Source organism: Pseudomonas sp. MOIL14HWK12:I1, assembly GCF_000510705.1.
Taxonomy (GTDB): Bacteria; Pseudomonadota; Gammaproteobacteria; order Pseudomonadales; family Pseudomonadaceae; genus Chryseomonas; species Chryseomonas oryzihabitans.
Genome location: NZ_KI783307.1, coordinates 333,982 through 388,763, shown reverse-complemented (window position 1 = coordinate 388,763; position 54,782 = coordinate 333,982). Strand labels below are relative to the sequence as shown.

Below are 54,782 nucleotides of genomic sequence, written 5' to 3'. Positions count from 1 at the left end.
GGATATCGTCGGCGCCAAAGACATTGAGTCCGGTGGTGCCGAACAGCAGGGCCTGCATGCCGGTGATCTCGATGCCACGGGCCTGCCACTGCTGACGCACTGCCTGGATGTCCTGGGCGGTGGCCGTCTTGGGATCGGCGAAGTACTTGCCGGGCGCGATGTCGATGGCATCGACCCGGTATTGCTGCAGGATCTCGGCGACCATGGCGTCATCGGTCGGGTCCCAGGCGATATTGGAGATGGCGATGCGCATCACTGACCCTCCGCCTTGATGACCGGGGGTTCCGACTGGGCGTAGGCGCGGACCGCGAGCAGGGTGTCGCGGGCGCTGTACTGGTAGCCGTCACGCCCGCCGAAGACCTCGGCATGCACGCTGCGAAAATCGTAGCGCGCCGGCGTACCCTCCAGGGTGTTGCCGAAGTCGCGTCCGAAGCCCTGGCGGGCGATGTCCGCCACGCTGATGGGCTCGGCGGTCAGGTGCACCAGGTCCAGCCCGGCGGCCTGGGCGGTCTGGATGTCATAGCCGAGATTGACCATCGGATAGAACTGGAAGACGCCGCGACTTTCCACCGCGTGCAGGTTGTTGTCGTTGAGCAGGTCGTAGATCACGTTCTTGCGCAGGCCCGGCCCGACCAGGCCTGGCAGGCGGACGATCAGGGCATTGGCGAAATGCTCCCGGACGAACTGCTCCAGTCGATAGCGATTGGCGCCGTAGGCGTGCAGGCCCTCTTCGTCCACCGCGGTGGTCTCATCCACCCCGAGCGGCTGCTTGAAGACGTCCACGGTGCTGATCAGCACGAAGGAATCGCACTGGATCCGCGACAGATGACCGATCAGGCCATCGATCTTCTGGCGATCGGCCTCGGGATCGCGATTGGCGATCCACTTCTGGGCGGGGGCGCCGGCGCAGATGACCTGGCCATAGGGCTGGTCGCCGATCTGGTCGATATTGGTGGAGCGAAACAGCGCGCCGAAGGCCTTCTGCTTGAGCAGCGTCGACCCCACGAAGCCGCTGTACCCTATCAATGCGTCGGTCTTCATGTTGCTCACCCCTTGGTCTTGAATCTCAGGCAATAGTCCGGTTGGCACTCCTCGACGGGATAACGCTCGTCCAGGTAGGCCTTGAGTCGTGGAAACTTGTCGTGCATGGAAATGTTGTTCAGGTTGAATGACCAGAAGGTCGTCGAATACACCACCGCCGGCGGATCGGCATGCTGCAGATCGCTGAGCAGATCGGCCTCGTAGGGCGGCGTGGCATAGACCGGATAGATGTACTTGGTACAGGCCGGCAGATCGGTCACCCCGTTGATGACCCCGTTGTTGGCCAGGTCGAACACACAATGGGCGCCGCTCTCCAGCAGGCGCTGCGAGGCCCATTGCACTCCGGGCGTTGCCAGGGCGGCGTCATCCGGCAAGGCGGTCAGCGCCGGTACCCAGGCGAGTCCCTGAGCCCACACCCGCTCCACCGGCGACTTGTAGAGGTTGAAGGCGGCGAGCAGCACCAGTAGCCCTGCCAGGGCCGGCACCAGCAGGCGTCGGCTAAAGGCCAGCAGCGCACCCACCAGCAGCACCGCGAAGAACGGCGAGGGATTAAGTCCGACCAGCCCCAGCAGCACGGCGGCGGCAATTGCCGCAGCAGCCGCGCGCGGATGGGCCGAGATATCCCAGCCGCCGTTGCGCGCGAGGCGTTGCCGCCGGGCGGCATAGAGCAGACTCAGCAGGGGGATCCAGAAACCCATCTGGATGTGCTGAAAGTCCGCGCGATTGACTCCGATCTTGAAGAAGATCGCGAGCAGCACGGCCAGGGCACCGATCAGTGGCAGGTCCTCGCTCCAGCGCCATGGCCAGGGCAGACAACGGATCAGGGCGAAACCTGCCAGGGCCGTGGGCACCGCCAGCAGCAAGCTCAGCGCCAGCGGCCGGGCACTCAGCCCGTAGCCCCACTGGGACGAGGTCTCCAGGAGGAAGGTCAGGTTCTTGACGTAATCGGTCAGGGCGAAGAAATCGGTACCAAAGCCAAGCCAGCCGACAGTCGCCACGAAGCTCAGCAGAGACAGGACATGCCGCCGCTGCAGGAGCAGCGTGAGCAGTACCGCCGAGCCGATGGCCAGCACCCCGGCGATGCCGCGGTCATAGGACCAGAACAGGTTGAAGCCGGCCGCCAGGCCCAGCAGCACCTCGCACAGCAGTCGCCGCGGCGTGGTCTCCACCTTGCGATGCAGGCAGAAGAGGAACAGCGACAGCAGCAGGAAGAGATCGCGATAGCCCACCACCTGGGTCGCCACGGCGCCCACGGCGACCAGCAGGATCAGGCGCGCGCGGCCCTTGGGCACCGGGCACAGCAACACGGCCGTTCCCCAGAGCAGCAGTGCCGCACCGGTGTTGCACAGCCCATAGAGGATCTGGGTCACCAGGAAGGTGTGCTGGGCGCCGAACCAGGTCTCCGCCAGCCATACCGGGATGAAATCCAGGCCACCATGGATGGTGAAGGCATGGGCGCCCGGCTGACTGTGCAGAAGCGTCGGCAATGTGGCGAAATACTCCCCCTGGTGGAAGGGATCGAGGATGACGCCCTTGCCGAACAGAAAGAAATTGATGATGGAAAAGACCAGAACGCTGATGAAGCCGGCGACGCCGGACACCCCCCTGGGTGTCGCTTCAGTGGAAGGGTTCGGCATCGAGGCGCTCCAGGGCATCGAAAATGTTGTCGATCTTGCCACCCAGCATCGAATAGCAGCCGGGCAGTTGGGGATGTTGTTCGAAGAGGATGGGACGGCCGTCGTCGCCTTCGTTCTTCATCAGAATGGTCTTCACCTCGAACAGCGAATCCCGGTACTCCACCCGCGCCGCTGCCGACATGTAGCGGGCCACGTCGCGCACCATCCAGTCCGCCCGCGAGGCGCGGTCATAGCCGTCCAGCAGCGCATAGGGATCGGTGCCATTGGCGTCTTCCCAGTTCAGGTGCGGGGTGTAGCGCACATGGGAAAGGGTGTGCAGACCCCGGGCCGGGAACGGCATCATGGAAAAGAACGGACCGTCCATGACCGTCACCCCGAGGTTGCGCAGTTCCGGAGGCATCTCCACCAGCGCCATCTCGGTGATTTCGTGACGCAGCCGGGTGGCGGTCCCGGGGAAATCGCCACCGTACTGGTTGAGGCCGCTGTAGGTGCAGTTGAAGAGATAGCGGCACTGCATCTCCTCCTGGCCGCCGGCTTCGTCCACCACGTCGACCCCCAGGCCGCCACTTTCGCCGCGGATCGCCGTCACGCGACTCTTGAAGCGCAACTCGACGCCGACGGCATCCAGTTCGCGACTCACTTCAGCGGCGAGTACGGCGGAGTTGAAGGCATATTCCTCGGTGAGATAAACCGCCTCGATCAGTCGATCGTCGAACAATCGACTTAATTCCTCGGACGCCGGTTGCAGCGACGCCTCGATCCCCTGACAGAAGCGTTCGAACTGTTTGGCCGTGACCTTGGAGTTGTTGCGGGCAATGGCATACAACTTGGTGAAGTCGCGCACCACCACATCCGGATAATCGCGCAAGAAGCGCGGCAAGTTGACTCGACTGCGAAAGGCCGTGACGAAACTGCGGGGATAGTGATAACCGTTATGGACGCGTGCCTGATTGTGATAAGAGGCGCGCTTCAACAGCCCGTCTTCCCGCTCGACCAGAGTGACTTTCGCAAAGCCTCTCACGCGCATGAGATACAGGGCCGTCATGGCCCCGTAAAACCCGCCACCTATGACGATCGCATCTCTCATGATCGTCAGGCCATGCCGGATTGAGTGGCCGGCCTTGCGGCATTGCCGCCCTGCACTACTTCGACATTGAGCTTGTCACGGCGCGTCATGACCGCACTCGTGAACTCCTGGGCGACATGATAGAGCGGCCCTTCGTTGACTCTGTGGGTCAACTGCAGGACATATTCGCCGAGCACCAGCAGGACCAGCGAAATGAGAAAGAACATGCCGGACTGCTGTAATGAAATCGTCACCCAACCTGGCGCGACGTCATCCTTGAACAGGCCGATGGCGATGACGTAGATCGAATAGAGCAGATTGGACAGGGCCCCGACGATGGACAGGAAACTGACCATGCGCATGGGCTTGCGGGTGGAGGACACCAGCAGCCGGGCACCGCGATCGAAGCTGCCGGACAACCGCTTGGGCTTGGTGCTGCGCGGCGGCATGCTGTATTCGAGATTGATCCGCGAGAAGCCCGCCGTCGCCGGCAGATGGCGATAGGTCAGCGCCGGCGCGGGGTGGCGCAGGATGTAATTGATGACCTTCTTGCTGAGCATCCGGTACTGAGGCGCATCCTTGGCCAGATCGACGCCGTTGAACTGCTTGTAGAGACTGTTGAAGCCCTTGGAGCAAAGACTGTAGGACAGGGTCTGCCGAACTTTCTGCTGATTGTTGGCGAACACCACGTCGATGCCACCCGCAGCCTGTTGCAACATGTCGGGCAAGAAGGCGATGTCATCGGTTTCCGGATCTATGACGACCGCGAAGTCTCCCAGCGCATTCTCCAGTCCCACCCAGGCGGCGGTATCGGAGTCCACTTCCTTGGTCAGGGCATATACCTGCAGATTGGGCAGGCCATTGATGCTGGTGAGTTGCTTCAATCGAGCTACGCTGTCATCAGAAGAGGCGTTGTCGACAATGATAAGTTCGTAGTCACTTACCAAGGGACCGATAACAGTTGCCGCGCGCTCCAGGACGCTCTGCAACTCGGTAGCCTGATTACGCACAACGAACACGACTGAAAGTAGGACGGGATAAAAGGCCATGACGCGAACCTCCAGAGGCGCTCCAGATACAAGCAATGCAGACGGTTAGCCAACGGAGAGTACAGATAAATTCGGCAGGTTTTTGTCTGCTGCTCTATGCTGTGATCACAGCCACAAATCGCCACTGGAAGAGCTTGGAAGTCGGACAAGGTCGCCGTTTTTGCCCTATCCTCCAAACTGCTGTAACGGTTCGGCAAGGGCAGTTGAAGGCGTCGGATCGCGAGGAGAGGTTCTGGAAAGGAATCTGGTGTCCCAGAGTGGGGTCGAACCACCAACCTTCCCCTTAGGAGGGGGATGCTCTATCCAATTGAGCTACTGGGACAGGAAAGGGCGCTCATGGTAACGAGCAGCGGAAGGTTTGTCATGTTCCGGTTCAGGCAGCGCGACACTGCGCGCGGGGCGGCACAGGCAGGAAGTTCTTCGGCAGCTTTGCAATTTGTTCTGTACGTCGGTAAATTGACGTCAATAAAAACAGATACCTAGGGACAGGTGGTTACAGAGTCCAAGGTGCCGTGAGTGCTAGCGGAACGAGACGAGGGCTTATGCCTTCACTGATTTTTGACTCCAGATGAAGTACCTCAATGACCCAGGCCATTAGATCCTACTCAAGCCGTACCGCTGACAAATTCGTCGTGCGTCTGCCCGAGGGCATGCGAGAGCGCATCGCGGATGTGGCCCGCAACCATCATCGCAGCATGAACTCCGAAATCATCGCGCGTCTCGAGCAGAGCTTGCAGCAAGAGGGCGCCCTTGGGGACGAACCCGGGCTTCGCCTGGACAGTCCGGAGATCACCGCCAGCGAGCGGGAGTTGCTGCAGCGCTTTCGGCAATTGTCGGGTCGCCAGCAGAACGCCCTGATCTCGCTGATCGCCCACGACATCGACGCCGCATCCTGACGGCGTCCGGGCTGCCCTGCGCCTGGGCAGCCCGCTGCACCCTGCCCTGCCCTACATCAGGAACAGGGTGGCGAGTCCCAAGAAGATGAAGAAGCCGCCGCTGTCGGTGACCGCGGTGATCAGGACGCTCGACCCCATGGCCGGGTCGCGACCGAAGCGCTGCAGGGTCATGGGAATCAGCACGCCCATGAACGCCGCCAGCAGCAGATTTAGGGTCATGGCCCCCATCATCACCAGGCCCAGGGACCAGCTGCTGTAGAGATAGAAGGCCACCAGCCCTATCACCCCACCCCAGATGACGCCATTGCACAGGGCGACGCCCATCTCCTTGCGCAGCAGGCGCGCGGTGCTGGTCACACTGATCTGCCCCAGCGCCATGGCGCGCACGATCATGGTGATGGCCTGGTTGCCCGAGTTGCCGCCAATGCCGGCGACGATGGGCATGAGCGCGGCCAGGGCCACCAGTTTCTCGATCGAGCCCTCGAACAGGCCGATGACCCGCGAGGCGATGAAGGCCGTGATGAGGTTGGTGGCCAGCCAGGTCCAGCGGTTGCCCACCGATTTCCACACCGAGGCGAAGACGTCTTCGTCTTCGCGCAGACCAGCCATGTTGAGGACTTCGCTTTCGCTTTCCTCGCGGATCAGGTCGACCATCTCGTCGATGGTGAGACGGCCGATCAGCTTGCCGTTCTTGTCCACCACCGGCGCCGAAACCAGGTCGTAGCGTTCGAACGCCTGGGCCGCGTCATAGGCGTCGCCGTCCGGATGGAAGGCCACCGCCTCCTTCGCCATGACTTCGACCACCAGCTTTTCCGGATCGTTGACCAGCAGTCGCTTGATCGGCAGCACCCCCTTGAGGATGCTGTCGTTGTCGACCACGAACAGCTTGTCGGTGTGGTCGGGCAGCTCTTTCAGCCGGCGAAGATAACGCAGCACCACTTCCAGGGCGACGTCATCGCGGATGGTCACCATCTCGAAGTCCATCAGCGCGCCCACCTGGTCCTCTTCGTAGGACAAGGCGGAGCGCACCCGCTCGCGCTGCTGGGCGTCGAGGGCCTCCATCAGTTCATGGACGACGTCGCGCGGCAGGTCCGGCGCCAGGTCGGCGAGTTCGTCGGCGTCGAGCTGACCGGCCACCGCGAGGATTTCCTGATCGTCCATGTCGGCGATCAGCGTTTCACGGACGGCGTCCGAGACCTCCAGCAGGATCTCGCCGTCACGCTCGGTCTTGACCAGCCCCCAGACGGTCAGGCGGTCTTCCTGCGGCAGGGCTTCGAGGATGAAGGCGACGTCGGCCGGGTGCAGCTCGTCCAGCCGGGCACGCAGCTCTTCGAGGCCCTCTTCGGGGATATCGGCGGGGGATACGGGGGCGCGATCGTGGTCTTCACGCGCCTCGACGGCGAGGTCGTAGCGCTCCAGCAACTCGACGACCTGGGCGAGACGCTCCTGCAGCGTCTCGTGGGGCTTTCTGATTTCTGCTTCGTTCACTACGGTCATAGCGCACTCCGGCCCGCCGGCGGAGCGCACCGACGAACCCTATCTCAACAACGGGACGAAAAAGGCGATTGAGTGTTGACTGGGTAAGTCCATAAGGGGGGATGACCACTGCCCCGGCGGGGCTGACGGCGGGGATGATACACCGGACCGGTTACGGGTGCGAACGCAAAAGGTTTTCAAAACAGCTATTTGCAAGGGCTCTGGGCCGGTATCGAAGCCGCGCTTGCAACGCTCGTCCCGCGGTCGTTAACCCGCTAAGCTTGAGCGCTACGTCAAGGAGGACGTCTCATGAAGAAGCTCGTCGTGCTCGGCCTGTTGCTGGGCTGCGCCTCTGCCCAGGCGGCCACGGTCTATCGTTGCGAAGATGCCGCCGGCCACCTCACCTTTTCCACCAGCGGCTGTGCTTCGGACAGCGACAGCCGCCTGCAACGCGCGGACAATCCCCGCCCGGGCGGCGCGAGGCCCACGCTGATGGCGAAACCCAAGGCCCCTCCGCGCAAGGAGGCGCAACGCCCACCAACAGTGGTGGCAGCCAGAACGGATGGGTGCGGCGATCTACTCAGCCCCAGCGAAAGGCGGCAGGCGATCATCCGGGGACAGGTCAGGGTCGGCATGAGCCGGGCGGACGTGGAGAACGCCCTGGGACCGCCGCAGCGGATTTCCCAACTGGACGCCCTGACTCGCTATCACTACGAGGCGCGCCAGCGCAAGGAACGCTCGCGCCTGGTGACCTTCGATGACCAGGGTTGCGTGCGTCGACGCTGACGCCCGCAACCGGCTGGCACTGCGTCAGAGCACGGCGCGGGGGTAGGAACCGAGGACCTTGAGCGCCACGGCGCTGGTGGACAGGCGCTCCAGCACATCGCGGATCAGCGGATCGGCCTGGTGGCCGAGGAAATCGATGAAGAAGACATAGGTCCACTTGCCGCTGCGCGAGGGCCGCGTCTCGATCCGGCTGAGGTCGATGTTGTTGGTGTGGAACGGCAGCAGCAGCTCGTGCAGGGCACCCGGCTTGTTCTGCATGGAGACGATGATGGAGGTCTTGTCGTCGCCGCTGGGCGGCACCTCCTGGTTGCCGATGATGAGGAAGCGCGTGGAGTTGTCCGGGCGATCCTCGATCTTCTGCTGCACCGGGGTCAGGCCATAGAGCGAGGCCGCCATGTCGCCGGCGATGGCCGCGCTGTTCCACTCCCCCTTCACCCGCCGCGCCGCTTCGGCATTGCTGGCCACCGCCACCCGCTCGACGCTGGGGTAGTAGGAGTCCAGCCACTTGCGGCACTGGGCCAGCGACTGGGCGTGGGAATAGATGCGGGTGATGCTGTCGGCCTTGGTGTTCTCGCCGATCAGCAGGTGGTGGTGGATGCGCAGCTCCACCTCCCCGCAGATCGACAGGTTGTGCTCGAGGAAGCTGTCTAGGGTGTGGTTGACCGCCCCTTCGGTGGAGTTTTCCACCGGCACCACGCCGAAGTTGGAGGCGCCGGCGGCGACCTCGCGGAAGACCTCGTCGATGGCCGCCATGGGCCGGGTCACCACGGCCTTGCCGAAGTGCTTGAGCGCCGCGGCCTGGGAGAAGGTGCCTTCCGGGCCGAGGTAGGCCACGTGCAACGGCTCTTCCAGGGCCAGGCAGCAGGACATGATCTCGCGGAACAGTCGCGCCATGTCTTCGTCACGGACCGGACCGCCGTTGCGCTCCATCACCCGCTTGAGCACCTGGGCCTCGCGCTCGGGCCGGTAGAACACGGGCTTTTCGCCCTCCGCCAGCGTTCCCATCTTGACCCGGGCCACGTCCTGGGCGCAGCGGGCACGTTCGCTGATCAGCTCCTGGATACGTTCGTCCAGACTGTCGATACGCAGGCGCAGGGCCTTGAGCTCGTGTTCGGACATGATCAGCCGTGCTCCTTCTCGAATTCGGCCAGATAGGTCACCAGCGCCTGGACGGCTTCCAGGGTCACGGCGTTATAGATGGAGGCGCGCATGCCCCCCACCGAACGATGGCCCTGCAGATACAGCAGACCGCGCGCTTCGGCGCCCTCGAGGAAGGCCTTGTCGAGGCGCTCGTCCGCCAGGCGGAAGGGCACGTTCATCCAGGAGCGGTCGTTCTTGGCGATGGGGTTGCTGTAGAAGTCGCTGGCGTCGATGAAGCCGTACAGCAGCTCCTTCTTCTGGCGATTCAGGCGCTCCATGGCGGGCAGACCGCCCTGCTCCTTCAGCCACTTGAACACTAGGCCCGACAGGTACCAGGAGAAGGTGGCCGGGGTGTTGTACATGGAGCCGTTGTCGGCCTCGACCTTGTAGTCGAGCAGCGTCGGGCAGGCGGCGCGGGCGCGACCCAGCAGGTCTTCGCGGACGATCACCACCACCAGGCCGCTGGGCCCGATGTTCTTCTGCGCGCCGGCGTAGATCAGCCCGAAACGCGAGACGTCCAGCGGGCGCGAGAGGATGTCGGAAGAGGCATCCGCCACCAGGGGTACGTCACCTACGTCCGGAATCCAGTCGAACTCCAGACCGCCGATGGTTTCGTTGGGGGTGTAGTGGACGTAGGCGGCGTCCTTGGACAGCTGCCATTCGTGCTGCCCCGGAATGGCGAAGTAATCGTAGCCCTTGGAACTGGCGGCGACGTTGACGGTGCCATAGTGCCGCGCCTGCTCGATGGCCTTGCGCGACCAGATGCCGGTGTCGATGTAGTCGGCCTTGCCGCCCTCGGGCATCAGGTTCATCGCCAGCTGGGCGAATTGCAGACTGGCGCCGCCCTGCAGGAACAGCACCTTGTAGTTGCTGGGGATGGCCAGCAACTCGCGCAGGTCGGCCTCGGCCTGGTTCGAGATGGCGGTGAAGTCTTCACCGCGGTGGCTCATCTCCATCACCGACAGGCCACGGCCCTGCCAATCCAGCAGATCGGCCTGGGCCTGGCGCAGCACAGCTTCCGGCAGGGCCGCCGGGCCGGCGCAGAAGTTGTAGGCACGCTTGCTCATCACTCGTCATCCTCGTTGGGCAGATCATCGCTCGGCACGTCGCTGGCACCGGGCAGCACATCGTCCTGGTCGGGTTCGTGGCTGTCGACCGGCAATTCCTTGTCGAGCACCTCATCGTCGAGCTCGGCTTCGTGATCCAGCAGCTCTTCGTCCACCGAAGGCTCCTGCACCCGCTCCAGGCCCACCAGCTTCTCGCCCTTGCCGAGCTTGATGAGGGTGACGCCCTGGGTGTTGCGGCCGGTACGGGAGATGCCCTCGACCGGCGTCCGCACCAGGGTGCCCTGGTCGGAGATCAGCATGATCTCCTCGCCGTCCAGCACCTGGATGGCGCCGATTAGGGGGCCGTTGCGCTCGTTGATGACCATGGCGATCACGCCCTGGCCGCCACGACCACGCTGCGGGTATTCGGCCATGGCGGTGCGCTTGCCGAAGCCGTTGAGGCTGGCGGTGAGGATCTCGGCGCCCGGCTCGGGGATCAGCATGGAGATCAGCCGCTGGTTCTCGGCCAGACGCATGCCCCGCACGCCGCGGGCGGTACGGCCCATGGTGCGCACATGGCGTTCCTTGAAGCGGATGACCTTGCCACCGTCGGAGAACAGCATGACCTCGCGGGCCCCATCGGTGATGGCGGCGGCGATCAGGCTGTCGCCCTCTTCCAGCTTCAGCGCGATCAGGCCGTTGCTGCGCGGACGGCTGAACTGCACCAGCGGGGTCTTCTTCACGGTGCCGTTGCGGGTGGCCATGAAGATGTAGGCGCCGGTGGGCTCGTCCTGGTCGGCATCGAGGAGTTCGCCCTCTTCGCCTTCGCTTTCGACATCGTCTTCCACCAGCACGGCGTCTTCGATGTCCAGATTGTCGTCCTGCTCGCCCAGGTCCTCGTCACCGGCCGGCGCCTGCTGACGTATGGCTTCCAGATCGACCGGCAGCATGGCGGTGATGCGCTCGCCTTCGGCCAGCGGCAGCAGGTTGACCAGCGGACGGCCACGGGCAGCGCGGGAGGCCTCGGGGATCTCGTAGGTGCGCTTCCAGTAGACCTTGCCCAGGCTGGAGAACAGCAGCAGGGTGGTATGGCTGTTGGCGACCAGCAGGTGTTCGATGTAGTCCTCTTCCTTGACCGCCGAGGCCGAGCGGCCGCGACCGCCCCGGCGCTGGGCCTGGTAGGCATGCAGCGGCTGGGACTTGGCGTAGCCGCCGTGGGAGATGGTGACGACGCGGTCTTCCTCGGTGATGAGGTCGGCGATGGTCAGGTCCACCTGGGAGGCGATGATCTCGGTGCGACGCTTGTCGCCGAACTCGGCCTTGACCTTTTCCAGCTCCTCGCGGATGACTTCCATCAGCCGCTCAGGGTTGGTCAGGATGCGGATCAGCTCGCCGATCTGCAGCAGGATCTCCTGGTACTCGGCGATGAGCTTTTCATGCTCCAGGCCGGTCAGGCGGTGCAGACGCAGATCCAGGATGGCCTGGGCCTGCTCGGGCGAGAGGTGATACTTGCCCTCGTGCAGGCCGTACTGCTCGGGCAGTTCGTCCGGACGGCAGGAATCGGCGCCGGCGCGCTCGACCATCTCGCGTACCGCGCTGGATTCCCAGGGCGTGGCGATCAGGCGTTCCTTGGCTTCGGCCGGGGTCGGCGAGCTCTTGATCAGCTCGATGACCGGATCGATGTTGGACAGGGCGACCGCCTGGCCTTCGAGGATGTGGCCACGCTCGCGCGCCTTGCGCAGTTCGTAGACGGTGCGCCGGGTTACCACTTCGCGACGGTGGCGAATGAAGGCTTCCAGCAGTTCCTTGAGGTTCAGGGTTCGCGGCTGGCCGTCGAGCAGGGCCACCACGTTGATGCCGAACACCGTCTGCAGCTGGGTCTGGGCGTAGAGGTTGTTGAGCACCACCTCGGGGGTCTCGCCGCGACGCAGCTCGATGACCACGCGCATGCCGTCCTTGTCGGACTCGTCGCGCAGCTCGGTGATGCCTTCGATCTTCTTCTCTTTCACCAGCTCGGCGATCTTCTCGATCAGCCGTGCCTTGTTGAGCTGGTAGGGCAGCTCGGTGATGACGATCTGCTGGCGATTGGCGCTCTTGTCGATGTCCTCGACTTCGGCGCGGGCCCGCACATAGATGCGGCCACGACCGGTGCGATAGGCCTCGATGATGCCGGCGCGACCGTTGATGATGCCCGCGGTCGGGAAGTCCGGACCGGGGATGTACTGCATCAGGTCGTCGACGGTCAGCTCGCTGTTCTCGATCAGCGCCAGGCAGCCATCGATGACCTCGCCGAGGTTGTGCGGCGGGATGTTGGTGGCCATGCCGACCGCGATGCCGCTGGAACCGTTGACCAGCAGGTTGGGGATGCGCGTGGGCATTACCGCCGGGATCTGCTCGGTGCCGTCGTAGTTGGGCACCCAGTCGACGGTTTCCTTGTCCAGGTCGGCCAGCAGTTCGTGGGCGAGCTTGGACATCCGCACTTCGGTGTATCGCATGGCCGCGGCGTTGTCGCCGTCGACCGACCCGAAGTTGCCCTGACCATCCACCAGCATGTAGCGCAGCGAGAAGGGCTGGGCCATCCGCACGATGGTGTCGTAGACGGCGGTGTCGCCGTGGGGGTGGTACTTACCGATGACGTCACCCACCACACGGGCGGATTTCTTGTACGGCTTGTTCCAGTCGTTGCCCAGCTCGCTCATGGCGTAGAGCACGCGCCGGTGCACCGGCTTGAGGCCGTCGCGCACATCCGGCAGGGCCCGGCCGACGATGACGCTCATCGCGTAGTCGAGATACGACTGCCGCAATTCGTCTTCGATATTGACCGGGAGGATTTCTTTGGCCAGTTCACCCATGAGAAGCCTGGTTCCTTCTGATCTGAAAAGCGCTAGGGCTCGTCCGCATGTCGGCCGAGCCTGATATAGGAGAGGCGAAAGCCCGTCTGGCGGCGCCTGCCACCGGCGGCGCGAAGGCGCTCCAGCCGGTTTTCAGCACTGCATCGCCGCCTGCCGAGGGCTTTCGAACAAAGCCTGTGCAAAGAGCGAAATTCTAACACATTCAGGGATGTATCCGCCCCTGGCGATCACCTCAATGCAGGCGGCGCCGATTCATCAGCTCGGCCATCTTCTTGGCGTCCGGACGCTCCACCACCCCGCGCTCGGTGACGATGGCGTCGATGAGATCGGCCGGGGTCACGTCGAACACCGGATTGAAGGCCTCGACCTCGGCGGCGATGCGCTGGCCACCGGCTTCCAGCAACTCGTGACCGGCGCGCTCCTCGATGGGGATGTCGTCACCGGACGCCAGATTCATGTCGATGGTGGAGCTGGGCGCCACCACCATGAAGCGCACGCCGTGGTGCATGGCGATGACCGCCAGGTTGTAGGTGCCGATCTTGTTGGCCACGTCGCCGTTGGCGGTGATCCGATCGGCGCCGACGATCACCCAGGCGACGTTGCGCGTCTTCATCAGGTGAGCGGCGGCGGCATCGGCGTTGAGACTGACCGGAATGCCCTCGCCGGCCAGCTCCCAGGCGGTCAGGCGCGAGCCCTGCAGCCAGGGGCGGGTCTCGTCGGCATGGACACATTCCACCAGGCCGTCCAGGTGCGCGGCGCGCAGGACGCCCAGGGCGGTGCCGAAGCCGCCGGTGGCCAGGGCGCCAGTGTTGCAGTGGGTAAGGAAGGTCTGCTTGCTGGCGTCGTGCTTGCGGATCAGCTCGACGCCCAGCTGCGCCATGGTCAGGTTGGCCTCGCGATCGCTCAGGTGGATGGCCACCGCCTCGGCTTCCAGCGCCGCCAGGGCACCCTCCCCGGCCATGCGCGTCAGGCGCTCGCGCATCCGGTTGAGCGCCCAGAACAGATTGACGGCGGTGGGACGCGACGCGGCCAGCAGTTCGAAGTCGGCACTGACGGTGGCTTGCCAGTCCTCACCCGCCGCGGCACGTTGCCGGGCACCCAGCACCACGCCATAGGCGGCGCTGATGCCGATGGCCGGCGCGCCGCGTACCAGCATGTCGCGGATGGCCTGGGCCACCTCGGCGGCGCTGTGACAGGCGACCCAGTGTTCGCGCAGCGGCAACAGGCGCTGGTCGAGCAGGTGCAGGGCACCGTCCCGCCATTCGATCGCCTTGATCTTTTCCGCCGCCAGCAGACGCTCTCGCATGATCTCTCCTCGACCTGAATCTGTAGCCAGCCAGTATACCGGCATCGGCGTGCGGATTTAGCGGTAGCGCCGCAAGGACCGCTATACTGCCGGCTCGCCCCCCTTGGAACCGCCGCCGATGCCCACCCCCGCGCCCCTGGACCTCTTGTTGCTCCCCAGCTGGATCGTGCCGGTGGAGCCTGCCGGAGTAGTCCTGCGCGATTACGCCCTGGGCGTGCGCGACGGCTGCATCGCCCTGCTCGCGCCACGTAGCGAGGCCCTGCGCCAGCCGGCCAAGGAGACCCTGGAGCTGCCGGGCAAGGTGCTGATCCCCGGGCTGATCAACGCCCATGGTCACGCCGCCATGACCCTGTTTCGCGGCATGGCCGACGACCTGCCGCTGCAGACCTGGCTGCAGGATCACATCTGGCCCGCCGAAGGGCGCTGGGTCGACGAGGACTTCGTCCGCGACGGCACCACCCTGGCCATCGCCGAGCAGATCCGCGGCGGCATCACCTGCTTCTCGGACATGTATTTCTACCCCCAGGTGGCCTGCGAGGCGATCCATCGCACCGGGGTGCGCGCCCAGGTCTGTCTGCCGATCCTCGACTTCCCCATTCCCGGCGCCCGCACTGCGGACGACATGATCCGCCGTGGCCTGGAACTGTTCGACGACATGAAGCTGCACGAGCGCATCAGCGTGGCCTTCGGCCCCCATGCGCCCTATACCGTGGCCGACGCCAAGCTCGAACAGATCCTGGTCTTGGCCGAGCAACTGCAGGCACCGATCCAGATGCACGTGCACGAGACCGCCTTCGAGGTGGAGCAGGCGCTGCAGCAGACCGGTGAGCGGCCGCTCAGCCGGCTGCGGCGACTGGGCCTGCTCGGGCCGCGCTTCCAGGCGGTGCACATGACCCAGGTGGACGACGAGGATCTGGAAAACCTGGTCGAGACCAACAGCCATGTCATCCACAGTCCAGAATCCAATCTCAAGTTGGCCAGCGGCTTCTGCCCGGTGGAGCGGCTCTGGCAGGCCGGCGTGAATGTCGCCATCGGCACCGACGGCGCGGCCAGCAACAACGATCTCGATCTGCTCGGCGAGACCCGTACCGCCGCCCTGCTGGCCAAGGCCGTGGCCGGCTCGGCCACTGCCCTCGATGCCCACCGTGCGCTGCGCCTGGCCACCCTGAACGGTGCTCGCGCCTTGGGTCTCGAGCGCTGCCTGGGCTCGCTGGAAGTCGGCAAGGCCGCCGACCTGACCGCCGTCGACCTCAGCGGCCTCGCCCAGCAGCCGCTCTACGACCCCGTTTCGCAACTCATCTATGCCACCGGCCGCGACCGCGTCAGCGACGTCTGGGTCGGCGGCGTGCCGCTGCTGCGCCAGAGCGAACTCGTGCGCCTGGACGAGGCCGAACTCATAGCCAATGCGCAGCAGTGGGCCACCCGTATCCAGCAGGGCGCCTGACGCGCCCCGCTCCCTTGCCTCTGGAGAACCCCATGTCCAACGTCGATAACGCCGAGATCGCCAAGTTCGAGGCCCTCGCCTACCGCTGGTGGGACCGCGAGAGCGAATTCAAGCCGCTGCACGACATCAATCCGCTGCGCGTCAACTGGATCGACCAGCACGCGGGCCTGGCCGGCAAGAAGGTGCTGGACGTCGGCTGCGGTGGCGGCATCCTCAGCGAGGCCATGGCCCAGCGCGGTGCCCAGGTGACCGGCATCGACATGGCCGAGGCGCCCCTGGCCGTCGCCCGCCTGCACCAGCTGGAATCCGGCGTGCCGGTGGAGTACATCCAGGAGACCACCGAGGACCACGCGCGCAAGCACGCCGGCACCTATGACGTGGTGACCTGCCTGGAGATGCTCGAGCACGTGCCGGATCCCTCCTCGGTGATCAAGGCCTGCCACGACCTGGTCAAGCCGGGCGGCCAGGTATTCTTTTCCACCATCAACCGCAATCCCAAGGCCTATCTGTTCGCCATCGTCGGTGCCGAATACGTGCTGCGCTTGCTGCCGCGGGGCACCCACGATTTCCGCAAGTTCATCCGCCCCTCGGAACTGGGTGCCTGGGCCCGTGCCGCCGGCCTCAACCTGCGCGATGTCATCGGCCTCACCTACAACCCGCTGACCAAGAGATACAAGCTCGAAGGCGACGTGACGGTGAACTACATGGTGCGCACCCAGCGCGAGGACTAGGCCATGCGTCTGCAAGCGGTCCTCTTCGACATGGATGGCACCCTGCTCGACACGGCGCCGGACTTCATCGCCATCATCCAGGGCATGCGCCAGGACCGGGGCCTCGCGCCCGCCGATGAGGCCCGCCTGCGCGGGGTCATCTCCGGTGGTGCCAAGGCGATGATCCTGGCCGGCTTTGAGATTGACCCCCTGGGCGCCGAACTCGAACCCCTGCGCCTGGAGTTTCTCGAGCGCTACCAGACGCAATGCGCGGTCCACACCCGGCTGTTCGACGGCATGGACGAGATCCTGCACGATCTCGACGCCGCCCGGTTGCGTTGGGGCGTGGTGACCAACAAGCCGGTGCGCTTCGCCGAGCCGATCATGCAGCGCCTGGGCCTGGCCGAGCGCTCGGCCTGCCTGGTCTGCCCGGACCATGTCACGCACAGCAAGCCGGATCCGGAGATGGTGCTGCTGGCCTGCCGGCAACTGGACGTGGATCCGCAGACCGCCCTGTTCATCGGTGACGACCTGCGCGACATCGAATCCGGTCGCGCCGCCGGCAGCAAGACGGTGGCAGCGCGCTACGGCTACATCCATCCGGACGACCGCCCCGAGCACTGGGGCGCCGACGCCATCATCGACCATCCGCTGGAATTGCGCGCCCTGCTCGATCGCGCGCTGTGCGGCTGCTAGAGGTTCAGATGTTCGACTACCAGGCTCCGGCCGAGCTGCTCAAGGACCGCATTATCCTCGTCACCGGTGCCAATCGCGGCATCGGCGCCGCCCTCGCCAAGGGCTGCGCCGCCCTGAGCGCCAGCGTCATCCTCCAGGGTCGCGATGCCGCGGCGCTGGATCAGGTGTGTCAGGAGATTCTGGCCAGCGGTGGCCAGGCCGAGACCCTGGTACTGGATCTCGAACAGGCCGATGCGGCCGCCTATGCCGCCGTGGCGGAGCGGCTGAGACAACGTCACGGGCGCCTGGATGGCCTGGTGCACAACGCCGGCCTGCTCGGGCCGCGGGTGCTGCTGGAAGAGACGCCCGCCGCCGCGCTGGCGCAGGTGCTGCAGGTCAATGTCCAGGCCGGCTTCGCCCTGACCCAGGCCCTACTGCCGCTGCTCAGAGCGGCCGGTGAGGCCTCGCTGATCTTCACGTCCAGCAGTGTCGGTCGCAAGGGCCGGGGCGGCTGGGGCGCCTATTCGGTGTCCAAGTTCGCCACCGAGGGCCTGATGCAGGTCTGGGCCGAGGAGCTGGCCGAGGACGGCATCCGGGTCAACAGCGTCAACCCGGGCGGTACCCGCACCGCCATGCGGGCGGCGGCCTATCCCGAAGAGGACCCGGCCCGGGTGCCCGCGGCGGAGGCCATCCTGCCGGTCTATCTCTATCTGCTCGGTCCGGCCAGCCGGGGCACCACTGGCCAGGCGCTCAACGCCCAGTAGCGGAGTCGATCAGACGTGGAAGCGCTGCACCAGGCGCGCGAGCTCGTCACCCAGTTCGGCCAGCTCGCGGCTGGCTGAGGCCGTGGCCGCCATCGCCTGGCTGGACTGATCGGCGCCGTCGCGAATCCGGGTGACATTGACCGCCACCTCTTCGGCCACCCCGCGCTGCTGCACGGCCGCCGCGGCGATCTGCTGATTCCTCTGCTGGATGCTGGCCACCGCCGTGGCGATACCGGCAAAGGCGCGCCGGGTATCGCCGGCACTGTCCAGGGTGTCGACGAGCAGGGTCTCGCTCTGCTGCATCCGTGCGACCGCTTCGCCGCTGCCCTTCTGCAACACCACGATGAGCCGTTCGATCTCGACGCTCGACTGCTGGGTACGGCGCGCCAGGGCCCGGACTTCGTCAGCGACCACGGCGAACCCTCGCCCCTGCTCACCGGCACGCGCCGCCTCGATGGCCGCGTTGAGCGCCAGCAGGTTGGTCTGCTCGGCCACCGCCTTGATCACGTCCAGCACGCTGCTGATCGCCTGGCTGTCGTGGGACACGCCTTCGAGGCGCTCCGCCGCGGACCGGACATCCACCCCCAGGGTCTCGATACCGGCCAGACTGCGGCCGATCACCGCCTGACCATCGCTGACCTGGCGCTCGGCCTGATCGCCGGCACCGGCGGCGGCCTCGGCATCCGCGGCGACCCCCTGGGCTGTGGCGGCCAGTTCGGCCATGGCCGCGGCCACCTGATCGGTTTCCTCGCGCTGCCGGGTCACGCCCCGCTGCGCCTCGCGGGCCTGTTCGGCCAGGGCGGCGGCGGACTGGCCGAGCCGGCCGATACCGCTCTGCAGCTGCAGGACCATGCCGCGCAGCGCCGCCACCATGCTGGCGCTGGAGCGCTGCAACTGGCCGATCTCGTCGCCCCGATCCACCGTCAACTCGACATCCAGCTGGCCCTGGGCGATGCGCTCGGCGGCGGCGATCACCTTGCGCAGCGGCCGGACGATGGCCAGGGTGATGATCAGCGCGGCCAGAGCGCCGACGATCAGCGCCAGCAGGGCCACGCCGCCGATGGTCAGCAGGCGCTTGGTCATCATCGCCTGCAGTTCGGTTTCCTGTTGCCCGTAGAGGGCATCGACCCGCTGCACAGCGGTCTCCGCCAGGCTGGTCATCCGCGCACCGGCGGTCTGCTCCTGGGCCAGGGCGGCGGCATAGTCGCCGAGGCGGCGGATGAATTCCTTGATGTTGGTGGAGACGTCCTGGATGACCGAGGAATAGGCCGGATCGCTCAGTTGCGGCTCGACCTTGGCCAGCAATTCCAGGGCGGCACTGGCCGAGGGCAGCGGCTGGTCGTCCACCGTGCTCTTGCCGGCTCGCGCCTGGGCTTCGTCGAGACTCTTGAGCATCAGGCGATAGAGTTCGCCGACCTGCTGCGACAAGGTCAGGAGTTCGGCGCCCTGCTTGCCGCCGGAATCCTTGAGGGCATAGGCGCCGTCATCCAGCAGACCGGACTGGAGGATGTCCAGGCTGTTGGCCGCGCCCTCTACCAGAAAGGCGGCCCCCTCCATGGCCAGACGGCGCGAGGTGTGGAGTCGTTCGAAGTCGGCGAAGGCAGCGCCATAGGCCTGGATGGCCTCACGGGCGGCGCCGAGGTCGACAGCGTTGGCACTGCCCACCTCGGCCTCCAGCTGTCCCAACCGCTCGAGCACTGCCGGCAGGGCCTGCCGTAGATGCTCGGCCTGGGCGGCCTCGCCACTCAGGCGAAAGCCCTGCTCCAGGGCGCGGACCTGCATCACCTGCCGGTTGATCGCCGCCATGTCGCGCAGGGAGCCGAATCTATGCTCGACATCCTTGAGTGCGAGCCCGCCCTGCAGGGCCACCACCAGGGTCAGCAGCAGCACCAGCCCGAAGCCCACCGCCAGCTTGGTCGCGGTTCGCCAATTGGCCAGGCGATAGCGCGCAATCCCTTTCATACCGCACCCCGACAAAATGAGTTCTACCGACGCTGTCGTCTGCAGAAGCCGATTCTTGAGAGGGTGCGGAGCAAACCGCCACTATCCGTCGCGCGCGGTTATGTCGGCGTCGCTTTGGACGGCGGCCGTTGGCCAGGGGGCCAAGCGATCAGCGACCGGCGCGGGACTCGCGAATGTAGAAGCGCGCCTTTTCGGCGTTCTTCACGCAACCGGTGTAGGCCTCGACCTGCTGCTGCGTCTTGGCGGTGGACAGCAAGGCCAGCGCCTTGGAATAGCTCACCGTGCCGGAAAAGCCTTCGGCCTTGGCCAGGTCGAGTTCCTGCCAGGCGGAACGGGTCTGGGCGGCGCAGCTGTCGCGATTGACCACCTTGCCCGAACAGCCGGCGAGCACCACGGCAGCCAGCGTAGCGGCCAGGACGGGAACCAGTTTCGCTTTCATCTCTCTTTCTCCTTGCACCTGCAACCGGCCGGAACGGCCGGATAACCGCAGCGTAGACCGCCAACCCCAAGCGCTGTTCAGCGCCGGTTGCGCAGAAACTCGACCACCGCGGCCTGGTCGCCGCTGAAGATCACCCGGGACGCCTTGCTCTCGCGCTGATAGGCGTACATGGGATCGTAGTATTCCGCCAGCAGGCCCTCGATCCAGCCGCGATGCGCCGCGACGTCGCCCGAGCGCTCCTGCTCGGCGAGGGCGTCCTCGAGAATGGCCGACAGGCGCTGGAAGCGTTCGCCCCCCAGGCGCTTGGCGATGCCGGAGAGACTCTTGCGCAGCTGCTCGGCGAACAGGCCGAAGCCCTGTTCGGGGCCGTGCAGGGCCACGAATTCCGCCGCCAGGTCGATGACATAGTCGCGCAGGATGCGCTCGATACGGTTTTCCCGGCTGTCTTCCAGCCAGACCAGCGGGTACTGCTGCATGCCCTGGTGCAATTCCAGCGGCAGGGAGCAGCGACCGACCAGGCGCGATTCGTCTTCCAGCACGAACTGCGCCTGCCCGTCATGGCGGCGGCGCAGCAGGTCGATGGCCAGGCTGTTCTCGAAATCGATCTGGCCCGGCTGGGGCGTGGCCCGCTTGCCGAAGCTGGAGCCGCGGTGATTGGCATGGCCTTCGAGGTCGACGGCGTTGTCGAGCTGGGCCACCACTTCGGTCTTGCCGGTGCCGGTCATGCCACCGACCACCACGAAGCCGCACTCGGCCAGGGCCTGCTGCAGCGTATCGATGAGAAAGGTACGCATGGCCTTGTAGCCACCCACCACCCGTGGATAGGCGATGCCGGCTTCGCTGCGCAGCCATTCCTGGCTGATCTGGGAGCGCAAGCCACCGCGGAAGCAATAGAGGTAGCCCTCCGGATGGGCCTGGGCGAAGTCGGCCCAGGCCTGGATGCGCGCCTCCTTCACCGCCCCGGACACCAGCTGGTGACCCAGTTGCAGCGCCGCCTGCTGACCCTGCTGCTTGTAGCGGGTGCCGACGCGTTGGCGCTCCAGGTCATTCATCAGCGGCAGGTTGGTGGCCTGGGGAAAGGCGCCCTTGGCGAATTCCACGGGAGCGCGGACATCGACCAGGGGGACATCGCTCAGGAACAGCGCCCGCAGGTCGCGGGCATCCTCACGCTGGATCATCAGGCCACCTCGACCGCATGGGCGCGCCGGCTCACCAGCTGCCCTATGGGTTGCAGGGCCAGGCCCAGCTCCGCCGCCACGGCGAGAAATTCCGCCTCACCCTCGGGTGCCACGGCCACCAGCAGGCCGCCACTGGTCTGGGGGTCGCACAGCAACTGGCGGCGGCCTTCGTCCAGCGGGGCGATACGGCTGCCGTAGCTGTCGAAGTTGCGCTCGGTCCCGCCAGGCACGCAGCCCTGCTGCAGATAGAAATCCACGCCTTCGAGGCGGGGAATGGCGGCGAAGTCGAGTTCGGCGGTGAGGCCACTGCCGTCGGCCATCTCCACCAGGTGGCCGAGCAATCCGAAGCCGGTGACGTCGGTCATCGCCGTGACGCCGGCCAGGCGGCCGAAACGGCTACCGGGACGATTGAGCTGGCACATGGTGTCACGCGCCAGATGGCGATCCTCGGGGCGCAGCAAGGCCCGCTTCTCGGCGGTGGTGAGGATGCCGATGCCCAGCGGCTTGGTCAGATAGAGGCGGCTGCCCAGGGTCGCCGTGTCGTTGCGCTTGAGATGGCGCTTTTCGACGATCCCGGTCACGGCCAGGCCGAAGATCGGCTCGGGCGCGTCGATGGAATGACCGCCGGCCAGGGGGATGCCGGCTTCGTCGCACACGCGACGACCGCCGGCGATGACCTCGCGCGCCACTTCCGGCGGCAGCACGTTGACCGGCCAGCCGAGGATGGCGATGGCCAGCAGGGGATCGCCGCCCATCGCGTAGATGTCGCTGATGGCATTGGTGGCGGCGATGCGCCCGAAATCGAAGGGATCATCGACGATGGGCATGAAGAAATCGGTGGTGGAGACCACGCCGCGCTCTTCGTCCAGGCCATAGACCGCCGCATCGTCGCGCGAGGCATTGCCCACCCACAGCCGCGGATCCAGGTGCTGGGCGCCGCTGCCGGCCAGGATGGTCTCCAGGGTCTTGGGGGCGATCTTGCAACCACAACCGGCGCCGTGGCTGTATTGGGTGAGGCGAATGGGATCGGTCATCGTTACTCCGGTTCAGCGGTGGCGCTGGTTCGACAGCCAGCGCGAAGGGGCGTAATAGTAGCAAATGCCCGTCAGCCGGCGGGCACCGACCGCGCCTAACAGATCGCCAGCCAAAGCAAAAGGGCTGTTTTCTGGCGGTAATCCACAGTTGCTGTGGATAACCTCGTGGAAAACCTCCAACCGACCCCGGACAAGCGAGCGGCGGTGCGGCGATGGACGAACTGGCGATTTTTTAGCCGGTCCGCCAACTATTTTTTCCCGTTGAAGGGTAGCGAACGGAAGCGCCGTGCGTTATGGCCAGGGTGCGCTAGCATTGCCAGTTCCCCCGGTCATAGCCGTACTCATGTCTTCTCCAGCCTCCTCCCCCCTTACCCCCTGGCAACGCGGCCTGCTGCTCGCCAGCCTCATGCTCATCGCCCTCAACCTGCGCCCGGCGCTCTCCAGCCTGGCGCCCCTGTTGCGGCAGATCGAGACCAGCACGGGTCTTTCCAGCAGCGCCATCGGCCTGCTCACCACCCTGCCGGTGCTCTGCCTGGGGTTGTTCGCGCCCCTGGCTCCGCGCCTGGCCCGCCGCTGGGGCAGCGAACGCACGCTCGGCGCCATCCTGGCATTGCTGGCCGCTGGTATCGTCCTGCGCAGCCTGCTGCCGCCCCTGGGCCTGTTTCTCGGCAGCCTGATCGCCGGCGCCTGCATCGGTATCCTCGGCGTCCTGTTGCCGGCCCTGGTCAAGCGCGATTTCCCCGCCCAGGCCGGCCAGCTGATGGGGCTCTACACCATGATGCTGTGCATCGGCGCCGCCGTGGCCGCCGGGGCCACCGCGCCGCTCGCCGAGGCCTTCGACGGCCGCTGGCAACCCGCCCTCGCCACCTGGGCCCTGGTCGCCGTGGTGGCCCTGCTGGTCTGGCTGCCGCAACTGCGCCAGCCACCCACCATCGCACCGCGCCGCGGGGCTGGCGGTTCGCTGTGGCGCAATCGGCTGGCCTGGCAGATCACCCTGTACATGGGCCTGCAGTCGTCGCTGGCCTATATCGTCTTCGGCTGGCTACCGACCCTGCTGATGGATCGCGGCCTGGGCATGGTGCAGGCCGGCCTGATGCTGTCGGGCTCGGTGATGACCCAGCTGGTCAGCGCTCTCACCGCCCCCTGGCTGGCGACGCGGGGCCAGGACCAGCGCCTGGCCATCGTGGTGGTGATGAGTCTGACCCTCGCCGGCCTGCTGGGCTGCCTTTACGCCCCGGTCGGCAGTCTCTGGCTGTGGGCGGTGATACTCGGCCTGGGCCAGGGCGGGACCTTCAGCCTGGCGCTCGCCCTGCTGGTGCTGCGCTCGCGGGATGCGGAAACCGCCGGACGGCTGTCGGGCATGGCCCAGGGCGCGGGCTACAGCCTGGCCTCGCTCGGTCCGCTGCTGGTGGGCATCATCCACGACGCCACCCACGGCTGGGCCCCCATGGGCGTGCTCTTCACCCTGATCGCCGTGCTGGCCACGCTGTTCGGCCTGGGTGCGGGGCGGACCCGCTACGTCAACGACGTCTAGCGGCGATAGAGTCCGGCGGCTCGACTGGCCTCGGTCTGCAGCCGCGGCGCGCGGATACCCGCTTCGCGCAGGGCACGCTGCCAGGCGTCTGCCTGGTCGCCGCCCAGGGTCACCGCCACATCGCCATTGAGCGCCAGGGCCGCCGCCAGCCGGGCGATCCAGAGTTGCTCCGGGGCCCGCTCCAGGGCGGGCAGGAGCAGTTGGCCGTCGCGCTGCAACTCCTTGAGCAGGGTGGCGGCGCTCGGCAACAGTTCAGGGAGGGGCTGGCTAGCCTGCAGCCGCTCGGCATGCAGGTAGCCGCGACGGTTGCCGCGGGTGATGCCATAGAGCGTCAGGACCGTCTGCGGCTCCGCCAGTTGCAGCACCAGCAGCCCCTGCTGATCGTCCGGTCCATAGAGCATGGCCTCGCCCAGCAGGCTGTTGGCGATGACGTTGCTGGCGCCGCAATCACGCCCTTCGCACCAGTAGAGCAGCGTCGCGCCCTGCTGCTGCAGGCGCTGCCGCTCGCTGTCCAGCCGCGCCAGCGGCGGATGGCCGCTGGCCAGCTCGAAGGTCTGGGTCTGGAGCTGGCCCTCCACCTGCAGCGAATCCTCCAGGCGCAGGCGACCGCCGATGCGACTGACTGGCCCCAGCGGATAGAGGCGTTCGGCGGTTGCCGGTCCGCTTTCGCGCACCAATTGGGCATGGTCCATAGGTGCGATCTCCGGCAGCACCTCCGCCTGCGTCGTCCCAAGGGACAGCAGCAGGCCGATCAGCAGGAGGCGTGGCAGGAAGCGGGAGCGCGGGCAGAACAGACGGCTAGGCATGCCGCATTATTCGTCGTGCCCGGTGCCGGCGGCAAAGAAGGCATTGAAACAATCTGCGACGGCCTGGGCGCCCGCCGCATCGTCCAGATGCAGATGGTGCCCGCCCGGCAATTCGTGAAGGCTGAAGTTGGGTTGCTCCCGCGCCAGGCGCATGGCCTCGGCGTGGGGCGCCACCAGCCCACCCGCGGCCACCACCAGGGCTGTGGGGCAGCGCACCGCGCGCAGACAGGCTTCGGCCTGCTCCGGGGTGAACCTCATTCGACTGGGCAGCCTCAGGTGGGGATCAGAACGCCAGGTGTAGCCACCGGGCACCGCCATCAAGCCACGCTCGGCGAGCAACTCGGCGGCTTCCCGACTGACCGTCAGCGACCCCTTCAGCCGCGCCGCCACGGCGTCTTCCACCGTGGCGTAGACCGGCTTGCGCCGGTTGGGCAGCTCCAGCTCCGCCAGCAGCGCCTTGCCGAGTTTCTCGGCGATCTCCTCTGCCGGCGTTGTATAGGGCAGCAGGCCATCGATCAGCGCCAGGCGCTCGATCTGCTCCGGCAGGGCCGCGGCGGCGATGACGCCGACGATGGCGCCCATCGAATGGCCAAGCAGACCGAAGCGATCCCAGCCCAGTTGCCGCGCGGCCGCGAGCACATCCAGCCCATAGTCCTGAATCGCATACCCAACGCCTGCGGGACGATGGGCTGACAGACCATGACCCGGCAGGTCCAGAGCCACGATGCGCAGGCCGTGCAGCCGTGGCGCGAGCTGGGCGAAGGTCATGGCATTGTCCAACCAGCCATGCAGCGCCAGCACCGGATAGCCATCTTCCGGACCGAAGGCCCGGGCGCTCAACTCGATATGGGGCAATTCCAGCCGCAATTCCTGCATCTGGGCAGTCATGAATTCCACTCCGCGGGTGCCAGTGCGCGCTTCATGCCGGGGAGGCATCCCGCTGCAAGGGCACCACGGCTACCGTCAGCCGCGAGACACAGGTCAGGCGCCCCTCTTCATCGCTCAGGCGGATGTCCCAGACATGGCTGCTGCGCCCTAGGTGCAGGGGACGCGCCACCGCCGTCACCCGCCCGGAGCGCACGCCCCGCAGGTGGTTGGCATTGATTTCCTGACCCACGCAATAGAAGCGCGAGCGATCCACGCAGAGCATGCTGGCGATCGAGCCCACGGTTTCCGCCAGGGCCACCGAAGCGCCGCCATGCAACAGCCCCATGGGCTGGTGGGTGCGGCGGTCGACCACCATGCTGGCGGTCAGGCTGCTGTCGTCCCAGGCTTCAATCCGCATGTCCAGGTGTTCGGCCAGGGTGTTCTCGAGCGCACGCCCGAGGTCCTCAGGATCCGGAAGGGTCTGCCAGATGCTCATGTACTTTCCTTGCAAGGACGTCAGCCATGAAAGCGACTGACCAGATCGAAACCGCCGGCCAGGGGCAGCGGCGCCTCCAGGCACAGCAGGGACGCGGTACTCATGGGCACCGGCGCCTGCCGATGACCGTGCAGCAACCAGCCGGCCAGTTCACCGACGAAGGGATTGTGGGTCACCAGCAGCAGCTCCTCCACCTCCAGTCGCGCCAGCTCCGCCAGGGCGCGTTCCGGCTCGCCGTCGGGCGTGGCCCAGGAAACGCTGCGCAACTCGCCCGGCCAGCCCAGCTGCTGTTGCACCAGGGCCGCCGTCTGCTGCGCGCGCACATAGGGACTGGCGAGGATGAGCTGCAACTTGGCATCCTTGAGCTGCAGGGCGCTGCGCAACACCTCGGCGCGACCGGTCGCGGTCAGCTCGCGCAGCTCGTCACTGGGCGCCCGCGCCTCGGCTTCGCCATGCCGCAGCAGCCAGAGCTTCATGGCGCGGTGGCGGAACGGTCGTCGGGTTGCTCGGTGGCCGGCCAGTCGGCGAAGGGCCAGGGCTTCACTTCGCTGGCGAAGGTGCCGAAGCGGACGATCTGCGCCAGATAGCTGCCCAGGGCCGCGCCAAAGGCGGTCAGACCGGGATTGGCTTCGCCCTTGATCAGGCGCACCACCAGTTGCACCAGCACCACCACCGCCAGCACGTACTGCGCACCCAGCCAGACGAACAGGAACAGCAGCATCCAGATCAGGCGCAGGCCTAGCAGCTCGCGGGAATGCTCGGGTTGGGACATGGGAATTCCTCTTTTCAGACAGTGTAGCGGCTCAATTGAAGGGGGCGTCCGCCACATCAACATCGGTCTTGGGCTCGCCGCCCATCAGGGCCTCGATCACCTGCCCCAGACTGCGGCCCTCGAACAGGATCGCATAGAGGCCGTTGACCAGGGGCATGTAGACGCCCAGCTCGTCCGCTTTTTCCTTGAGCACGCGCAGGGTATTGACGCCTTCCGCGGTCTCGCCGATCTGGGCCACCGCCTCGTCCAGGGTCAATCCTCGTCCCAGGGCATGGCCGACCCGGTAGTTGCGGCTCTTCTCCGACGAGCAGGTCACGATCAGGTCCCCTACCCCGGCCAGGCCCAGGTAGGTGATGGGATTGGCGCCGCGCTGCACGGCGAAGCGGGTCATCTCGGCGAGGGCCCGGGTGATCAGCATGCTGCGGGTGTTCTCGCCCATCGCCAGGGCCGCGGCCATGCCGGCGATGATGGCGTAGACGTTCTTCAGGGCGCCGGCCAACTCCACGCCGAGACGGTCGGCACTGGCATAGACGCGGAAGGTGCGGCCGTGCAGCGCCGCCTGGACCCGCCGGCACACCTCCTCGTCCTCACTGGCCACCACGGTGGCGGTGAGCTGGTGCTCGGCGATCTCGCGGGCGAGGTTGGGCCCGGAGATGATGCCGATGCGCGCCCGCGGCACGATTTCCGCGAGGATCTCGCTCATCAGCATGAAGGAATGCGCCTCGATGCCCTTGGTGGTGCTGACGAGGAAACGCCCTTCCAGCTGCTGGGCGATGGGTGCCAGGGCCTGGCGCAGCGCGCTCGACGGCAGGGCCACCAGGATCAGCTCGCAGCCCTGGATGGCGCCCTGCAGGTCACTGGTGGCCTCGACCGCGGCGTGCACCTTGATACCCTTCAGATAGCGCGGATTCTCGCGCTCGCGGCGGATGGTCTCGGCCTGTTGCGGATCGCGCATCCACAGGCGCACCGGCAGCCCGTTCTCGGCGACCAGATTGGCCAGGGCGGTACCGAAGCTGCCGCCGCCCAGGACGGCGATGGGGGATTGGACTGTCATCGAAACTCTCGGCTTCACCGCAATCACGCGGCCTCGTCGCTCAGTATACGGTAGCCGCGCGCCGGCCTCAGGGCCCGTTCACGGTCTGCCGCGCATCGGCCGAACGGTATTGAAAACGCCCGAGGAATACTTATCTAGGGTGGGCAAACACCCCTTTCCCGGTACTGCCCGCCGCGTCGCCCCAGGGCGCGCGCGACCCCGAGCGGGCGCCCAGGATGGAGAATTGACTGCGAAAAGTGCACAATGGTCCGTTAACGAACGGGGCGCTGGCCTGTGACTTTCCCGATGCCCCGGCAGTCTACTGCTACACGAAGCCATACCCAGAGCGACCTTCGGAGTCGCCAGAGCCTGGACCTAGGCCAGCTACAGGAGCTTGCATGACCAAACAACACGCCTTTACCTACGAAGACTTGCTGCGCTGCAGCCGTGGCGAGCTCTTCGGTCCGGGCAATGCCCAATTGCCCGCACCGAACATGCTGATGATCGATCGGATCACGCATATCAGTGAGGTAGGCGGGAAATACGGCAAGGGCGAACTGGTGGCGGAACTCGATATCCGTCCCGACCTCTGGTTCTTCGGTTGCCATTTCGAAGGTGACCCGGTGATGCCGGGCTGCCTGGGCCTGGATGCCATGTGGCAGCTGGTCGGTTTCTACCTTGGCTGGCAGGGCAATCCGGGTCGCGGTCGCGCCCTGGGCTCTGGCGAAGTGAAGTTCTTCGGCCAGGTACTGCCGACCGCCAAGAAGGTCACCTACAATATCCATATCAAACGCACCATCAACAGGTCGCTGATTCTGGCCATCGCCGATGGCACCGTTAGCGTGGACGGCCGCGAGATCTACTCCGCCGAAGGTCTGCGCGTCGGCCTGTTCACTTCCACCGATAGCTTCTAAGGGCTTTTCGCATGCGTCGCGTCGTCATTACCGGTCTGGGTATCGTTTCGTGCCTAGGCAATGATAAAGACACCGTTTCCGCCAACCTGCGCGCGGGTCGTGCCGGCATCCGTCACAATCCGGAATATGCCGAGATGGGTCTGCGCAGCCAGGTTTCCGGTTCCATCGACCTGAACCTCGAAGAATTGATCGACCGCAAGGTCAAGCGCTTCGTCGGCGATGCCGCCGCCTACGCCTACCTGGCGATGGAGCAGGCGATCAAGGACTCCGGTCTGTCCGAAGAGCAGGTCTCCAACCCCCGCACCGGCCTGATCGCCGGTTCCGGTGGCGCTTCCACCTTCAACCAGATGGAAGCCCTGGACATCCTGCGCGAGAAGGGCGTCAAGCGCGTCGGTCCCTACCGCGTGACCCGGACCATGAGCAGCACGGTCTCCGCCTGCCTGGCCACGCCCTTCAAGATCAAGGGCCTGAACTACTCCGTAGCCTCGGCCTGCGCCACCAGCGCCCACTGCATCGGCCTGGCCATGGAGCAGATCCAGCTCGGCAAGCAGGACGTGGTCTTCGCCGGTGGCGGCGAGGAAGAGCACTGGACCCAGAGCATGCTGTTCGATGCCATGGGCGCGCTCTCCAGCGACTACAACGAGACGCCGGAAAAGGCTTCCCGTGCCTACGACAGCAAGCGTGACGGCTTCGTCATCGCTGGCGGCGGCGGCATGGTGGTGGTCGAGGAGCTCGAACACGCCCTGGCCCGCGGCGCCAAGATCTATGCCGAGATCGTCGGCTACGGCGCGACCTCCGACGGCTACGACATGGTCGCCCCGAGTGGCGAAGGCGCCATCCGCTGCATGCAGCAGGCGCTGTCCACCGTCGACGGCGAGATCGACTACCTGAACACCCACGGCACCTCCACCCCGGTGGGCGACGTGGCCGAGATCAAGGGCGTGCGCGCCGTGTTCGGCGACAAGGCTCCAGCCATCAGCTCCACCAAGAGCCTGTCGGGCCACTCCCTGGGCGCTGCCGGTGTGCACGAGGCCATCTACTGCATGCTGATGATGGAAGGCAACTTCATCGCCGGTTCGGCCAACATCGACGAACTGGATCCGGAAGTCGCCGACCTGCCGATCCTGCGCGAGACCAAGGAAAACGCCAAGCTGGATCTCATCATGAGCAACAGCTTCGGTTTCGGCGGCACCAACGCCACCCTGGTACTCAAGCGCTGGCAGGGCTGATAGCCCTCGCTTGTGTGACCCAAACGGCGCCTCTGGCGCCGTTTTTCATTTCTGCTCCCTGCCCTGCTGAACCGGTCACGGGCCCCGCGGTCGAAGGCGCCGGCACTTCGCCTGCGAACCTCCAGGAAGAATGGATTCAGCAGCACGAATAGCTTAATCTCGCGCCGCTTCGCTGTACCTGCGCAGCCGCCATAGACAGCGCTGTCCGAACTAGCGGGCAGAAACAAGAAACTGTTGTACCCATGGAGCCCCAATGCACAATCAAAACCAGAGCTACCGCGGACCCTTGATCGTCCTCACCATGCTGTTCTTCATGTGGGGTCTGATCACCTCGCTGAACGACATCCTGATCCCCCACCTCAAGGCGGTCTTCACCCTCAGCTATCTGCAGGCCTCGCTGATCCAGTTTTGCTTCTTCACCGCCTACTTCATCGTCTCCTTCCCGGCCGGTCGCCTGGTGGAAAGCCTGGGCTACAAGAAGGGCATCATCGTCGGCCTGCTCACCGCCGGCGTTGGTTGCGTGCTGTTCTACCCGGCCGCCGGAGCTCACTCCTACGGCTTCTTCCTGACTGCCCTGTTCGTGCTGGCAGCCGGTATCACCGTGCTGCAGGTGGCGGCGAACCCCTACGTCACCATCCTCGGCAAGCCGGAAACCGCAGCCTCGCGCCTCAACCTGACCCAGGCGTTCAACTCCCTGGGTACCACCGTCGGCCCGCTGGTGGGCGCGGTGACCATCCTGGCGCTGGTGGGTGAAGACTCCGCCGCCCATTCGGTGCAGCTGCCCTACCTGATCCTGGCCGGCATGCTGGTCGCCCTGGCGGTGATCATCGGCCTCTTCCGCCTGCCGCAGATCAAGGACACCGAGCAGGACAACGCCACCGACGAGAACGCCCTGACCGCCAACAGCGTCTGGGCCTATCGCCACCTGCTGCTCGGCGTGGTCGGCATCTTCATGTACGTGGGTGCGGAAGTGTCCATCGGCAGCTACCTGGTGAGCCTGATGGAAAGCCCGGACGTGGCTGGCCTGAACGCCGCCACCGCCGCCAAGTACCTGTCCCTGTACTGGGGTGGCGCAATGGTCGGTCGCTTCATCGGCGGCGTGATCATGACCAAGGTGCGGCCGAACCTGGTGCTGACCTTCAATGCCATCGCCATTGGCGTGCTGCTGGCCGTGGCCGTGCTGCAGGGTGGGAAGGTCGCCATGTGGGCGCTGCTGGCCATCGGCTTCTTCAACTCCATCATGTTCCCGACCATCTTCTCCCTGGCACTCAAGGGCCTGGGCAAGTTCACCTCCAAGGGTTCGGGCCTGCTGTGCATGGGTATCGTCGGTGGCGCGCTGGTGCCGGCCATCCAGGGCTACTTCGCCGACACCATCGGCCTGCTGCCCTCCTTCCTGATCCCGCTGGTCTGCTACCTCTACATCCTGTTCTACGGCGTAATGGGCTATCGCCCCACCCTGCGTCGCTGATCCACCCCGAAGCGCTGGCGGCCTGCCAGCGCTTCGTCCCTTCCGCTACCCCTCCGCTCTCCTCCCTCCTTATCTCCCGCCTGATCGACCGACCTGCGCACCTGCCAGATAGCGGGCTGTACGACCCTGCACGCGCGACCTGACCCACCCTGCGCCATCCCCGCACCTTCCGCCATGCAGCATCGGCAGAGGCCGTCTGGAGGGCCCTGCCTTGCCCTTCGCTCTCGGCGTAGCCAAGACGGCCGGGAGGGCTCTCCCATACCTGCCAATCGAAGGGCCTGACCTTACGGTCTGACGCGGCGCGGCCACCCTGCTCCGGCCAGATCCCAGGCAAAAGAAAACGCCCGTATCTTTCGATACGGGCGTCTTGTCGTTACCGCAGGGACCGCTCCAGGCGCGGCCCTCGCGTCAGGCTCAGGCAGGCTGGCGAGCTTCCTCGACTTCGACGGCGTTCGGGCCGCGAGCGAGTTCGGTCTTCAGGGTCTGCTCGTCCAGCTGGCCGCACCACTTGGCGACCACGATGGAGGCCACGCCATTGCCGACCAGGTTGGTCAGGGCGCGGGCTTCGGACATGAAGCGGTCGATACCCAGGATCAGCGCCAGGCCGGCGACCGGTACGTGACCGACGGCGGACAGGGTGGCGGCCAGTACGATGAAGCCGCTACCGGTGACGCCTGCAGCGCCCTTGGAGGAGATCAGCAGCACCAGCAGCAGGGTGATCTGGTGGGTGATGTCCATCTGGGTGTTGGTGGCCTGGGCGATGAACACCGCAGCCATGGTCAGGTAGATGGAGGTGCCGTCGAGGTTGAAGGAGTAGCCGGTGGGGATCACCAGGCCGACCACCGACTTCTCGGCGCCCAGCTTCTGCATCTTGGTCAGCATGCGCGGCAGGGCGGACTCGGAGGACGAGGTACCCAGCACGATCAGCAGTTCTTCACGGATGTACTTGATGAACTTGAGGATGCTGAAGCCGTGCATGCGCGCCACGGCACCCAGCACCACCAGCACGAACAGCAGGCAGGTGATGTAGAAGCAGGCCATCAGGTAGCCCAGCTGCACCAGGGTGCCGACGCCGTATTTGCCGATGGTGAACGCCATGGCACCGAAGGCGCCGATGGGGGCGAGCTTCATGATGACGTTGATGATGTTGAAGAAGACGTGAGAGATGCGGTCGATGAAGTTGAACACCAGTTGACCGGTCTCGCCCAGGCGATGCAGGGCGTAGCCGAACAGCACGGCGAAGAACAGGACCTGCAGGATCTCACCGGTGGCGAAGGCGTTGACGACCGTCGACGGGATGATGTTCATCAGGAAGTCGATGGTGCTCTGCTTCTCGCCAGCCGCGGCGTAGGCAGCGATGCCCTTGGTGTCCAGGGTGCTGACGTCGACGTTCATGCCGGCGCCCGGCTGGACGACGTTGACCACGATCAGGCCGATCAGCAGCGCGATGGTGGAGAAGATCTCGAAGTACAGCAGCGCCATGCCGCCGGTCTTGCCCACGGCCTTCATGTTCTGCATGCCGGCGATACCGGTCACCACGGTGCAGAAGATGATGGGCGCGATGACCATCTTGATCAGCTTGATGAAACCGTCACCCAGCGGCTTCATGGCAGCGCCGGTCTGGGGATAGAAGTGGCCGAGCAGCACACCCAGGACGATCGCCACGATCACCTGGAAATAGAGACTCTTGTAGAGCGGCTGCTTGACGGGACGCTTGGGCGCGGGAGCTGTGGTAGTTGTTGTTGTGTCGACGGTTGCTGTCATGGCTCTTTCCCTTGTGGCCACTACCTGACGTCCTGTCTGAGTGGGCACCTGACTGAAGTTGGCTCTCTCATCCTGAGAGCTTTTTGTTGTGGACCTGGCGGCCGCGCGACGGTGACACCAGTATCTGGCTGGATATAAGCAATCGCCGTTCCACTTCTTGGTGCGCAATCAAAGGGCCAGCTTTCATGCACCTTTCAGTCGAAAGTCTAGTTGTCAGCGGTGGGCGGAACCCCGCCACCCGACGAAAAGGGGCGGAAATCCCCCACCGCGCGAGGCGGTTTTCCGCCAGTCGCCGTCGGTAGTCGGCTATCCTTTGCGCGCCTTTCCAGCGGCGCCTGCCCTGATCCGTTGCCGCCTTCGAGGAGTATCCGGCCGAGATGCCCGCCCTGCCCCCTACCGACCTGCCCGGCTGCTGCACAGCGCCCGCGCCGCTGCCGCCGCTGGCGGAGGAGTTCGACGCCCTGGCCCTGCTGCACTGCCGCTTCGATCCCGCCCAGGTGAGCTTCGAGCGCGACGCCCTGCGCCTGGGCGCCCTGCCGCCGGACAACATCCGTCGCGCCGTGGCCAAGCGCCAGGCCGAATACCTGGCCGGGCGTCTCTGCGCCCGCGAGGCCCTGCGGCAGCTCAGTGGCGCGCCGGCGGTACCCGGTCATCGCCGCGAGGATCGTGGCCCCGCCTGGCCCGCCGGCTGGGTCGGCGCCATCACCCACAGTCACGGCTGGGCCGCCGCGGCGGTGGGCAGCGCCCGGGACTACCTGGGTCTCGGCCTGGATGTGGAAACCCTGCTCGAACCGGCCAAGGCCCTGCGTCTGGCGGACCAGATCCTCACCCCGGCCGAACGGGAAAGTGTGCAGGCGCTGGACGAAGCGCAGCAGGCCTTTGCCATCACCCTGGCGTTTTCCGCCAAGGAAAGTCTGTTCAAGGCACTGCATCCCCAGGTCGGGCAGATGTTCTTCTTTCAAGACGCCGAGATCCTTAGCAGCCATCCCGGCGGGACCTTTGACATTCGGCTGCTGATCGAGCTGTCGCCGCGCTGGTCCGCGGGGACCTCGCTGCGCGGTCACTACCGCCTGGACGAGGAACGGCGGTTGCTCACGCTGATCGCGCCGCGTCGCTGAGGCCCTCCCTATATAGAGGAAGAGTCGTCTGGGCGATCCAGTGCCCGGAGGCCGGCCGGGGCAGAACGTCGCAGCGGCCATCGAACGTTTTCTTATGGTGGAGAAAGTGCTCATAGCGAACCGATATATCCCATGACGCTTTTGTCTCACCCGCCCAGTCACGTTGTACGTTATTTGACCACTTCGCTCTGATCCCAGCCTCCACGCGCACTGGCTGGCACCACCCCCAGGATACCCCCCAGTCCCGAACAGCTTATCCACGTCTTATCCACAGCCGGAAACGTGACAAACGCGACATCTAGTGGCCCTTGCACCCCCGCACCACCATATATAGCAGTTCGTCGGCATGGGGTGGGACGGCGAAACACCCCTCTGTCAAGACTGTCTTCCCTAACGAGGAGGGCTTATCCTGTCGCCCGAATTATGAATTTCCAGGGTCCCTGACCCCGAACGCCGGCTCCTGCGGGAATCGGCGCTGGTACGGCTTTTCGTTGGAATCTTCATTGGTAATGGCGCGACAGGCAGTCGTCGCGCAGGCCCACGGGCCGACACTCTTCCGGATCGCCGGCTCGCCGACGATCCCCTCTTTCCGATCAAGGGAGTTCCGCATGCACACCGACCTGACCCGCGAGCAAGCCCAGCAGGGCCGCCCGGCGCAAGATGCCAGCCAGGACCTGGGCGCCACCGCCCCCGGTCAACTGCGCGTCATCAAGCGCAACGGTACCGTCGTCCCCTACACCGACGACAAGATCACCGTGGCCATCAGCAAGGCTTTCCTCGCCGTGGAAGGCGGTACCGCCGCGGCCTCCTCGCGCATCCACACCACCGTCAAGCAGCTCACCGACCAGGTCAGCAGCACCTTCAAGCGCCGCATGCCCTCCGGTGGCACCATCCATATCGAAGAGATCCAGGACCAGGTCGAACTGGCCCTGATGCGCGCCGGCGAACAAAAGGTCGCCCGCAGCTACGTGATCTACCGTGAAGCCCGCAGCCAGGAGCGCAAGCAGGGCGCCGCCAGCGACATCGCCGAGCCGCACCCGAGCATCCGCGTGACCAAGGCCGACGGCACCACCCAGCCGCTGGACATGGGCCGCCTGAACACCATCATCAGCGAAGCCTGCGAAGGCCTTGAAGAGGTGAACGGCGAGCTGATCCAGAAGGAAACCCTGAAGAACCTGTACGACGGCGTGGCCGAGAAGGACGTCAACACCGCCCTGGTGATGACCGCCCGCACCCTGGTCGAGCGCGAGCCCAACTACTCCTACGTCACCGCCCGCCTGCTGCTGGACAGCCTGCGCGCCGAAGGCCTGAGCTTCCTCGGCGTCGCCGAGTCCGCCACCCACCACGAGATGGCCGACCTCTACGCCAAGGCCCTGCCCGCCTACGTCGCCAAGGGCGTGGAGCTGGAGCTGCTGGACCCGAAACTGGCCACCTTCGACCTGGCCAAGCTGGGCGCCGCCATCGATCACGAGCGCGACCAGCAATTCACCTACCTGGGTCTGCAGACCCTGTACGACCGCTACTTCCTGCACAGCCACGGCACCCGCTTCGAGCTGCCGCAGCTGTTCTTCATGCGCGTGGCCATGGGTCTTGCGCACATGGAGCAGGACAAGGAAGCCCGCGCCATCGAGTTCTACAACCTGCTGGCCAGCTTCGACTACATGGCGTCCACCCCGACGCTGTTCAACGCCGGCACCCTGCGTCCGCAGCTGTCCAGCTGCTACCTGACCACCGTGCCCGACGACCTGTCCGGCATCTATGGCGCCATCCACGATAACGCCATGCTGTCGAAGTTCGCCGGCGGCCTGGGCAACGACTGGACCCCGGTGCGCGCCCTGGGCTCCTACATCAAGGGCACCAACGGCAAGAGCCAGGGCGTCGTGCCCTTCCTCAAGGTGGTCAACGACACCGCCGTGGCGGTCAACCAGGGCGGCAAGCGCAAGGGCGCGGTCTGCGCCTACCTGGAAACCTGGCACCTGGACATCGAGGAATTCCTCGAGCTGCGCAAGAACACCGGTGATGACCGTCGTCGTACCCACGACATGAACACCGCCAACTGGATCCCCGACCTGTTCATGAAGCGCGTCTTCGAGGACGGCAACTGGACCCTGTTCTCCCCCGCCGACGTGCCCGATCTGCACGACCTCTACGGCAAGGCCTTCGAAGAGCGCTACGAGTACTACGAAGCCCTGACCGAGTACGGCAAGCTCAAGCTGCACAAGACCATCAAGGCCAAGGACCTCTGGCGCAAGATGCTGTCCATGCTGTTCGAGACCGGCCACCCGTGGCTGACCTTCAAGGACCCGTGCAACCTGCGCAGCCCGCAGCAGCACGTGGGCGTGGTGCACAGCTCCAACCTCTGCACCGAGATCACCCTGAACACCAACAAGGACGAGATCGCTGTGTGCAACCTGGGTTCGGTGAACCTGGTGAACCACATCGTCGACGGCAAGCTGGACACCGCCAAGGTCGCCCGCACCGTCAAGACCGCCGTGCGCATGCTCGACAACGTCATCGACATCAACTACTACTCGGTGCCCCAGGCGGAGAACTCCAACCTCAAGCACCGTCCGGTCGGCATGGGCATCATGGGCTTCCAGGATGCGCTGTACCTGCAGCACATCGCCTACGGTTCGGATGCCGCCGTGCAGTTCGCCGACACCTCCATGGAAGTGATCAGCTACTACGCCATCCAGGCCTCCTGTGACCTGGCCGAAGAGCGTGGCAGCTATTCCAGCTTCCAGGGTTCGCTGTGGTCCCAGGGCATCCTGCCGATCGACTCCGAGAAGCGCCTGATCGAAGAGCGCGGCGCCAAGTACATCGAGGTCGACCTGTCCGAGACCCTGGACTGGGCCCCGCTGCGCGAGCGTGCCAAGAAAGGCATCCGCAACTCCAACATCATGGCCATCGCGCCGACCGCGACCATCGCCAACATCACCGGCGTGTCCCAGTCGATCGAGCCGACCTACCAGAACCTCTATGTGAAGTCGAACCTCTCGGGCGAATTCACCGTCATCAACCCCTATCTGGTACGCGACCTCAAGGCCCGCGGCCTGTGGGACTCGGTGATGGTCAACGACCTCAAGTACTACGACGGCTCCGTGCAGCAGATCGAGCGCATCCCGCAGGATCTGAAGGACCTGTACGCCACCGCCTTCGAAGTGGAGACCAAGTGGATCGTCGAGGCCGCCAGCCGTCGCCAGAAGTGGATCGACCAGGCCCAGTCGCTGAACCTGTACATCGCCGGCGCCTCGGGCAAGAAGCTCGACGTGACCTACCGCATGGCCTGGTTCCGCGGTCTGAAGACCACCTACTACCTCCGTGCCCTGGCCGCCACCAGCACCGAGAAGTCGACCATCAACACCGGCAAGCTGAACGCCGTGAGCGCCGACCCCATCACCGGCGTCCAGGCCAGTGCCGCGCCCGCCCCGGCGCAGAAGGTCGAAGCGGCGCCCGCCGCGGCACCGGCTCCGGTGCCCAAGGCCTGCAGCCTCGACGATCCCGAGTGCGAAGCCTGCCAGTAAGTAATCAAGCCCTCTCTTAGCAGAGGGCTGCTCTTATCCCCTCTCCCTCGGGGAGAGGGCTAGGGTGAGGGCCCGCCGCCCCGCCCCCACCACACAGCCACCCAGGAGACACCCCATGCTGAACTGGGAAGAATTCGACAAAGACGACGATACCGCCACAGCCAAGCCCGCGCAGGCCGCCGGCCAGCAGGCGCCCGCCCAGACCGAGCGCCTGGACTCCGAGGGCGACGCCCTGGTCCATGACGCCCGCGCCCTGTCCGCCGACGACTCCGACGCCGTGGCCCGCGCCAAGGCCGCGCTGAACGAGCTGGACATCCAGGAAGGCCTGGACGACCTGGAAGGCTCCTCCGCCCGCGTGCACGTCGGCGACAAGCAGATGATCAACGCCCGCGCCGACCTCAACCAGCTCGTGCCCTTCAAGTACGACTGGGCCTGGCAGAAGTATCTGGATGGTTGCGCCAACCACTGGATGCCCCAGGAAGTGAACATGAACGCCGACATCGCGACCTGGAAGAGCGCGGACGGTCTCACCGAGGACGAGCGCCGCATCGTCAAGCGCAACCTCGGCTTCTTCTCCACCGCCGACTCCCTGGTCGCCAACAACCTGGTGCTGGCCGTCTACCGCCTGATCACCAACCCCGAATGCCGCCAGTACATCCTGCGCCAGGCCTTCGAAGAGGCGATCCACACCCACGCCTACCAGTACTGCATCGAATCGCTGGGCATGGACGAAGGCGAGATCTTCAACATGTACCACGAGATCCCGAGCGTCGCGAAAAAGGCGAGCTGGGGCCTGAAGTACACCCGTTCCATCTCCGATCCCGAGTTCAAGACCGGCACCCCGGAGACCGATCGCCAGTTCCTCAAGAACCTGATCGCCTACTACTGCGTGCTGGAAGGCATCTTCTTCTATTGCGGCTTCACCCAGATCCTCTCCATGGGTCGCCGCAACAAGATGACCGGCACCGCCGAGCAGTTCCAGTACATCCTGCGTGACGAGTCCATGCACCTGAACTTCGGCATCGACATGATCAACCAGATCAAGATCGAGAACCCGCAGCTGTGGGATGCCCAGATGAAGGACGAAGCCACTCAGATGATCCTCCAGGGCACCCAGCTGGAGATCGAATACGCGCGCGACACCATGCCCCGCGGCGTGCTAGGCATGAACGCGGCGATGATGGAGGACTACCTCAAGTTCATCGCTAATCGCCGCCTGACGCAGATCGGTCTCAAGGAAGAATACCCGGGCGCCACCAACCCCTTCCCCTGGATGAGCGAGATCATGGACCTCAAGAAGGAGAAGAACTTCTTCGAGACGCGGGTGATCGAGTATCAGACTGGTGGGGCGTTGAGCTGGGATTAAGTGAGAATAGAATAAAGAAAAGCCTCGAATTTCTCGAGGCTTTTCTTTTCAAGCTACTTCACGCCCGACTCGACATCAATACCATTACCCACAATGCATCTATCGTAATTCTCCCGCCAGTACTTCATATTCTTTTTATAAAAATCTGCCGGACACAGATAAACAATCGAAGACAGCCTGTAAAGCACCATCCCACTTACTTGATATCTACCACCATTTCTAATTGCACCCCAGCTAGAAAAAGCCATTTCATTTTTATAGTATTTTTCAGAAATATTATAAAAGGACGGCTTGGAGTCACGCACTCCCATCATCATGACTGAGTAAGAAACTAGCGAGCCGAAAATTCCATAGGTGAAGATACAAACAACAAAAAAAGCAGCTGAAGATACAATTATAACCTGTTTAAACCTTTCGAATCCTCTATAGTTGCTTCTAGAGAAAATAACTCCAGGAAGCATTCCATACATCAGAAAGATAATTGCTGCCGAATACGGCTGATAATCTCTAATACCTTCTGCTCTTCTTGCAACCAAAAATACCTCCCAAGACGACACAAACATGTATATGCAAAAAAATAAAATCATCGAAGAAAAGGCAGCCACAAGAAAAATCTTTGCAGAAGCGGTGCAAGCTATACTAAAGAAATCAAGACCCTTAATTCGTATATAATTATAAGGTCCTTTTACAGATCTAATGATTAAATTAGCTGCAGACGAAACAATATTAGAACTCTGCAAATAGGCTATATCAGCTAGATACATATCATTAACCTTCTTCCCCCAATAAGTCATCCTTTTTTTCTTGGGCGAAACAAAACTCCCCTTTCTTTCTCTTCGGATTATGCCCCTAAGCCAGTCGTATCGTCTATTTAATATATAATTGCCAGCCACAGAAAAAATAGCAAAGAAGAAAAAAATTGAAAAGGTAATTAGGTAAAGAGCCGTGATAAATTCAGAGAAATCTAAGTCAGCGAAACCAGCTAAAAAAAAACATACAAACAGCAAAAAAAATGAGACGTAAATAACTACAGAAATCGCATAGCTTTTCAAAAAAAGCCTTACACGAAGAACATGAATTACAAAAGCAAACAAGAAAGAATTTATAGATATGAAAGAGAAAAAACACAGGACCCCAAATATAAAAAACAGAAGAAGATAAAAAATATCTGGCCCAATGTGCATAGAGCTTAAAAAAAGATGAGGCCTACCAATCAAAAAACTATAGTAATAGATTACACCAAAACCCAGAGCCGCAAACAAAACCCCCAAAACAGAAAACAACCCAGCGTTATTATCTACGAAAAAGCCTAAGATTTTTCTACTCTCCCCCTTCGAGATAGGAATTTCATTTTCTGCCTTACAGCTTTCAGCCCCGTTCCTTTTTCGAGACATGGAATCCGTACTATTTTCTTCGATCATACAATCTCCATGATTACTTCTTAGAAAACCACAAAAAATTAAGGCGCTGATAATTTAAAGAAAATTAACTTAAACATCTACAAAGCCAAGACCATCGTGCTTGAAACCTTTTACTGCGCCAGGTAAAAGGCCAGGGTGCTGCCCACCGATGATCAGTGCGTGCTCAAGGAGGTACAGGTGGTCTGGTCGCTGGGCGAGGCCTTCGTGCTGCGCCTGGCGGATGGCAGCACGGCGCGGTTGCCGGCATCGGCAATTCGGGCGTTGGTGAAACCCCAGTAATGGGCGGGCCGCCTAAGCCCGCCAAAGGTCAGGTTTGAATTACGGTTATCTGCCCGTCATCATGGCGCGCAATCCTCTGCCTCAAGCCCGCGCCTGCCGTGTCGATAAGACTGCGGTGCGGCTCCGCTTTGGCGGGCGCTCGTCCCAGGCAGGGAGCGTCCTTCTCGTATCCAGACAGGTCCGATTCGCCCATGGCACTCGATGCCCCCACCATGCTGACCCTCACCATCGCCCTGGCGGCTGCCGCGGCAGGCTATCTGGCCATCGAGTGGCGGTCGGTGCGCGAGTCGGCGCTGCTGTACTGGAGCACGGGCTTTGCCCTGATTTGCGTAGGTAGCACCCTGGCGCTGTTGCGCAGCCAGGGGCTGCTGCTGGTGGGTATCTGGTTCGCCAATGGGCTGCTGATCTTCGTACATGGACTCTTTCTGCTCGGCGTGGCGCGCTTTACCGGGCGGCGCCTGAGTCTGGGCTGGTGGGCCATCGCCGCCGTCTGGCTGGGGTTGTTGCTGCTGCCCAACGAGTCCTGGTGGTCCAAGGTGATGCTGGTGGTGCAGTCGTTCCTGATTGGCGTCCTGGCGATCCGGGCGAGCCTGCTGCTGCGCCGGCGCAATGCCGGAGAACGGCAGCTGCGTGCGGTGCTGCTGATCCATGGCCTCTTCTACCTGACCAAGATGATTCCGCCGCTCACCCCCGGCACCCTGATCGATCTGGCGGTCTATCGCGGCGCTATCATCCAGATTTCCCTGGTGGAGGGGGTGATGGCGGTGATGCTGATCGCCCTGTCGATGACCGGCACGGTGCGCTATCGCCGCGAGCAGCATATCGAGCGCCTGGCCGGCAGCGATCCCCTGACCGGCCTCTATAACCGCCGGGCGCTGGAGGCCGAGGCGCCGCGACTGTTCGGCCAGGCGACACCAGCTCGACCCGGCGCCCTGCTGCTGATCGATCTGGACAACTTCAAGCTGGTGAACGACCTCCATGGCCATGCGGCCGGTGACAGCCTGCTGATCGCCCTGAGCGACCTGCTGCGGACCACCCTGCCGCGCCAGGCGCTGGCCGCCCGGCTGGGAGGTGATGAATTCGTAGTGCTGCTGGGCGAGGCGGCGGATGCGGATGTCGTGCGTTTGGCAGACACACTACGGCAGCGCTTCAACCAAATGGCGGCGCAGCGCATGCGGACGCCCGAGCCCGTCACCCTGAGCATCGGCGCCGTGCTGTTCGATCAACCGCCGGAAAGTCTGGCGGCCCTGCTGGAACGCGGGGACAGTGCCCTCTACGCCGCCAAGCGCGGCGGGCGGGATGGATTGCGGATGAGCCTGGGGTGAAGCCGCGCTAATGGCTTAGGCTTGGGCGATCGCCTGAACGGAGCCACCATGCCTATCACCCTCGAATCCCCCGACCAACCCGAGGTGATCGCCCTGATCGCCGAACTGGATGCCTATCAGGACGGCCTCTATCCGCCCGAGAGTCGTCATGCCCTGGATCTGACGTCGCTCATGCAGCCGAACGTGCTGTTCCTGGTCGCCCGCGATGATAGCGGCACTGCCCTGGGCTGTGGGGCCATGGTGTTGCAGGACGACTATGGCGAGATCAAGCGGATGTATGTGAGCCCCAGAGGTCGCGGGCAAGGGCTGGGTGGTCGCCTGCTGGCTGAGCTGGAGCGTGAAGCGGCAGGCCGCGGGTGTGAGCTGGCGCGACTGGAGACGGGGCCTTATCAGCCGGAGGCCTTGAGGCTTTATGAGTCGGCGGGTTACCGGCGGCGTGGTCCCTTTGGGGCGTATCGGGAGGATCCGTTGAGCGTGTTTATGGAGAAGCGGCTGGAGGCGTAGGGTGGACAACGCGAAGCTTGTCCACGCGGGAGCTTTTGGGGCTGTGCGCTGGAGGCGTCAGTGGAAAAGGCTGCGCCGTTTTCCACGCTACGGATTTTGTAGGGCGGAGAACGCGGAGCTTGTCCATGTGGGAGCTTTGGGGCCGTGCGCTGGGGGCGTCAGTGGAAAAAGCTGCGCCGTTTTCCACGCTACGGGTGAGCTATCGTTTCTGTCTCTGCTCAAGGAAGAGCTGCCATGTCTCGATTTCGTCGTGCCCGTGTTCCGGGGGCTTCCTATTTTTTCACCGTTGTCCTGACGGATCGGCGTAGCGATCTGCTGACACGCCATATTGATCTGCTCCGCGAGACAGTGCGGGCAACGCAGTTGCGCCATCCCTTTCATATCGATGCCTGGGTCACCCTCCCCGATCATCTGCATTGCATCTGGACCCTGCCGGAGGGCGATGCGAATTTCGCCTTGCGCTGGAAGGTGATCAAGTTCGGTTTCTCGAAACGCCTGCCAGTAGGTGAAGAGCGTACCGCGACGCAAAGAGCCCGGGGTGAACGCGGGATATGGCAGCGGCGGTATTGGGAGCACCTGATAAGAGACGAGCAGGATTACCAGCGTCATGTGGAGTACATCCACTTCAATCCGGTTAAGCATGGCCACGTTGGCGCGGTAGAGGACTGGCCCTATTCGAGTTTTCATCGAGCGGTGCGGATGGGGCTCTATCCGCAAGATTGGGGTGGAGACTTTATGGCGGAGACAGGGCGTTGGGGGGAATAGCCACGCGGGGTCACGATTTGGCCACATCAGTGGAAAAGGCTGCGCCGTTTTCCACGCTACGGGTGAACTCCGCTAATGGAGCTACTCACGGCCACACAACGCCATCCCGTTGGATCAGACCGTCGTCAGTACCGTAGGGTGGACAACGCGCAGCTTGTCCACGCGGGGTCACGACTTAGCGGCATCAGTGCAAAAGGCTGCGCCGTTTTCCACGCTACGGGGTGAACTCCGTTAACAGGAATTCCACGAAGCTCCTCACCGTCACCGAGCGCCATCTCGTCTGGGGATAGAGCGCGGTCAGGGGGCGGGTGAGTTCCTGGCCCTGGAAGAGGCGAACCAGGCGGCCGGCGGCGACGTCGTCCTGCAGCAGGAAGGCCGGCTGGAGGATGACGCCTAGGCCTTGCAGGGCGGCGAGGCGCAGGGCGGGGCCGTTGCTGAGGTGCAGGCGGCCGGGAGGCAGCGGGCCGAAAGTGGTGCCAGTCTGGGCGCGCCATTGGTGTAAGGCGCGAGCGTCCATGCCGAGGCAGTCATGGGCTTCCAGGTCGGTCAGTCGCTCGGGCGTGCCGCGTTGGGCGAGATAGCAGGGCGCGGCGCAGCACCACATCATATAGGGCGCCAGGGGTCGCGCCACCAGGGAAGAGTCGGCCAGTTCGCCGATGCGAATGGCGATGTCGATGCCCTCCTCCACCAGGTCCTGGACGCGGTCGCTCAGCACCAGATCGAGGGTGACCTGGGGATGCCGCGCCAGATAGTCGCCCAGCCGTGGCGTGAGGCCGTAGGTACCGAAGGACACCGGCGCCGACACGCGCAGGATGCCGGCGGGTGCCAGGCGCTGGGTTTCGGCCTGGCGGTCAGTGTCGGCGACCAAGGCGAGGATCTCGCGGCAGCGGGCGTAGTAGCCCTCGCCAAAGGCGGTCAGCCGCTGGCGCCGGGTGGTGCGCACCAGCAGTTGCAAGCCCAGGCGCTTTTCCAGGCTGCGCAGGTGATTGCCGGCCATGGTCGGCGAGATGCCGTGCGCCTGGGCCGCCGCGGCCAGGCTGCCGCGCTCCACCACGGCGACGAACACCTGCATGCTGTCGAGCAGATCCATTCCACACTCCTGCTAAGGAATCCTCGCACTGGGAGGGTGTTTATCTCATCTGGGTGGTGGTTGAGGCTAGTGGCGTGGGTGAGGTGGCGAAGTGTTGGGCTTCGCTGCGCTCAGCCAAACCCGTGGAAAAGGCTGCGCCGTTTTCCACCCTACGACCCTGAAGTGGAGAATCGAACATGGATCTGCAACTGCACGACCGTACCGCCCTGGTGACCGGCGCGAGCATGGGCATAGGCACGGGCATCGCCCGCGTCCTGGCGGCCGAAGGCGTTCGGCTGGCGATCACCGCGCGGCGGCGGGACGCCCTGGAGGCCCTGGCCGAGGAGATCGTGGCGGCGGGTCATGCCCGGCCGCTGGTGATCGCAGCGGATATCACCGACGCAGAAGACGTCCAGCGCCTGGCGCGGGAAGCCGAGGACGGGCTGGGTCGGGTGGATATCCTGGTCAATAACGCCGGCGGTACACGACCGCTTTCGATAACGGCGGACGATGCGGCCTGGGACGAAGCCTGGAATCTCAACTTCACCGCGACCCGCCGCCTGACTCAGGCGCTGCTGGGTGGAATGCGCGAAAGGCGCTGGGGACGCATCGTCAATTTCAGCGGCAGCATGGAGCCGCGGGACGTGAACGGCGCCGGGGCGGCCAAGGCGGCGATCCAGTTCTGGTCCAAGGGGCTGGCGAGTCAGCTGGCGGCCGAGGGCATCACGGTCAACACCATCGCCCCGGGGCGGATCAATTCCGAGCAGATCCTGCAGCGGCTGCACCCGACGCCCGAAGCGCGCCAAGCCTTTATCGCCCGGCACATTCCCATCGGCTATTTCGGCGAGCCGGAAGACGTGGGCCAGGTGGTGGCCTTTCTCGCCTCACCGCTGGCGCGCTACCTCACCGGTGATGTGATCGCGGTGGATGGCGGGATGCATGCCCATGCCCACTAGCGCCTGACGCAGACGAACAGCGCATTGCCCGCCTCGCCGGCCCAAGGCTCGATGCGCTGGTAGTCGTGCTCCAGCACCTGGACCTCGAAGTGCGGCGCCAGCAGGGCCAGCAATTCGGGGAAGTCCACCGCCACCATGGGGTGTTCGTCCTGCCAGGTCTGCTGCTGGCCGGCGTGACGGCGTTCGATGCGCAGACGGAGTTGCTGGTGCTCGCCCTTGCCCGGGTAGTGCCAGGCGGAGGCGAAGCTGAAGTGGCCCTCGGCCCGCGCGACGCTGTGGCCGACGCTGGAGCCATTGTCGATGCGGCGCTTGTCGACGGCGTTGAAGCAGAACAGGCCGCCCGGGGTCAGGGCCGCCTGGACCCGCGCCAGGCACGCCTGGAGCCGTGCGAGGCTGCCGCTGTAATGCAGGGAGTAGAGAAAGCAGGTGATCAGATCGACCGGCTGCTCCAGCTCGAAGGCGCACATGTCCTGGCAGGAGAACTGGGCCTCGGGGCAGCGCAGCGCGGCCTGGGCCAGCATCGGCGGATTGAGGTCCAGCCCGCTGCTCTGGAAGCCGGCATCGAGAAAATGCCGCACATGGGGACCGGTGCCGCAGGCGAGATCAAGGTGGCGGCCACCGCCATTGCCGAACAGCCGCTGCAGGCGCAGCACCGCCTGGCTCTGCGCCTGGTAGTCGATGTCGGCGCAGAGCAGGTCGTAGTAGGCCGACAGGTCGGTGTAGAGGGCGGTGGCGGACATCGCAGGGGCTCGGGGCGGGAGACGCGGGCGCGCATCTTAGTCGGTTTTCGCGACGGTCGAGCCTTTATACTGGCGGTTTTCCCGAGAGTCCCCTGACGTGAGCAACAAGAGATACGCCTGCATCGGCCTGAGCAACCCCAAGTCGCCGTCCAACGTCGGGTCCATCATGAGGGCGGCGGGCTGCTACGGGGTGGCCTCGGTGTTCTATACCGGCACCCGCTACGACCGCGCCAAGGATTTCGTCACCGACACCAAGAAGGTCCACCAGGACATCCCGCTGATCAACATCGACGACCTGCGCCGCATCCTGCCGCTGGGTTGCGTGCCGGTGGCGGTGGAGCTGGTGGACGGCGCCCGGCCGCTGCCCGAGTACACCCATCCCGATCGCGCCCTCTACCTGTTCGGCGCCGAGGACGGCTCCCTGAGCCAGGAGCTGCGCGACTGGTGCGAAGACGTGGTGTACATCCCTACCCAGGGCTGCATGAATCTGGCGGCCACGGTCAACGTGGTGCTCTATGACCGCCTGGCGAAGGGCAACAACACCCGCTCCGGTCCGCTCTTCTAACGCGTTTAGCCAAACCCCTGGGTCGGCCGGCGCAAGACCGGATCGAAGGGGTTGATGCGCGCGGCGATCACCCCGGCTTCGCGGCGGAGCAGTTCGATCACCGTGGGCAGGCGCTGAGCGTTGAGGCGTTCGCTCAGGGTACCCACGCTCAGGGCCGCCACCGCCCGGCCGTTGCGGTCGAGGATGGGCACGGCGAGGCCCGCCATGCCGGCCAGCACCCCGGTGTTGCGCGCGGCGTAGCCCTGCTGGCGGACGTTGTCGATCTCGGCGCGCAGCAGCACCTCGTCGTAATGATGGGCGTCGCGCAGCCGCGGCAGGTTGTAGCGGATCACCTCTTCGCGCTCTTCCTCGGGCAGGAAGGCCAGGATCGCCAAGGCGCCCTGGCCACCGCCCAGGGGCACGCGACCGCCGATGTCGCCGGTGAAGGTGCGGATCGGATAGGGCCCTTCGCTACGATCCAGGCACATGGCGTCGAAGCCGCTGCGCGCCAGCAGGAACAGCGAATCGCCGAGGGACGCCGACAGCCGCAGCAGACTCGGCCGCGCCAGGTCGCGCAGGTTGCCGACCTGGCCGGCCCGGGCCGCCAGGGCAAAGAAGTCCAGGCTCAGGCGGTATCTCTTGCTGCGGGCGCACTGCTCGACCATGCCCTCTTCCACCAGGCCGCGCAGCAGCCGGTGGGTGGTGGGTTGCGACAGGCCCACGCGCTCGGCCAGGCGGGTGACCTTTTCCCCTTCGGGATCCCCCTCGCCCAGGGCGCGCACCACGGCGAACACCCGGCTGATGGCGCCGACGCCTGGCTCAACTGCCGCTGCCTTTCTTTCAATGGAATCTTCCATCGGCACTACTCCGAAATATTTCACTGAATGAATAAATCCGAAAAAAGAGTTCATTCAGTGAAAAACCTGCTTGTCCTGCATCCTAGGTCGCCCTTACCTTCAGGTCCATAGGGCGATACTCACAATCACCGGACGCCGCCATTCGAGCGAGCGCCAACGTCCAGATCCAGGCTGTCTTTCGCCCTGCCAAAACCTTGCCCACCGTCCCCGTGGGCGCGACCGGAGGAGCATTGCGGCCATGGCTTTCCTGACTCTCGACAATCTCAGCAAGCGCTACGGCGACAGCTACGCGGTGGCCGGTTCGACCCTGGCCATCGAGCGCGGCGAATTCGTCTCCCTGCTCGGCCCCTCCGGCTGCGGCAAGACCACCACCCTGCAGATGATCGCCGGCTTCGTCGAGGTCAGCAGCGGGCGCATCCTGCTCGACGGCCAGGACATCACCCACGCCAAGCCGGCCAGTCGCGGCCTCGGGGTGGTCTTCCAGAGCTATGCGCTGTTTCCGCACATGACGGTGCGCGACAACGTCGCCTTCGGCCTGCGCATGCGCAAGGTGGCGGGCGCCGAACTCGCCCGCCGCGTCGAGGAAGCCCTGGGCCTGGTGCACCTGGGCCAGCACGCCGAGCGCTATCCGCGCGAACTCTCCGGTGGCCAGCGCCAGCGGGTGGCCCTGGCCAGGGCACTGGTGATAGCCCCGCCGGTGCTGCTGCTGGACGAGCCGCTGTCCAACCTGGACGCCCATCTGCGTGAAGAGATGCAGTTCGAGATCCGCCGCATCCAGCGCGAGGTCGGCATCACCACCCTGATGGTGACCCACGACCAGTCCGAGGCGCTGTCGATCAGCGACCGGGTGGTGGTGATGGAGGCCGGGCGCATCACCCAGGTGGACGCGCCCTATCGGCTCTACGAGCATCCGCGCAACAGGTTCATCTCCGACTTCGTCGGCAAGGCCAACCTGCTGCCGGGCAGCCTGGATGCCCAGGGCCGGCCGCAGATCGCCGCCGGTGGCGCCCTGGCGATCTCGCTGCGGCCGGAAAAGATCGAGCTGCGCCCCGCCGGCGAGGGTCGCCTGCAAGGACGGGTGCTGACCCGCTTCTTCCTTGGCAGCCAGTGGCTGTACCGACTGGAGACGGCGCTGGGCGAGGTGTCGGTGCTGCGCAGCAACGACGGGCTGCCGCCACTGGACGAGGGCCAGCGCGTCGGCCTGCACTGGGACGACGGTCTGCTGCGCCGCCTGGAAGCCGCGGAGGCCGCGGCATGAGCACCCTGTTGCGCGGCACCGGTCGCGCCTATCTGCTCAGCGCCCCGGCCCTGGTGCTGTTTGCCGGACTGCTGCTGGCGCCCCTGGCGCTAACCCTGGCGCTGTCCTTCAACGTCTTCGACTACGAAACCGGAATCAAAGAAGGCAGCTACACCCTGGCCCACTACCTGAGCCTGCTGGGTGATCCCTATTTCTACGAGATCTTCCTGCGCACCTTCTGGATCAGCGCCCTGGTCACCCTGCTCTGCGTGCTGATCGGAGTGCCGGAGGCCATCGTCCTCAGTCGCATGGGCGCGCCCTGGCGCTCGATCTTCCTGATCCTGGTGCTGACGCCGCTGCTGATCTCGGTGGTGGTGCGCGCCTTTGGCTGGAGTCTGCTGCTGGGCGCCGACGGCCTGGTCAACCAGGCCATCGTGGCCCTGGGCGGGCGCCCGCTGAAGCTGCTCTACACGCCATTCGCGGTAGTCGTCGGCCTGGTCCATGTGATGCTGCCCTTCATGATCATCCCGGTGTGGACCTCGCTGCAGAAACTCGATCCTGCCGCCGAACAGGCCGCGCTGTCCCTGGGCGCCAGTCACCTGACGGTGCTGCGCCGCATCGTGCTGCCCCAGGTGATGCCCGGGGTGCTCTCCGGAACCCTGATCGTCTTCGGCCTGGCCGCCAGCTCCTTCGCCATCCCCGGCCTGCTCGGCGGACGCCGGCTGAAGATGGTCGCCACCCTGATCTACGACCAGTACCTGGCCGAACTCAACTGGCCGATGGGCGCCACCCTGGCGGTGGCCCTGCTGCTGCTCAATCTGCTGGTGATGCTGGGCTGGAATCGCCTGGTGGAACGCCGCTATAAACGTGCCCTGGGAGTCTGACCCATGACCCGCAACGGCCCGCTCGGGCTCGCCTTCCATACCCTGGTGATGGTCTTCATGCTGGCGCCGCTGGTGGTGGTCTGCCTGGTGGCCTTCACCCCGGAGAACACCCTCAGCCTGCCCACCGCCGGCTTCTCGCTGCGCTGGTTCGCCGCCGTGTTCGAGCGGGCGGACTTCCTCACCGCCTTCTACAACAGCCTGCAGCTGGCGGCGCTGTCGGCCACCCTAGCGACGCTGATCGCGGTGCCGGCGGGGCTGGCCATCACCCGCTACCGCTTTCCCGGCCAGGGCTTTCTCAACGGTCTGTTCCTCTCGCCGATCATCATCCCGCACCTGGTGCTGGGCGTGGCCATGCTGCGGCTGTTCGCCCTGCTGGGGGTGAACGGCAGCTTCAGCTGGCTGGTACTGGCCCACGTGGTGGTGATCACCCCCTATGTGCTGCGCCTGGTGATCGCCGCCGCCATCGGCATCGACCGCAGCGCCGAGCAGGCCGCCGAGAGCCTGGGCGCCAGTCGCACCACGCTGTTCTGCCGCATCACCCTGCCGATGATCCTGCCCGGGGTGGCCGGCGGCTGGCTGCTGGCCTTCATCAACAGTTTCGACGAGGTGACCCTGTCGATCTTCGTCACCTCCCCGGCGACCCAGACCCTGCCGGTGCGGATGTACGTCTACGCCACCGAATCCATCGACCCGATGATGGCGGCGGTGTCGGCCCTGGTGATCGCCCTCACCGCGGCCACCATGATCCTGCTCGACCGCATCTATGGCCTGGATCGCGTGCTGGTGGGCAAACAATGAACAGCCGAGACCCCTCCATGGCACTGCTCAAACGGGTGGCCGAACGCGACCGCCCGACCCTGGCCTTCACCCTCGACGGCCAGCCGGCCGAGGGCCTGCAGGGCGATACCCTGCTCACCGCCATCCTGACCCAGAGCGATCACCTGCGCGGCAGCGACTTCGGCGGCGAACCCCGCGCCGGTTTCTGCCTGATGGGTGCCTGCCAGGACTGCTGGGTACGCCTGGCCGACGGCCGTCGGGTGCGCGCCTGCGCCACCTTTCTCGAAGCGGGCCAGCAGGTCAGCCGCGATCCGGGGCGGCCGCTGTGAGCGCCGTGGTGGTAGTGGGCGCCGGACCGGCGGGCATTCGCGCGGCCCAGACCCTGGTCGCCCATGGCCTCGAGCCGGTGCTGCTCGACGAAAGCGCCCGCGGCGGCGGCCAGATCTATCGCCAGCAACCGGGCAATTTCCGGCGGCCGAGCAAGGCGCTGTACGGCTTCGAAGCCGGCAAGGCCCAAGCGCTGCACGGCGCGCTGGAAGCCGTGCAGGCAAGGCTGGACTATCGACCCGACACCCTGGTGTGGAATGCCGAGGCGCGCGCCCTGGATACCCTGAGCCAGGGCCGCTATGTCGATCGCCTGGCCTTCGACCAGGTGATCGTCGCCACCGGCGCCACCGACCGCATCCTGCCGGTGCCGGGCTGGACGCTGCCCGGGGTCTACAGCCTGGGCGCGGCCCAGGTGGCGCTCAAGTTCCAGGGTTGCGCCATCGGCAGCCGCCCGGTGCTGGCTGGTACCGGCCCGCTGCTCTATCTGGTCGCCTATCAATACGCCAAGGCTGGAGCCACGCCGCTGGCGGTGCTGGACAGCGCGCCCTTCCGTGACCAGGCCGCCGCTACCCCCGCCCTGCTCGGCCAACCGGCCACCTTCGCCAAGGGCCTCTACTACCGCAGCTGGCTGGCGCTGCACGGCGTACCCGTGCACCAGGGCGCCGAGCTCCTGGCGGTCGAAGGCGAACGCCGGGTGGCTGCCGTGCGCTGGCGCGCCGCCGATGGCGAAGCGCACCGACTGGAGTGCGACGCCCTGGGCTTTGGCCAGACGCTGCGCAGCGAGACTCAGCTGGCCGACCTGCTGGGCTGCGACTTCGCCTGGAACGCCCTCAATCGCGCCTGGTTGCCGGTACGGGATCCGGGCGGGCGCAGTAGTCAGACCGGGGTCTATCTGGCCGGTGACGGCGCTGGTATCCAGGGCGCCGATGCCGCCGAACTGGCGGGCGAATTGGCGGCCCTGAGTCTGCTGGACGATCGCGGCGTAGCGGTGGACAGGACGCGCATCCAGGTCCTGCAGGCACGCCTGGCGCGCTTCGAGGTCTTTCGTCAGGGCCTGGAGCGGGCCTTTCCCTTCCCCGCGGACTGGGCGGCCAAGGCGCCGGACGCACTCATGGTCTGTCGCTGCGAACAGGTCAGCGCCGGCGAGATCCGCGCCGCCGTGGCCCAGGGCCATTGGGAGATCAACAGAGTCAAGGCCACCTGCCGGGTCGGCATGGGCCGCTGCCAGGGACGCATCTGCGGCGCGGCGGCGGCCGAATTGATCGCCTGCGCCAGTGGTCGCCCGCTGGATCAGATCGGCCGGTTGCGCGCCCAGGCGCCGATCAAGCCGCTGCCCTTTGGCGTGGAGCTGGCGCCATGAACCGGCTGGACGTGGATGTCCTGATCATCGGCGGTGGCATCGTCGGCAGCAGCGCGGCGCTGTTTTTGGCCCAGGGCGGCCAGCGCGTCGCCCTGCTGGAACGCAACTTCTGCGGCGCCCAGGCCAGTGGCGTCAACTACGGCGGGGTACGCCGCCAGGGCCGCCCGCTGGTGCAATTGCCGCTGTCCAGCCGTGCCCATCAGATTTGGGGCGGTCTGCAGGACCTGCTGGGTACCGATGGCGAATACCTCAGATCCGGTCACCTCAAGCTGGCCCGTAGCGACACCGACTTCGCCTCCCTGCAGACCTATGCCCAGGCCAGCCAGGGCTTCGACCTCGATCTGCAACTGCTCGACCGGGGCGAGCTGCGCCGGCGCTTTCCCTGGGTCGGCGACATCGCCGTGGGCGCCTCCTTCTGCCCGGAAGACGGCCACGCCAATCCGCGTCTGGTCTCCCCGGCCTTCGCCCAGGCGGCTGCCCGCGCCGGCGCCCGAATCCTCGAACTGACCGCCGTGACGGCGGTCGAGCACGACGGCCAGCGCTTCCAGCTCCGCACCGACAGCGGCCTGACCCTGAGCGCGCCCTGGCTGCTCAATTGCGCGGGTGCCTGGGCGGCGGAGCTGGCCGCCCGCTTCGGCGAGCCGGTGCCCCTCACCGCGGCCCATCCGGCCATGCTGGTGACCGAACCGCTGCCTCTCTTCATGACCGCCAGCACCGGCGTGGAAGGCGGCGGCATCTATGCCCGCCAGGTGGCGCGGGGCAATTGCGTGCTGGGCGGCGGGCGCGGTTTCGCCCTCGACGCCGATCGCGCCCGCCCCGGCCAGCTGGCCATCCTCGACATCCTCAGAAACGCCGCCGAACTCTATCCGGCCCTCGGCGGTGCCCAGGCCATCCGCACCTGGAGCGGCGTCGAGGGCTATCTGCCGGATCACCAGCCGGTGCTCGGCCCCAGTCTCACCACCCCCGGCCTGCTGCACGGCTTCGGCTTTGCCGGCGCGGGCTTCCAGATCGGGCCGGCGGCTGGCGAAGCCCTGGCCGAGTGCATCCTGCAGGGCGCCCCCCGGCACAGCCTGCAGGCCTTTTCCATCGTCCGTTTCCCATCCCAGCCCAGGAGTTCCCAAACATGCGCCTGACCCCTGCCCTGCTCGTGGCCCTCGCCGGCCTGCCCCTGGCCGCCGTGGCCGAACCGACGCTCTACCTCGGCATGAATGGCGGCACCATGGAGCGCCTCTATGCAGACAGCGTGCTGCCCGCCTTCGAGAAGGCGCACAACGTCAAGGTGGTGATCGTGCCCGGCACCTCGGCGGACATCCTCGCCAAGGTCCAGGCCAGTCCGCAGAAGCCGCCGATCCACGTGATGTTTCTCGACGACGGCATCATGTACCGCGCCATCGGCATGAATCTGTGCAGCCCGCTCAAGCCCAGCGCGGCCCTGGCGCAGATCCCCGACAAGGCCAAGATCAAGGATCAGGCAGCCGCCGTCAGCCTGGGCGTGACCGGTCTCGCCTACAACAGCCGGCTGTTCAAGGACAAGGGCTGGGCGGCGCCGACTTCCTGGGCGGACCTCGCCGATCCCAAGTACAAGGGCAAGGTGGTGTTCCAGTCGCTGTCCTCGTCCACCTTCGGGCTGCATGGTTTCCTGATGTTCAACCGGCTCAAGGGCGGCACCGAGCAGGACGTCGATCCGGGCTTCAAGGCCTGGTCCACCACCGTCGGCCCCAATGTGCTGGAGTACATCCCCAGCTCGGCCAAGCTCTCGGAAATGGTGCAGACCGACGAGGCGGCGCTGTTCCCGCTCACGCCCACCCAGGTCACCGCGCTCAAGCTCAAGGGCATCCCGGTGGAATACGCCCCGCCCAAGGAAGGCGCCGTGGTGCTCAACGTCGCCGAGTGCGTGACCGCCAACAACGACCAGCCCGAGCTGGCCCAGCAACTGGCGGAATACCTGCTGACCCCAGAAGCCCAGGCCCCGGCGCTGGAACTGGGCGACCAGATCCCGTCCAACCCCAACACCCCCACCACCGACAAGACCCGCGGCCAGGTGGAAGCCATGCAGAACTACCTGAAGACCGCCGTGACCATCGACTGGGACGAAGTGAACAAGGTGCGGCCGCAGTGGAACGCCCGCTGGAATCGGCAGGTGGAGCGCTAGCCGCTCGGACAGCGCAAACGCACCGGTGGGTGTCGACCCTGGACAACCCAGCTTCGGGGCGACCCTTCACCCTTGGCGGCTTCCATCATTAGGAGAGCCGCCATGGCCAACCCGCCCATCACCGTTCTGCGCGACACCCAACCCCTGCCCGTGGTCGATGCCTGCAAATGGGAGCGCATCGAGGGCGAGCCCC

At 65.2% G+C, this 54,782-nt stretch carries 52 protein-coding genes, 1 tRNA gene and 1 pseudogene (2 of these 54 only partly in view); 27 read left to right on the top strand and 27 right to left on the bottom strand.

Annotated features, from left to right (window positions below; all coding sequences use genetic code 11):
* The 6 genes from PSEK12I1_RS0111755 to PSEK12I1_RS0111730 form a co-directional block, all read right to left on the bottom strand.
* On the bottom strand, positions 1-253 hold the beginning of the coding sequence (locus tag PSEK12I1_RS0111755; protein WP_027601635.1) for a sugar phosphate isomerase/epimerase. 581 nt of this gene lie to the left of the window's left edge; only the first 253 of its 834 coding nucleotides appear in the window; it begins with the start codon at positions 251-253; its stop codon lies off the left edge, out of view.
* Complete coding sequence (locus PSEK12I1_RS0111750) at positions 253-1,041, bottom strand: NAD(P)-dependent oxidoreductase (protein ID WP_037007070.1); 789 nt, start codon at positions 1,039-1,041, stop codon at positions 253-255. The genes PSEK12I1_RS0111755 and PSEK12I1_RS0111750 overlap by 1 nt, the downstream gene beginning before the upstream one ends.
* 5 nt (positions 1,042-1,046) lie before the next feature.
* Complete coding sequence (locus PSEK12I1_RS0111745; protein WP_231500995.1) at positions 1,047-2,678, bottom strand: hypothetical protein; 1,632 nt, start codon at positions 2,676-2,678, stop codon at positions 1,047-1,049.
* Complete coding sequence (locus PSEK12I1_RS0111740; RefSeq protein WP_037006948.1) at positions 2,659-3,723, bottom strand: FAD-dependent oxidoreductase; 1,065 nt, start codon at positions 3,721-3,723, stop codon at positions 2,659-2,661. The genes PSEK12I1_RS0111745 and PSEK12I1_RS0111740 overlap by 20 nt, the downstream gene beginning before the upstream one ends.
* Before the next feature lie 47 nt (positions 3,724-3,770).
* The gene (locus tag PSEK12I1_RS0111735; protein WP_027598048.1) at positions 3,771-4,793 is read right to left on the bottom strand and encodes a glycosyltransferase; all 1,023 of its coding nucleotides are present in this window, start codon (positions 4,791-4,793) and stop codon (positions 3,771-3,773) included.
* Between the two features lie 245 nt (positions 4,794-5,038).
* Positions 5,039-5,115, bottom strand: a tRNA-Arg gene (locus tag PSEK12I1_RS0111730).
* A gap of 259 nt (positions 5,116-5,374) precedes the next feature.
* On the opposite strand from PSEK12I1_RS0111730, the gene PSEK12I1_RS0111725 reads away from it, so the two are divergent.
* On the top strand, positions 5,375-5,689 hold the full coding sequence (locus PSEK12I1_RS0111725; RefSeq protein ID WP_007160462.1) for an Arc family DNA-binding protein: 315 nt from the start codon (positions 5,375-5,377) through the stop codon (positions 5,687-5,689).
* A gap of 51 nt (positions 5,690-5,740) precedes the next feature.
* Here the strand turns inward: PSEK12I1_RS0111725 and mgtE are convergent, their stop codons facing one another.
* A complete protein-coding gene (gene mgtE, locus PSEK12I1_RS0111720) occupies positions 5,741-7,186 on the bottom strand; it encodes a magnesium transporter (protein ID WP_186354089.1) in 1,446 nt (481 codons plus the stop codon).
* Between the two features lie 288 nt (positions 7,187-7,474).
* Between mgtE and PSEK12I1_RS0111715 the strand changes: the two genes are divergently transcribed.
* Positions 7,475-7,951, top strand: coding sequence for a DUF4124 domain-containing protein (locus PSEK12I1_RS0111715; RefSeq protein WP_027601632.1), 477 nt, complete (start codon positions 7,475-7,477; stop codon positions 7,949-7,951).
* 24 nt (positions 7,952-7,975) lie between these two features.
* On the opposite strand, the gene pheA is transcribed toward PSEK12I1_RS0111715, so the two are convergent.
* The 4 genes from pheA to mtnA form a co-directional block, all read right to left on the bottom strand.
* Positions 7,976-9,070 (bottom strand): prephenate dehydratase, encoded by a 1,095-nt coding sequence (gene pheA, locus PSEK12I1_RS0111710; RefSeq protein ID WP_027598051.1) that lies wholly within the window; start codon positions 9,068-9,070, stop codon positions 7,976-7,978.
* A gap of 2 nt (positions 9,071-9,072) precedes the next feature.
* Positions 9,073-10,158 (bottom strand): 3-phosphoserine/phosphohydroxythreonine transaminase, encoded by a 1,086-nt coding sequence (gene serC, locus PSEK12I1_RS0111705; protein ID WP_007160466.1) that lies wholly within the window; start codon positions 10,156-10,158, stop codon positions 9,073-9,075.
* A complete protein-coding gene (gene gyrA / locus PSEK12I1_RS0111700) occupies positions 10,158-12,989 on the bottom strand; it encodes a DNA gyrase subunit A (protein ID WP_027601631.1) in 2,832 nt (943 codons plus the stop codon). Before gyrA ends, serC begins: the two co-directional genes overlap by 1 nt.
* A 232-nt stretch (positions 12,990-13,221) precedes the next feature.
* Positions 13,222-14,295, bottom strand: a complete 1,074-nt coding sequence (gene mtnA / locus PSEK12I1_RS0111695) for an S-methyl-5-thioribose-1-phosphate isomerase (RefSeq protein ID WP_007160468.1) — start codon at positions 14,293-14,295, stop codon at positions 13,222-13,224.
* A gap of 118 nt (positions 14,296-14,413) precedes the next feature.
* Between mtnA and PSEK12I1_RS0111690 the strand changes: the two genes are divergently transcribed.
* The 4 genes from PSEK12I1_RS0111690 to PSEK12I1_RS0111675 are packed head-to-tail and all read left to right on the top strand — an operon-like array spanning position 14,414 to position 17,888.
* Positions 14,414-15,739: a TRZ/ATZ family hydrolase gene (locus tag PSEK12I1_RS0111690; protein WP_007160469.1), complete on the top strand. Its 1,326-nt coding sequence runs from the start codon at positions 14,414-14,416 to the stop codon at positions 15,737-15,739.
* A gap of 32 nt (positions 15,740-15,771) precedes the next feature.
* Positions 15,772-16,470, top strand: coding sequence for a bifunctional 2-polyprenyl-6-hydroxyphenol methylase/3-demethylubiquinol 3-O-methyltransferase UbiG (gene ubiG / locus PSEK12I1_RS0111685; protein ID WP_007160470.1), 699 nt, complete (start codon positions 15,772-15,774; stop codon positions 16,468-16,470).
* 3 nt (positions 16,471-16,473) lie between these two features.
* The gene (gene mupP, locus PSEK12I1_RS0111680; RefSeq protein ID WP_027601630.1) at positions 16,474-17,145 is read left to right on the top strand and encodes an N-acetylmuramic acid 6-phosphate phosphatase MupP; all 672 of its coding nucleotides are present in this window, start codon (positions 16,474-16,476) and stop codon (positions 17,143-17,145) included.
* 8 nt (positions 17,146-17,153) lie between these two features.
* Positions 17,154-17,888, top strand: a complete 735-nt coding sequence (locus PSEK12I1_RS0111675) for a YciK family oxidoreductase (protein ID WP_027601629.1) — start codon at positions 17,154-17,156, stop codon at positions 17,886-17,888.
* A 9-nt stretch (positions 17,889-17,897) separates the two neighbouring features.
* Here the strand turns inward: PSEK12I1_RS0111675 and PSEK12I1_RS25335 are convergent, their stop codons facing one another.
* The 5 genes and pseudogenes from PSEK12I1_RS25335 to selD all read right to left on the bottom strand — a co-directional run bounded on the left by PSEK12I1_RS25335 (position 17,898) and on the right by selD (position 22,501).
* Positions 17,898-18,740, bottom strand: coding sequence for a methyl-accepting chemotaxis protein (locus PSEK12I1_RS25335; RefSeq protein WP_371099733.1), 843 nt, complete (start codon positions 18,738-18,740; stop codon positions 17,898-17,900).
* A 42-nt stretch (positions 18,741-18,782) separates the two neighbouring features.
* Positions 18,783-18,971 (bottom strand): annotated as a pseudogene (locus PSEK12I1_RS25330) (HAMP domain-containing protein); the annotation flags it as partial.
* A gap of 1,027 nt (positions 18,972-19,998) precedes the next feature.
* On the bottom strand, positions 19,999-20,289 hold the full coding sequence (locus PSEK12I1_RS0111665) for a hypothetical protein (RefSeq protein WP_007160474.1): 291 nt from the start codon (positions 20,287-20,289) through the stop codon (positions 19,999-20,001).
* 77 nt (positions 20,290-20,366) lie between these two features.
* Entirely contained in the window at positions 20,367-21,467 is a 1,101-nt protein-coding gene (gene mnmH / locus PSEK12I1_RS0111660; RefSeq protein WP_051399097.1) for a tRNA 2-selenouridine(34) synthase MnmH, read from the bottom strand.
* Positions 21,467-22,501 carry a selenide, water dikinase SelD gene (gene selD / locus PSEK12I1_RS0111655; RefSeq protein ID WP_027601626.1) on the bottom strand — a complete coding sequence of 345 codons (1,035 nt, stop codon included), beginning with the start codon at positions 22,499-22,501 and terminating at the stop codon, positions 21,467-21,469. Before selD ends, mnmH begins: the two co-directional genes overlap by 1 nt.
* A 343-nt stretch (positions 22,502-22,844) precedes the next feature.
* Here selD and PSEK12I1_RS0111650 point away from each other — a divergent pair, with 343 nt between their 5' ends.
* Positions 22,845-24,035: an MFS transporter gene (locus PSEK12I1_RS0111650; protein WP_231500994.1), complete on the top strand. Its 1,191-nt coding sequence runs from the start codon at positions 22,845-22,847 to the stop codon at positions 24,033-24,035.
* Here the strand turns inward: PSEK12I1_RS0111650 and PSEK12I1_RS0111645 are convergent.
* From PSEK12I1_RS0111645 to PSEK12I1_RS0111620, 6 genes are read right to left on the bottom strand one after another with little or no spacing between them, the layout of a single operon-like run.
* Positions 24,032-24,841, bottom strand: a complete 810-nt coding sequence (locus PSEK12I1_RS0111645; protein WP_027601624.1) for a DUF4892 domain-containing protein — start codon at positions 24,839-24,841, stop codon at positions 24,032-24,034. The two genes, PSEK12I1_RS0111650 and PSEK12I1_RS0111645, sit on opposite strands and share 4 nt — an antisense overlap.
* A 6-nt stretch (positions 24,842-24,847) precedes the next feature.
* Entirely contained in the window at positions 24,848-25,729 is an 882-nt protein-coding gene (locus tag PSEK12I1_RS0111640) for an alpha/beta fold hydrolase (RefSeq protein ID WP_027601623.1), read from the bottom strand.
* Between the two features lie 31 nt (positions 25,730-25,760).
* Positions 25,761-26,204 carry a hotdog fold thioesterase gene (locus PSEK12I1_RS0111635; protein WP_017641977.1) on the bottom strand — a complete coding sequence of 148 codons (444 nt, stop codon included), beginning with the start codon at positions 26,202-26,204 and terminating at the stop codon, positions 25,761-25,763.
* Between the two features lie 20 nt (positions 26,205-26,224).
* Positions 26,225-26,680, bottom strand: coding sequence for a phosphohistidine phosphatase SixA (gene sixA, locus PSEK12I1_RS0111630; protein ID WP_027601622.1), 456 nt, complete (start codon positions 26,678-26,680; stop codon positions 26,225-26,227).
* Positions 26,677-26,976 carry a DUF4389 domain-containing protein gene (locus tag PSEK12I1_RS0111625; protein ID WP_007160482.1) on the bottom strand — a complete coding sequence of 100 codons (300 nt, stop codon included), beginning with the start codon at positions 26,974-26,976 and terminating at the stop codon, positions 26,677-26,679. The genes sixA and PSEK12I1_RS0111625 overlap by 4 nt, the downstream gene beginning before the upstream one ends.
* Positions 26,977-27,007: 31 nt before the next feature.
* On the bottom strand, positions 27,008-28,030 hold the full coding sequence (locus PSEK12I1_RS0111620) for an NAD(P)H-dependent glycerol-3-phosphate dehydrogenase (protein ID WP_007160483.1): 1,023 nt from the start codon (positions 28,028-28,030) through the stop codon (positions 27,008-27,010).
* Positions 28,031-28,407: 377 nt separating this feature from the next.
* On the opposite strand from PSEK12I1_RS0111620, the gene fabA reads away from it, so the two are divergent.
* The 3 genes from fabA to PSEK12I1_RS0111605 all read left to right on the top strand — a co-directional run bounded on the left by fabA (position 28,408) and on the right by PSEK12I1_RS0111605 (position 31,620).
* Positions 28,408-28,923, top strand: coding sequence for a 3-hydroxyacyl-[acyl-carrier-protein] dehydratase FabA (gene fabA, locus PSEK12I1_RS0111615; RefSeq protein WP_007160484.1), 516 nt, complete (start codon positions 28,408-28,410; stop codon positions 28,921-28,923).
* Between the two features lie 11 nt (positions 28,924-28,934).
* Positions 28,935-30,152, top strand: coding sequence for a beta-ketoacyl-ACP synthase I (fabB, locus tag PSEK12I1_RS0111610; protein ID WP_027598063.1), 1,218 nt, complete (start codon positions 28,935-28,937; stop codon positions 30,150-30,152).
* A 253-nt stretch (positions 30,153-30,405) separates the two neighbouring features.
* The gene (locus PSEK12I1_RS0111605; RefSeq protein ID WP_027601621.1) at positions 30,406-31,620 is read left to right on the top strand and encodes a sugar MFS transporter; all 1,215 of its coding nucleotides are present in this window, start codon (positions 30,406-30,408) and stop codon (positions 31,618-31,620) included.
* 414 nt (positions 31,621-32,034) lie between these two features.
* Here PSEK12I1_RS0111605 and PSEK12I1_RS0111600 read toward each other — a convergent pair whose 3' ends face one another.
* Positions 32,035-33,384: a dicarboxylate/amino acid:cation symporter gene (locus PSEK12I1_RS0111600; RefSeq protein WP_027598064.1), complete on the bottom strand. Its 1,350-nt coding sequence runs from the start codon at positions 33,382-33,384 to the stop codon at positions 32,035-32,037.
* Positions 33,385-33,761: 377 nt separating this feature from the next.
* On the opposite strand from PSEK12I1_RS0111600, the gene PSEK12I1_RS0111595 reads away from it, so the two are divergent.
* The 3 genes from PSEK12I1_RS0111595 to PSEK12I1_RS0111585 all read left to right on the top strand — a co-directional run bounded on the left by PSEK12I1_RS0111595 (position 33,762) and on the right by PSEK12I1_RS0111585 (position 39,392).
* Positions 33,762-34,502, top strand: coding sequence for a 4'-phosphopantetheinyl transferase (locus tag PSEK12I1_RS0111595; RefSeq protein WP_027601620.1), 741 nt, complete (start codon positions 33,762-33,764; stop codon positions 34,500-34,502).
* A gap of 608 nt (positions 34,503-35,110) precedes the next feature.
* Positions 35,111-38,026: a ribonucleoside-diphosphate reductase subunit alpha gene (locus PSEK12I1_RS0111590; protein WP_027598066.1), complete on the top strand. Its 2,916-nt coding sequence runs from the start codon at positions 35,111-35,113 to the stop codon at positions 38,024-38,026.
* Between the two features lie 115 nt (positions 38,027-38,141).
* On the top strand, positions 38,142-39,392 hold the full coding sequence (locus tag PSEK12I1_RS0111585) for a ribonucleotide-diphosphate reductase subunit beta (protein ID WP_027598067.1): 1,251 nt from the start codon (positions 38,142-38,144) through the stop codon (positions 39,390-39,392).
* A 53-nt stretch (positions 39,393-39,445) separates the two neighbouring features.
* Here the strand turns inward: PSEK12I1_RS0111585 and PSEK12I1_RS24580 are convergent, their stop codons facing one another.
* Positions 39,446-40,813, bottom strand: a complete 1,368-nt coding sequence (locus PSEK12I1_RS24580; RefSeq protein ID WP_155951364.1) for a hypothetical protein — start codon at positions 40,811-40,813, stop codon at positions 39,446-39,448.
* 135 nt (positions 40,814-40,948) lie between these two features.
* Between PSEK12I1_RS24580 and PSEK12I1_RS24575 the strand changes: the two genes are divergently transcribed.
* The 4 genes from PSEK12I1_RS24575 to PSEK12I1_RS0111565 all read left to right on the top strand — a co-directional run bounded on the left by PSEK12I1_RS24575 (position 40,949) and on the right by PSEK12I1_RS0111565 (position 43,686).
* Positions 40,949-41,092 (top strand): hypothetical protein, encoded by a 144-nt coding sequence (locus tag PSEK12I1_RS24575; protein WP_155951363.1) that lies wholly within the window; start codon positions 40,949-40,951, stop codon positions 41,090-41,092.
* Between the two features lie 191 nt (positions 41,093-41,283).
* On the top strand, positions 41,284-42,417 hold the full coding sequence (locus tag PSEK12I1_RS0111575; protein ID WP_027601619.1) for a GGDEF domain-containing protein: 1,134 nt from the start codon (positions 41,284-41,286) through the stop codon (positions 42,415-42,417).
* Between the two features lie 48 nt (positions 42,418-42,465).
* On the top strand, positions 42,466-42,921 hold the full coding sequence (locus PSEK12I1_RS0111570; RefSeq protein ID WP_027601618.1) for a GNAT family N-acetyltransferase: 456 nt from the start codon (positions 42,466-42,468) through the stop codon (positions 42,919-42,921).
* A 234-nt stretch (positions 42,922-43,155) separates the two neighbouring features.
* On the top strand, positions 43,156-43,686 hold the full coding sequence (locus tag PSEK12I1_RS0111565) for a transposase (RefSeq protein ID WP_027601617.1): 531 nt from the start codon (positions 43,156-43,158) through the stop codon (positions 43,684-43,686).
* A gap of 214 nt (positions 43,687-43,900) precedes the next feature.
* Here the strand turns inward: PSEK12I1_RS0111565 and PSEK12I1_RS0111560 are convergent, their stop codons facing one another.
* Positions 43,901-44,776, bottom strand: a complete 876-nt coding sequence (locus PSEK12I1_RS0111560) for a LysR family transcriptional regulator (protein ID WP_027601616.1) — start codon at positions 44,774-44,776, stop codon at positions 43,901-43,903.
* Positions 44,777-44,952: 176 nt separating this feature from the next.
* Here PSEK12I1_RS0111560 and PSEK12I1_RS0111555 point away from each other — a divergent pair, with 176 nt between their 5' ends.
* Positions 44,953-45,711 (top strand): SDR family NAD(P)-dependent oxidoreductase, encoded by a 759-nt coding sequence (locus tag PSEK12I1_RS0111555; RefSeq protein ID WP_027601615.1) that lies wholly within the window; start codon positions 44,953-44,955, stop codon positions 45,709-45,711.
* Here the strand turns inward: PSEK12I1_RS0111555 and PSEK12I1_RS0111550 are convergent.
* Positions 45,708-46,451 carry a class I SAM-dependent methyltransferase gene (locus PSEK12I1_RS0111550; protein ID WP_027601614.1) on the bottom strand — a complete coding sequence of 248 codons (744 nt, stop codon included), beginning with the start codon at positions 46,449-46,451 and terminating at the stop codon, positions 45,708-45,710. The genes PSEK12I1_RS0111555 and PSEK12I1_RS0111550 overlap by 4 nt on opposite strands.
* A gap of 97 nt (positions 46,452-46,548) precedes the next feature.
* Between PSEK12I1_RS0111550 and PSEK12I1_RS0111545 the strand changes: the two genes are divergently transcribed.
* Positions 46,549-47,016, top strand: a complete 468-nt coding sequence (locus PSEK12I1_RS0111545) for an RNA methyltransferase (protein ID WP_007160503.1) — start codon at positions 46,549-46,551, stop codon at positions 47,014-47,016.
* A 5-nt stretch (positions 47,017-47,021) separates the two neighbouring features.
* Here PSEK12I1_RS0111545 and PSEK12I1_RS0111540 read toward each other — a convergent pair whose 3' ends face one another.
* A complete protein-coding gene (locus PSEK12I1_RS0111540) occupies positions 47,022-47,852 on the bottom strand; it encodes an IclR family transcriptional regulator (protein WP_027601613.1) in 831 nt (276 codons plus the stop codon).
* A 238-nt stretch (positions 47,853-48,090) separates the two neighbouring features.
* Here PSEK12I1_RS0111540 and PSEK12I1_RS0111535 point away from each other — a divergent pair, with 238 nt between their 5' ends.
* From PSEK12I1_RS0111535 to PSEK12I1_RS0111500, 8 genes are all read left to right on the top strand, one after another.
* Entirely contained in the window at positions 48,091-49,110 is a 1,020-nt protein-coding gene (locus tag PSEK12I1_RS0111535) for an ABC transporter ATP-binding protein (protein WP_027601612.1), read from the top strand.
* Positions 49,107-49,973 (top strand): ABC transporter permease, encoded by an 867-nt coding sequence (locus tag PSEK12I1_RS0111530; protein WP_027598974.1) that lies wholly within the window; start codon positions 49,107-49,109, stop codon positions 49,971-49,973. The genes PSEK12I1_RS0111535 and PSEK12I1_RS0111530 overlap by 4 nt, the downstream gene beginning before the upstream one ends.
* A 3-nt stretch (positions 49,974-49,976) precedes the next feature.
* Entirely contained in the window at positions 49,977-50,771 is a 795-nt protein-coding gene (locus PSEK12I1_RS0111525; protein WP_027598975.1) for an ABC transporter permease, read from the top strand.
* 17 nt (positions 50,772-50,788) lie between these two features.
* Positions 50,789-51,079, top strand: coding sequence for a (2Fe-2S)-binding protein (locus PSEK12I1_RS0111520; protein WP_007160508.1), 291 nt, complete (start codon positions 50,789-50,791; stop codon positions 51,077-51,079).
* Positions 51,076-52,437, top strand: coding sequence for an NAD(P)/FAD-dependent oxidoreductase (locus PSEK12I1_RS0111515; protein WP_027601611.1), 1,362 nt, complete (start codon positions 51,076-51,078; stop codon positions 52,435-52,437). Before PSEK12I1_RS0111520 ends, PSEK12I1_RS0111515 begins: the two co-directional genes overlap by 4 nt.
* The gene (locus PSEK12I1_RS0111510) at positions 52,434-53,570 is read left to right on the top strand and encodes an FAD-binding oxidoreductase (protein WP_027601610.1); all 1,137 of its coding nucleotides are present in this window, start codon (positions 52,434-52,436) and stop codon (positions 53,568-53,570) included. Before PSEK12I1_RS0111515 ends, PSEK12I1_RS0111510 begins: the two co-directional genes overlap by 4 nt.
* On the top strand, positions 53,561-54,589 hold the full coding sequence (locus PSEK12I1_RS0111505; RefSeq protein WP_027598979.1) for an ABC transporter substrate-binding protein: 1,029 nt from the start codon (positions 53,561-53,563) through the stop codon (positions 54,587-54,589). The genes PSEK12I1_RS0111510 and PSEK12I1_RS0111505 overlap by 10 nt, the downstream gene beginning before the upstream one ends.
* A 102-nt stretch (positions 54,590-54,691) precedes the next feature.
* Positions 54,692-54,782, top strand: the beginning of a protein-coding gene (locus tag PSEK12I1_RS0111500; protein ID WP_007160512.1) for a cupin domain-containing protein. 257 nt of this gene lie beyond the right edge of the window; the window shows 91 of its 348 coding nt (coding positions 1-91); it begins with the start codon at positions 54,692-54,694; its stop codon lies beyond the right edge, outside the window.

What these genes read in the sequence shown, in the direction of transcription:
- PSEK12I1_RS0111590 (WP_027598066.1), top strand. Translation starts at nt 35,111, where the DNA reads ATGCACACCGACCTGACCCGCGAGCAAGCCCAGCAGGGCCGCCCGGCG.
- sixA (WP_027601622.1), bottom strand. Translation starts at nt 26,680, where the DNA reads ATGAAGCTCTGGCTGCTGCGGCATGGCGAAGCCGAGGCGCGGGCGCCC.
- ubiG (WP_007160470.1), top strand. Translation starts at nt 15,772, where the DNA reads ATGTCCAACGTCGATAACGCCGAGATCGCCAAGTTCGAGGCCCTCGCC.
- PSEK12I1_RS0111690 (WP_007160469.1), top strand. Translation starts at nt 14,414, where the DNA reads ATGCCCACCCCCGCGCCCCTGGACCTCTTGTTGCTCCCCAGCTGGATC.
- PSEK12I1_RS0111540 (WP_027601613.1), bottom strand. Translation starts at nt 47,852, where the DNA reads ATGGAAGATTCCATTGAAAGAAAGGCAGCGGCAGTTGAGCCAGGCGTC.
- PSEK12I1_RS0111675 (WP_027601629.1), top strand. Translation starts at nt 17,154, where the DNA reads ATGTTCGACTACCAGGCTCCGGCCGAGCTGCTCAAGGACCGCATTATC.
- PSEK12I1_RS0111635 (WP_017641977.1), bottom strand. Translation starts at nt 26,204, where the DNA reads ATGAGCATCTGGCAGACCCTTCCGGATCCTGAGGACCTCGGGCGTGCG.
- PSEK12I1_RS0111715 (WP_027601632.1), top strand. Translation starts at nt 7,475, where the DNA reads ATGAAGAAGCTCGTCGTGCTCGGCCTGTTGCTGGGCTGCGCCTCTGCC.
- mnmH (WP_051399097.1), bottom strand. Translation starts at nt 21,467, where the DNA reads ATGATCCAGCGTGAGGATGCCCGCGACCTGCGGGCGCTGTTCCTGAGC.
- PSEK12I1_RS0111725 (WP_007160462.1), top strand. Translation starts at nt 5,375, where the DNA reads ATGACCCAGGCCATTAGATCCTACTCAAGCCGTACCGCTGACAAATTC.
- fabB (WP_027598063.1), top strand. Translation starts at nt 28,935, where the DNA reads ATGCGTCGCGTCGTCATTACCGGTCTGGGTATCGTTTCGTGCCTAGGC.
- PSEK12I1_RS0111510 (WP_027601610.1), top strand. Translation starts at nt 52,434, where the DNA reads ATGAACCGGCTGGACGTGGATGTCCTGATCATCGGCGGTGGCATCGTC.
- mupP (WP_027601630.1), top strand. Translation starts at nt 16,474, where the DNA reads ATGCGTCTGCAAGCGGTCCTCTTCGACATGGATGGCACCCTGCTCGAC.
- PSEK12I1_RS0111740 (WP_037006948.1), bottom strand. Translation starts at nt 3,723, where the DNA reads ATGACGGCCCTGTATCTCATGCGCGTGAGAGGCTTTGCGAAAGTCACT.
- PSEK12I1_RS0111520 (WP_007160508.1), top strand. Translation starts at nt 50,789, where the DNA reads ATGGCACTGCTCAAACGGGTGGCCGAACGCGACCGCCCGACCCTGGCC.
- PSEK12I1_RS0111505 (WP_027598979.1), top strand. Translation starts at nt 53,561, where the DNA reads ATGCGCCTGACCCCTGCCCTGCTCGTGGCCCTCGCCGGCCTGCCCCTG.
- PSEK12I1_RS0111525 (WP_027598975.1), top strand. Translation starts at nt 49,977, where the DNA reads ATGACCCGCAACGGCCCGCTCGGGCTCGCCTTCCATACCCTGGTGATG.
- PSEK12I1_RS0111735 (WP_027598048.1), bottom strand. Translation starts at nt 4,793, where the DNA reads ATGGCCTTTTATCCCGTCCTACTTTCAGTCGTGTTCGTTGTGCGTAAT.
- PSEK12I1_RS0111650 (WP_231500994.1), top strand. Translation starts at nt 22,845, where the DNA reads ATGTCTTCTCCAGCCTCCTCCCCCCTTACCCCCTGGCAACGCGGCCTG.
- fabA (WP_007160484.1), top strand. Translation starts at nt 28,408, where the DNA reads ATGACCAAACAACACGCCTTTACCTACGAAGACTTGCTGCGCTGCAGC.
- PSEK12I1_RS0111595 (WP_027601620.1), top strand. Translation starts at nt 33,762, where the DNA reads ATGCCCGCCCTGCCCCCTACCGACCTGCCCGGCTGCTGCACAGCGCCC.
- PSEK12I1_RS0111560 (WP_027601616.1), bottom strand. Translation starts at nt 44,776, where the DNA reads ATGGATCTGCTCGACAGCATGCAGGTGTTCGTCGCCGTGGTGGAGCGC.
- PSEK12I1_RS0111585 (WP_027598067.1), top strand. Translation starts at nt 38,142, where the DNA reads ATGCTGAACTGGGAAGAATTCGACAAAGACGACGATACCGCCACAGCC.
- PSEK12I1_RS24580 (WP_155951364.1), bottom strand. Translation starts at nt 40,813, where the DNA reads ATGATCGAAGAAAATAGTACGGATTCCATGTCTCGAAAAAGGAACGGG.
- PSEK12I1_RS0111745 (WP_231500995.1), bottom strand. Translation starts at nt 2,678, where the DNA reads ATGCCGAACCCTTCCACTGAAGCGACACCCAGGGGGGTGTCCGGCGTC.
- PSEK12I1_RS0111750 (WP_037007070.1), bottom strand. Translation starts at nt 1,041, where the DNA reads ATGAAGACCGACGCATTGATAGGGTACAGCGGCTTCGTGGGGTCGACG.
- PSEK12I1_RS0111530 (WP_027598974.1), top strand. Translation starts at nt 49,107, where the DNA reads ATGAGCACCCTGTTGCGCGGCACCGGTCGCGCCTATCTGCTCAGCGCC.
- PSEK12I1_RS0111620 (WP_007160483.1), bottom strand. Translation starts at nt 28,030, where the DNA reads ATGACAGTCCAATCCCCCATCGCCGTCCTGGGCGGCGGCAGCTTCGGT.
- PSEK12I1_RS25335 (WP_371099733.1), bottom strand. Translation starts at nt 18,740, where the DNA reads ATGGTCCTGCAGCTGCAGAGCGGTATCGGCCGGCTCGGCCAGTCCGCC.
- serC (WP_007160466.1), bottom strand. Translation starts at nt 10,158, where the DNA reads ATGAGCAAGCGTGCCTACAACTTCTGCGCCGGCCCGGCGGCCCTGCCG.
- mtnA (WP_007160468.1), bottom strand. Translation starts at nt 14,295, where the DNA reads ATGCGAGAGCGTCTGCTGGCGGCGGAAAAGATCAAGGCGATCGAATGG.
- PSEK12I1_RS0111640 (WP_027601623.1), bottom strand. Translation starts at nt 25,729, where the DNA reads ATGACTGCCCAGATGCAGGAATTGCGGCTGGAATTGCCCCATATCGAG.
- PSEK12I1_RS0111665 (WP_007160474.1), bottom strand. Translation starts at nt 20,289, where the DNA reads ATGAAAGCGAAACTGGTTCCCGTCCTGGCCGCTACGCTGGCTGCCGTG.
- PSEK12I1_RS0111535 (WP_027601612.1), top strand. Translation starts at nt 48,091, where the DNA reads ATGGCTTTCCTGACTCTCGACAATCTCAGCAAGCGCTACGGCGACAGC.
- PSEK12I1_RS0111605 (WP_027601621.1), top strand. Translation starts at nt 30,406, where the DNA reads ATGCACAATCAAAACCAGAGCTACCGCGGACCCTTGATCGTCCTCACC.
- selD (WP_027601626.1), bottom strand. Translation starts at nt 22,501, where the DNA reads ATGACCGATCCCATTCGCCTCACCCAATACAGCCACGGCGCCGGTTGT.
- mgtE (WP_186354089.1), bottom strand. Translation starts at nt 7,186, where the DNA reads ATGACCGTAGTGAACGAAGCAGAAATCAGAAAGCCCCACGAGACGCTG.
- PSEK12I1_RS0111550 (WP_027601614.1), bottom strand. Translation starts at nt 46,451, where the DNA reads ATGTCCGCCACCGCCCTCTACACCGACCTGTCGGCCTACTACGACCTG.
- PSEK12I1_RS0111555 (WP_027601615.1), top strand. Translation starts at nt 44,953, where the DNA reads ATGGATCTGCAACTGCACGACCGTACCGCCCTGGTGACCGGCGCGAGC.
- PSEK12I1_RS0111625 (WP_007160482.1), bottom strand. Translation starts at nt 26,976, where the DNA reads ATGTCCCAACCCGAGCATTCCCGCGAGCTGCTAGGCCTGCGCCTGATC.
- PSEK12I1_RS0111575 (WP_027601619.1), top strand. Translation starts at nt 41,284, where the DNA reads ATGGCACTCGATGCCCCCACCATGCTGACCCTCACCATCGCCCTGGCG.
- PSEK12I1_RS0111600 (WP_027598064.1), bottom strand. Translation starts at nt 33,384, where the DNA reads ATGACAGCAACCGTCGACACAACAACAACTACCACAGCTCCCGCGCCC.
- PSEK12I1_RS0111645 (WP_027601624.1), bottom strand. Translation starts at nt 24,841, where the DNA reads ATGCCTAGCCGTCTGTTCTGCCCGCGCTCCCGCTTCCTGCCACGCCTC.
- gyrA (WP_027601631.1), bottom strand. Translation starts at nt 12,989, where the DNA reads ATGGGTGAACTGGCCAAAGAAATCCTCCCGGTCAATATCGAAGACGAA.
- pheA (WP_027598051.1), bottom strand. Translation starts at nt 9,070, where the DNA reads ATGTCCGAACACGAGCTCAAGGCCCTGCGCCTGCGTATCGACAGTCTG.
- PSEK12I1_RS0111565 (WP_027601617.1), top strand. Translation starts at nt 43,156, where the DNA reads ATGTCTCGATTTCGTCGTGCCCGTGTTCCGGGGGCTTCCTATTTTTTC.
- PSEK12I1_RS0111570 (WP_027601618.1), top strand. Translation starts at nt 42,466, where the DNA reads ATGCCTATCACCCTCGAATCCCCCGACCAACCCGAGGTGATCGCCCTG.